Source organism: Mucilaginibacter sp. P1_A3, assembly GCF_056406855.1.
The window spans coordinates 460,705-518,375 of record NZ_JBFTZJ010000003.1 but is presented as its reverse complement, the minus strand read 5'-3'; the positions used below and the strand labels follow the sequence as shown (position 1 = coordinate 518,375).

Sequence of the window (57,671 nt, the reverse complement as noted above, 5' to 3'; positions counted from 1 at the left end):
CCTGATGCCGCCGCTTTACCTTTTATTTCCCATTATAGTGATGGAAAACACCTCATTCAGCTATGCTTTCAATAAAAGTTTCACATTAGTAAAAGATAACTGGTGGACGGTTTTTGGGGTTATCGTCATCATGAGTATCATCGTAAGCGTTTTGGGCGCCTTTATTAATGTACCCATGAGTCTGATACTTACAACCCGGTCATTTGTATCGCTTAAAAGCTTTAACACACCAATTGTGATATTTTTCAGCATTATGCGCAATGTTTTAATGCTTGCTTACACCTTACCGGCAATTGCATTAACGATGTGCTATTTCAGCCTTTCGGAGCAAAAGGATGGCACCGGTATTTTAGGCCGTATTGATACGTTTGGCAAAGGCACCGATAACAGCAATGATTTGCCTGCCGAACAATATTAAGCTTATGCAAAAACTGTTATTTACGTTTTTATTTGTACTGATAGCGGGTTTATTTTCGGGCGGAGCATTTGCTGCATCGGTAAAAAAAACACCTGCAAAATTACAAACAGATAGCTCGGCCATTGTTGTTAAAAGCTTTAGCGCCGACTCCATCAATACATACAAAAAGGCCAAAGAATTTAATTACAACGGTACCGTTATAGAGGCCCCCAGTGCCTGGGATAGATTTTGGGCGTATTTTTGGAACAAGCTTTTTGGCAAATTGAGCAACAGCCCGTTAGCCGGCGCGTTTATTAAATACACCTTGCTGGCGCTTGCGGTTGCCTTACTGGTATACGTAAGCTTTAAGCTTGTAGGAATGGATGCCGTTAAGTTATGGATGGGGCAGGCAAACAAAACCCTGCATTATACCGAGTCGCTTGAAAACATACACGAAATAAACTTTGACGCCGAAATTGAAAAAGCGATAGCCCTGCATAACTACCGGCTGGCCGTACGCCTGCTTTATTTAAAATGCCTCAAGCAATTAAGCGATAATAAGCTTATACGCTGGCAAACTGATAAAACCAATTCGGCTTATATTTATGAATTAAACGATCCTTCATTACGGCAGGCTTTTACCCTGTTAACCCGCCAGTTTGAATATGTTTGGTACGGCGGTTTCTCTATTGATAGCAATGCATTTAAAAACATTAACCAGTTGTTTCAAAACTTTAAAAAACAACTGGCATGAAAGATCTCAAATATTATATCATTGGGGCAACAACATTATTTACCATTTATATAGTTGCAAACTTAAACCGCCCCAAGCCTATAAACTGGGCAGAAACATTTGTTAATAAAGATAAAACGCCCTTTGGCACTTATATAATTTACAAAAGGGTTAAAGATCTTTTTCCGGGCGCCACGATAAATCCGCGCCGCGAACCTGTTTATAATGCCCTCACCAATGATAGCCTGAAGCAAGCTTCATACATCATTATATGCCCCGGAATAGAAGTAACTAAAGTAGAGTACGGACAACTGGTAAAATACATTGCCAAAGGCAATGATGTTTTTATTGCAGCATCTGATTTTGGCAGTTTACTGCAAAAAAAGCTGCATATAGAAACAAGAGCAGATTTTACTTTCCAGCAGGGAAAAACGCCTATAAGATTTTTAAACCCGGCCTTAGATACCGCAAAATTTTACCAGCTTGATAAAGGATGCGGCAGTTTTTATTTCAATAGCATTGATACTGCAAAGGCAACCGTATTAGGCCAGAATGATAGCCGCAAAGCCAATTTTATAAAATACCGCTTTGGCAAAGGCAATTTGTACCTCATGGCTAACCCTAAAATGCTGAGCAATTATAGCCTGCTTACACCCCAGGGCGCTGCTTATGCAGCTACGGCATTATCGTACGTTAGAAACACCAAACAGCTGTTATGGGATGAGTATTATACCCAGGGATCTGGCGATGCAGAATCACCTATGCGCGTATTTTTATCAAATCCGGCTTTAAGCTGGGCTTATTACATATCACTTTTCAGTTTGCTAATTTTTGTATTGTATGAAGTAAAACGCAGGCAACGCATTATACCTGTAATTGCACCGCTGCAAAACTCAACCATTGATTTTGTTACTGTAGTTGGCCAGGTTTATTACGAAAAACGAAACAACGCCAATATCGCGCATAAAAAAACCATATATTTTTTAGAGTACCTGCGCGATCAGTATAAATTAAAAACCGGCAAACTGGATGAGGAATTTACCGAAATGATGACCAGGAAAACCGGCATTGAGCCCCAATTGGCACGTAATATTGTGAATGCTATAAATTTTATAAATACGCATGGGCACATTACCGATCAGGAACTAATTAAACTTAACTATCTTATTGAACAATTTTATACCCAATCCAGGTAATATGGAAAACGAATTTTTTGAACAACGAACCGATTTGAGTAAACTGGGCACAGCGGTTGAACAAATAAAAGCTACACTCGCAAAAATAATTGTTGGCCAGCAGGAATCCATTGATCTGCTGATTGCGGGTATCCTGGCAGATGGGCATATTTTAATAGAGGGCGTACCCGGGGTAGCTAAAACGCTTACTGCAAAACTTATTTCAAAGGCCATAGATGCACGCTACTCACGCATACAGTTTACACCAGACTTAATGCCTTCTGATATCTTGGGCACATCGGTTTTCAATCCCAAATCAACTGAGTTTGAGTTTAAGCGGGGACCTATCTTCGGCAATATCATCCTGATAGATGAAATAAACCGGGCACCTGCCAAAACACAATCTGCATTGTTTGAGGCAATGGAGGAAAAACAGGTAACCGTAGATGGCCACACCTATAAAATGGAGGAGCCTTTTACAGTATTGGCTACCCAAAACCCCGTTGAACAGGAGGGCACCTATCGCCTGCCTGAAGCACAGCTTGATAGGTTCCTTTTTAAAATAGAGATCAAATACCCCACGCTGGCCGACGAAATAGCCATCATTACCCAACAACACCAACAAAAAACAACCGACCAGCTAAACCATATTGAACCGGTGTTATCAGCAGCGGAAATTATCGCGTTAAGGCAACAGGTAAAAGCCCTGCATGTTGAGCATAAATTGCTTGAGTTTACCGCAAAAATTGTTTTTGAAAGCCGCAATCATAAGTCGTTGTACCTGGGTGGTTCGCCACGGGCATCACTGGCCATAATCAATGGGGCTAAAGCATTGGCGGCTATCAGAGGGCGTGATTTTGTAACCCCCGAAGATATTATTTATGTAGCTGCACCTGTTTTAAGGCACCGTATTATGCTTACTCCGGATAAGGAAATGGAAGGTGTAACACCAGATGAGGTTGTAGCCCAGATTATACAAAAAATAGAAATACCACGATAACATACCCGGAGTGAAAAAAATATACGGCCTGTTCTATACGGATCTTTTTTTAACCAACCGCCTGTTTGCGGGTTTGGGGGCCTGCGCGGTGTTGTTCCTGCTTTCCTTCTTTTTCACATGGCTGGGTTCTATTCCCGAGTTGGTGTTTTGGTTACTGTTATCGTTGGTTTTAATTGATATAGTAATGCTTTACAAAACCAGGAATGGTGTATTTGCAAAGCGCCATGCACCCGAAAGGTTAAGCAATAGCGATAACAATGATCTTGGCGTATACATTGAAAACTGGTATTCTTTTAATATAAGCGCCGGCATTATTGATGAGATCCCTTTTCAGTTTCAAAAGCGAGATGTTTGGTTTAAAACAAACTTAAAATCACACGAGCGTAAACTGATCAACTACGTGTTACGGCCCACAAAACGCGGCGAATATGAGTTTGGCGATATTCACGTTTACGCAAAATCGCCTTTAGGCTTTATCAGCCGCCGTTACACATTTGAACAGGCGGAAACATTACCGGTATATCCATCGTTTCTGCAGATGCGTAAATTCGAGCTAATGGCGATATCAAACCGGTTAACAGATATCGGCATAAAAAAAATACGGCGCATTGGCCACAGCCTTGAATTTGAACAGGTGAAAAGCTATGTTGCCGGCGACGATTATCGTACCATAAACTGGAAAGCAACCGCAAGGCAAGGCAACCTTATGGTTAACTCCTATACCGATGAAAAATCACAGCATGTATATTGTGTAATTGATAAATCAAGGGCTATGAAAATGCCTTTTGATGGATTGAGCTTACTCGACTATGCCATAAACGCCAGCTTGGTGTTATCAAGTGTGGCGTTGATAAAAGAAGATAAAGCCGGCTTGATCACCGCATCAGAAAAAATTGGCGCCGTTATCCCCGCCGATAGGAAGCCTGCGCAGCTGAATAAAATACTGGAGGTTTTATACAAGGAACGGACGCGCTACCTGGAAACCAATATGGAGCTGCTTTACAGCACCGTACGTAATGTAATAAAGCAACGCAGCCTGGTAGTGTTTTTCACCAATTATGAAAGCATGAACGCCCTGGAAAGGCAATTGCCTTATTTAAAAAGGATTGCCAAATTCCACCTGCTGCTGGTGGTATTTTTTGAGAACACCGAACTTAAAAGCCTTAGCGAAAAACCGGCGAAGGATGTTGAAGGCATCTACATAAAAACTATCGCCGAAAAATTCGCCTACGATAAAAAACTTATTGTAAAGGAGCTGGCTAAATACGGGATACAATCTATATTAAGTCCGCCGCAAAATTTGACGATTAATACAATTAATAAGTATTTGGAGTTGAAGGCTAAGCAGAAGATTTAAGAAGAAAATACCTTGGACACTGGAGGAGGAGTAACGTTTTAAAAGGTTTGTCATCCTGAACGCAGTGAAGGATCTATTCGCAGATTTACAGGGCGAAGAAGCATGGCGAATAATAGATCCTTCACTGCGTTCAGGATGACAATTTTTTTTTCAAAAAAAGTCAATGTAGAAGACCGACGAAGCAATCGCGAACCATGCAGGATGGACCTGCATAGTTCGCGATTGCCACGCTGCGCTCGCAATAACATGGCGCATATAAAACATTAATTCTTGATTCTTACCTCTTGACTCTCCTTATCATCCTGCCTTAGGAAAAGCAACTCCATTGGCGCTAAATTCTTTAAATATTTTTTCCTGGAGGTCAATTTTGGCGGTTAAGAAATTGGCGGGCACAACCCATACATTTATAGTGATCCTAACGGAATCTATTTCCATCGAGATTATACCTACCCTTGCCGCTGGTTCATCAAGCAAATTTTCCGTGGTATTGATGGCGTTATTAATGATCGCCTTTACCTTATCCAAATCATTGGCATAAGCTATCTTAATTTCGAAATCAAGCCTACGCCTGCCTTCGCGGGTTACGTTCACGATAACCTCGTTAAATAGCTTACCATTGGGAATAATAACCTGTTTATTATCCGCAGTAATTAAAACGGTATAAAACATCTGGATAGATGTTACCTTGCCATCCTGCCCCTGGGCCACTATGCTATCATCAAGCTCAAATGGTTTTAATAAAAGTATAAGTACCCCACCCGCAAAATTTTGAAAAGTCCCAGATAGCGCTAAACCCGCTGCAACGCTAAAGGCACCTATTATGGTTGTGAAAATGGTCATTTCCCAAGTCATAATATTCATTACCCATATCACCAGCAGTACGTAAAGCGAGGTAATTGTTAAACTTAAAAAGAAGGGTTGTAATGAAGAATGAATGCCTCTTTTGAGCATTCTATCGCGGAGCCGCGTGCGTAAGAACCTAATTAACCAAAGACCTATAAAAAAAATAATTATTCCAGCTACGTATTTGGGGCCTTTGGTAATCAGCCAAACGTGGAACATTTGATAAAACTCTTTTACTTCCATAATTGGAAGCAAAAGTAAAAATTAATTACTTACCGTAAATAGTAATGAATAGTTCCGGACCTTTAAACAGCAGCCAATCTACGATGGCACTATGCAGTTGTTTTGATTTTTGTGTAATATTTTTCATGACGATATCCTTTATTCAAATCCTGTGCCTAAGGTTGAACCTTTTAGGATTGTTACACAAAATTACGTATTAACGCCACAGATAGTTTTCAAAATTAATCAAATGATTAATTAATGACTATCCGTTTACGTTTGAATGACTATACAGAGACCACAAAAGCAAAATCCCTGTATGGAAAACCATACAGGGATTTGCAATATATTACAACTGACTATTTTATTAGCCAGGGGAGATATTACATCATACCACCCATGCCACCGCCACCCATTGGTGGACCAGCTGGAGCATCTTCAGGATCATCAGCCAATACAACTTCTGTTGTTAACAACATAGCTGCAATTGAAGCTGCGTTTTCTAAAGCTACACGACCTACTTTAGTAGGATCGATAACGCCTGCACCAATCAGGTTTTCGTATTTATCGGTACGGGCATTGTAACCGAAGTCACCAGTGCCTTCTTTAACTTTTTGTACAACGATAGATCCTTCAATACCTGCATTTTCGCAGATCTGACGTAGAGGCTCTTCAATAGCACGACGGATGATCTGGATACCAGTGTTCTCATCTTCGTTTTCACCTTTAAGGTCAGCTAAAGCAGCAACCGCGCGGATGAAGGCTACACCACCACCAGCAACAATACCTTCTTCAACAGCCGCACGGGTTGCATGTAAAGCATCGTCAACACGGTCTTTTTTCTCTTTCATTTCAACTTCTGTAGCAGCACCTACGTAAAGTACAGCAACACCACCAGATAATTTGGCTAAACGTTCCTGTAATTTTTCGCGGTCGTAATCAGATGTAGTTGATTCGATCTGAGATTTGATCTGGCCAACACGACCTTTGATCTCATCGGCAGAACCAGCACCATTAATAATGGTTGTGTTATCTTTGTCAATGATGATTTTCTCAGCAGTACCTAAGTAAGTAAGATCAGCATTTTCTAATTTGTAACCTCTTTCTTCAGATATTAAAGTACCACCAGTTAAGATAGCGATATCCTCTAACATAGCTTTACGACGATCGCCAAAACCTGGAGCTTTAACAGCAGCAACTTTCAGTGAACCGCGAATTTTGTTAACTACCAAAGTAGCTAATGCTTCGCCATCAAGATCTTCGGCAATGATTAATAATGGTTTGCCTGTTTGTACTTGTTTTTCAAGTATTGGAAGCAATTCTTTCATCGAAGAGATCTTTTTATCATAGATCAGGATGTAAGGATTTTCCAATTCAACTTCCATTTTATCTGCATTGGTAACAAAGTAAGGAGAAAGGTAACCACGGTCAAACTGCATACCTTCAACAGTTTTAACTTCAGTTTCAGTTCCTTTAGCTTCTTCAACAGTGATAACACCGTCTTTACCAACTTTAGCCATAGCTTCAGCAATTAATGAACCGATAACCTCGTCATTATTTGCAGAGATAGATGCTACTTGTTTTATTTTGTTATTGTCTTCACCAACAGTTTGTGATTGAGCTTTTAAATTCTCAACAACAGCTGCAACAGCTTTATCAATACCACGTTTTAAATCCATTGGATTTGCACCAGCAGCTACGTTTTTAATACCTGCAGTTACAATAGCCTGTGCTAAAACAGTTGCAGTAGTAGTACCATCACCTGCAATATCAGCAGTTTTTGATGCAACTTCTTTAACCATCTGGGCACCCATATTTTCTAAAGCATCTTTCAGTTCGATTTCTTTAGCTACAGTTACACCATCTTTAGTGATGATAGGTGAACCGAATTTTTTATCAATAATTACGTTTCTGCCTTTAGGACCTAATGTTACTTTAACTGCATTAGCTAAAATATCAACACCGCGTTTTAAGGCGTCGCGTGCTTCAACATTGTATTTAACTTGTTTTGCCATGTTTTTAATTTTTTTGTTGGAATGTTTTAAAGTTGGAATGTTAGAATGTTATCATTGCAAGTTCAAGGCAACTTTAAAACCTTTAAACTTTACAACCTTTCAACAATTTTATAATACCGCGTAAATATCAGATTCGCGCATAATTAAATACTCTTTACCTTCATAAGTAATTTCGGTACCGGCATACTTACCATATAAAACCTGGTCGCCCACTTTTACTGTTAAAGGCTCATCTACTTTACCGTCGCCTACTGCAACGATTGTTCCACGCTGAGGTTTTTCTTTAGCGGTATCCGGGATGATAATTCCCGAAGCGGTTTTCTCTTCGGCAGCTGCGGCTTCTACAACCACTCTGTCGCCGATTGGTTTAATGTTTAATGACATAGTTATATTAGTTTTTAATTTAATTTAAGTTGTGACTGCAAATGCTCATCAATTATGCCAAGCAAATATAATGGCAAATATTGGCATATTTAACTGTTGTAATGGCAGCAAATACACGTGTTTAATTTCTATCGTTAACGCTATTTTAACCTACCCGTGTCATGATGTCAGTACGATTATATCAAACAAAAAAGGCTTTGGTGTTATCCAAAGCCTTTTTTGTTTGATATAGAACCTATAACTTAATTACGGTTTTTTAACTGGAGCCGGAGCCGGTAATGACTGAGCAGGACCAGGAGCCGTAGTAGTAGGTTTGGATGCTTTTTCAATTTGGTTTTGTAAAGCAGGGTTTTCGCTGCTTGTTGAACCGCCTTTTGCAACAACGTTAATAGCTAATGCTAAAACCATGATGCCAATGGCCAGGATCCAGGTACCTTTTTCTAAAAAGTCGCCGGTTTTTTGAACACCCATTAATTGTGATGAGCTTGAAAAATTAGATGATAAGCCACCACCTTTAGGGTTTTGGATCAATACGATAAGCCCTAAAAGAGCACATACAATAATGGCAAGGATAATTAAAATGTACATTTCTTTATTTTATATTAATTCGTTTTCTTTTCTAACTGTTCAATTTGGTGGGCAAAGTAACGGCTTTTTTCCGGAAATTTCAACATCAATTTTTTATATGTCGTAATTGCTTTGTGATATAGCATCTGATCCGAATAAATCTGGGCCAGTGTTTCGCTCACCAGTTCGTTTTTATCTTCCGAACTCTTTTTAGCTTTATTTTCGTTATCCAGCTTATTTATAGATGGCGGCCTTATCTGCGGCTCTTCCTTTATAAATTTCTCGATGATGATATCTTCCTTACGTTTAATCTCCGGAGCATCAGGCACTGGCGCATTTTCAAGATCAAGCAGCGATTTATCGTGAAAAATATTTTCAAAATATTGCTGTTGCAACTCGTCGGCGGCTTGCTCTTGCCGCTCTTCAACCGTTATTGCCGGCTGCGGGACGGTTGGTGCTGGTGTTATATAAGGTTGATATGTTGATGCATACTCTTTACGTGTTTTATCAAGCCACCACATAAAGGTGTAAGGCATTTTTTCGTCATGATACTTTGATACAGCTTCAGCATCTGGAGCAACGTCTTCGGTTTCAAGAGAAATCGGCACAGGCATATCAATAACAGCCGGAGCTGCGTCATTAGCACTACCTTTTTGATCGGCTACCGAATTATCAAACATAAAATAATCAGTAGCGGCAATGCTGCCTATGATCCATTTTTCCGTTTCGAAATTGATCTCCGAATTATTCTTTTTCACTTCGCCACCGGGAGCTTTATTCTCAACCGGCTCTTCAGTCTTGGTTTCTGCCGGGTGACCGACGAAAGTTATATTTTCAATCCCAACAATTTCATCGAATACTTCGTCCTCAATATCCTCATTACGCTCTGTTGCACCGGTCTCAGGCTCTGCAACGGGAGCTTCTTCTATTGCTATTACCGATGGAGATATTTCATCTTCAACAGTTATATCGCTGATAGGTATTTCTGGCTCTTCTGTAATGGGATAGGTTAACTCTGTCTCAATATAATCGTGGTAGCGTGCTTCAGGTTCTTCTTTGAAATCTTCGGCAGGCGCCTCAAACCCGCTTACCTCTTCATTTTTATTTTCTGCAGCCTCGGCGTCCGCAGCGTTTCCTATATTAAAATAATTTTCACTTTCCTGGGTAGCAGCACCTTGCAGATAATCGGGCCGGGCGTTGTTTTTTTGAGTTACTACCTGCTCGGCCGAAACTAAAGCTAAGCTTTCGGGGCTATTAATTATCTTATGTAATAAACGGGGATTAAAATAAGTGGCTGCATGTTTTAAATCGCTGCCATTACCCGAGTGGGCAAGCATAGCCCTAAGTATGCCGCTTTGTGGATATTCATCAACCAATTGTTGCAAATCATAGTTATGCAACCGGCCACTATCGGCTGGATTAGCCAATAATTCCCATAATACTTCGTTTTGCCTGTTATTTAAATATTGATCCACGTGGTTGAAATTACAAAAAGCCTACCAATTAGAAAAGGCCTTGTTATAAATATCTTCGGTTAACTGCTTGGTAATTTCTTGTATCAGCTTTTGTTCCTGCGAATTAATATCTCCTCTATAATTGGCAAATCTTGTCATGCTTTCCTCAAAGTTAATCTTTTTGTCCTTATCGTAAACAAATTTCACTTTTACCGTTATACTTAGCCTGTTGGCATCAGCTATTGGTGCGGTATTGTTTGAGGTAGCTTCAATAGATACAGGAGCAATGGTATACCCTATAATACTGCCCGATAAAGTGGCATCGGCCTCACCGCGTACCAAACTTAAACGGCTTTGCGTACGCACTCTTTCTTTTAAAGCTTCGGTAAATATTTGGCTTAAGTTATTTACTACCAGTGGAGCGTTATTTTCAAAAAACTGAATATTCAACGTTTTCAGGTCTGTCGGGATGGCCTCATTTCTAAGCGTATAGCATGATGATAGTAAACCAAAACTTAAAACTATAATTACAGAACTGATTATTTTTTTCATTAACCTATAAATTTAATTCTTTTATTTTCCTGTACAATGTCCGCTCGGATATACCCAGTTCATTGGCAGCCAGCTTGCGTTTACCCTTATGCTTTTTTAACGCCTTACGGATCAGGTCTGATTCCTTCTCAATCAGTGATAATGATTCTTCTACCTCCTCGGCTTCGTGGGTTATATTATAGGCATCATTACCGCCACTGTTACTGTTGTTTCCACTATTATTTGTATTAACGGGTTGCTGTAAAGTAAATTGCGTTTCGGCATTACCAGGCAGTTCAATATCGCGGTACAACTGGTTAATGGTTTGTGAATGATTGGCATAATTAGTTGCCACACCTCCATGTTCAATGATATCGGCCACCAGCTTTTTCAATTCAACCATATCGCGCTTCATATCAAAAAGCACTTTATACAAAATATCGCGTTCAGAAAAATCTTCTTTGGCCTGGTTGCCTAAACGCATGGGTAAATTGCGGTTCCCTGTTTCATGGGGGATATAAGTCAGCAAGGTTGGGGCGGTAATGATCCGGTCGCGCTCCAGTACGGCCAATTGCTCGGCCATATTTTTAAGCTGCCTTACGTTACCCGGCCAGGTGTAATTAATTAACACCTGTTGTGCCTCTTCATCAAGCTGAATAGGAGGCGTACGGTATTTATCAGTAAAATCTGATGTGAATTTCCTAAACAGCAAATAAACATCTTCTTTCCTTTCTCTTAACGGTGGTATTTTTAAGGGTACAGTATTTAAACGATAATAAAGATCTTCCCTGAATTTGCCGCTCTTCACAGCGTCATAAACATCAACATTGGTAGCGGCAATAACCCGCACGTTTGTTTTTTCAACCTTTGATGAACCTACCTTAATGTATTGGCCAGACTCCAGTACCCTAAGTAAGCGTGCCTGGGTACCCAACGGCATCTCGGCAATTTCATCTAAAAATATGGTACCGCCGTTTACCGTTTCAAAGTACCCCTTACGTTCGCCCACTGCGCCGGTGTAGGCTCCTTTTTCGTGCCCAAACAATTCCGAATCAATGGTACCCTCTGGTATAGCACCGCAGTTCACCGCAATGAAGGGCCCATGCTTGCGCGGGCTCATCTGGTGAATAATGTGCGAAAACACCTCCTTACCACTTCCGCTTTCGCCGGTAATAAGTACAGAAATATCTGTTGGTGCCACCTGGTTGGCAATATTTATAGCCCGGTTAAGCAATGGCGAATTACCAATGATCCCGAAGCGTTGTTTGATTTCTTGTATTTCCATGATTAAAAAAAGAGTCAAGAATTAAGAGTCAAGAATTAAGACTCTGTACTTCCGTTTTTAAAATGTATTCCCTAAAAGAGAATAACATTCTTTGAACTTCAGAAACTAAGTCTATACAACCTTTTAATTTGCTTATTGACCCATACATTCTACGCTCACATATTAATAATTGTGTTTCCAATTCAAATGACGATGAAATTGCTATCGATAAAAACTCAGCAAAATGTTTATCGGTATTCTTTCCAGATCCTTCAGCAATATTTGAAGGAATTGAACAGCAACTCCTGTTTATTTGGTCAATTAAATTATATCGTTCATTGGCAGGCAACTCCTTGCTAAAATCAAAAACCATGTCTGTCAAATCCATTGCCTTCTGCCATATCTTTAGATTCTTAAAATTATGCCGCATACAAGGCTCCTGTCTTAACTCTTGATTCCTGACTCTTGACTCTAAACCACCTTCCCTATCAACGTAGCCGTAGTAGTTCTTTCTATCAGTACGTTCACATATTCGCCTGGTTTGTAATTTTCGCCTACGGGGAAAATCACCATAGCATTTTGATCGCTGCGACCGCAATAGTCGTTTTTTGATTTTTTGGAGAAGCCTTCTATCAGTACTTTTTCTACTTTACCAATACGAGCCTGCGCGCGGTAAAAAGAGTATTCCTGCTGTTTGGCTACAATTTCGGTTAAGCGTTTTTGTTTTACTTCTTCAGGGATGTCATCAGCATAGCGTTTTGCCGCTAAAGTACCCGGCCTTTCACTGTATTTGAACATGTAGGCAAAATCGTATTTCACGTAGTCCATCATGCTAACGGTGTCGGCATGCTCCTCGTCAGTCTCGGTACAAAAACCAGTGATCACATCTGTAGATATAGCACAATCCCCAATAATCCTGCGGATAGCATCGATCCTGTTCATATACCAGGCCCTATCATAAGTACGGTTCATCATATCCAGTATCCGGCTGTTTCCAGATTGTACCGGCAGGTGAATGTAATTACAAATATTTTCGTGTTTATTAATGGTATGCAATACTTCGTCGGTAATATCCTTAGGGTGCGATGTTGAAAAACGAACGCGCAAATCTGGGTTAATGTGCGCTACCATTTCCAAAAGGTTTGCAAAGTTGGTAACAGCCCCTTCCAAATTCTCTCCAGTCGGGGAGACTTGATCTGCTTGATGCTCCAAAGCTCCCTCTTCCGTGGAAGGTTCGGTTGCTGTATTGTTCCATTTATATGAATCCACATTCTGACCAAGCAAGGTAACCTCGCGGTAGCCTTTATCAAACAAGTCAATACACTCTGCAACTATTGATTGCGGATCGCGGCTGCGTTCGCGGCCACGGGTAAACGGTACAACACAAAACGAGCACATGTTATCGCATCCGCGCATGATTGATACAAACGCGTTAATGCCATTGCTGTTTAAACGTACCGGGCTTATATCCGCATAAGTTTCCTCACGGGATAATAGTACATTCACCGCTTTTTGGCCGCTATCAACCTGCTCTATCAAATTAGGTAAGTCGCGGTATGCATCCGGCCCAACTACTACGTCAACCAGTTTTTCTTCTTCTAAAAATTTCGCTTTAAGACGCTCGGCCATACAACCAAGCACTCCCACCACCAATCCCGGATTTTTCACCTTGGTAATGGTAAACTCCTTAAGACGGTTACGCACACGCTGTTCGGCATTTTCACGAATAGAACAAGTATTTATAAAAATAACATCAGCTAAAGTATGGTCGGCAGTTGTTTCAAATCCCTGGTCAGCTAATATTGATGCAACTATCTCACTGTCGCTAAAATTCATGGCGCAGCCATAACTTTCAATATAAAGTTTACGGCCATTGTTTTTACCTGTCACCGGCTGCTCTAAAACTAAAGCTTCGCCTTGCCTGCTCTCATCATGTACCTTATCCGGAATAACCAAATCCATCATTTAATTAAAAATTAGTTTGCAAAAATACATAAAATTTAAATACATGAATGACATATTGTCAGTATTTAACAAAATCAAAAATTTATTGTTATATTTCTGATTCAATACGTATAAAGCCGCAGGTCATACGTCAAAACAAAGGAACATCGATAAATGAAGCTTAGATTTTTAAAGCATAAGTGGCAAAAAATAGTATTTAATTTTGTGTTGATACCGGTTGCGATCATCTTTCTTATCGCTATAATTCTTAACCATTATTTATCGCCCATTTTAGCCAATAAAGTGCGTGAGGCGGTTTTAACCGGCAGCGATAGTTTATACCGGGCCGATTTTTCTGATGCGGAACTGCATCTACTTGAAGGGAAAGTCACCATTTACAATATCAGCCTGATACCCGATACCGCCGTTTTTAACCGTAAAAAAAGGCAGCACCTGGCACCTAACAACCTGATAACATTACATGTTAAACGACTTATCTTATTGCATGTGCACCCCATTAGCTATTACCTGGGGCATAAGTTAAAAATCAATAAAATTATATTAAACCAGCCCGAACTTAATATCAGCTATCAGCTTAACCATACAAAGGATACTATTGAAAAGGACCATCGAACAGCATGGCAAAAGATCTCCAAAAGCCTTCACTCCATCCAGGTTGGGCACATCTACTTTAATGATGTAAAATTTAAATATGAAGATTACTCGGGCCATAAACTGGTTATATCCGAACTTAAGGAAATGAACCTGAGCGCAACCGACCTGCTTATTGATTCGGCTACACAAAATGACAAAAGCCGCCTGTTGAATTGTAAAGATATAGTTACCGAACTTAATAATTATACCGGTAAAACAACCAATGGGCTCTATGATTATAAAATAAAGTACCTCAAGCTATCTACCCAAACATCCAAATTAACAATTCAGGGCTTGCAGCTTGAGCCTGCAAAAACAAACATTTTCTTTAACAAAAGCCAAAGCGACCGCTTTACCCTGAACCTGGATTCGTTAAAGCTTAACAACTTTGATTTTTTAAGATACCACAAATACCGCGTATTTAGAGCAACAAGCATGGAACTTAATGGCGGTATGCTGAGAGTATTTGGCAATCCAAACAAACAAAAAGGACTTGTCACCGATAAAATAAACACCTTCCCTAATGTGATACTCCGCAAGGTAAATGCCGATTTGGGAATTGATACCGTACGTTTAAAACGTGTGAATGTAGAATATTCTGAATTTAATGTTGATTCAAAAAAAACAGGTACAGTTAGCTTTAACAACACCAGTGGCCATTTCTATAACATCACCAGCAATGAAAAGGCTATCGAAAAAAACAATTTAACTACCGCCAAGCTAACCTCCTATTTCATGAACCGTGGCCGGCTTGATGTGCAGTTTATGTTTAACCTAACTGATAAAGATGCCGCATTTAGCTATAAGGGTACCTTAGGCCCAATGAGTGCAAATAAAATTAACCAGGCCTCGGTGCCACTGGCAATGGTTAAGATCACATCGGGCGATATCAAACAATTCAGTTTTGATATCAAGGCCAACAGTAAAGCTTTTAAGGGTAACGTAACATTACTTTATAACGATTTAAAAATATCTCTTTTAAAGGCCGATACCGCAAACAACCAGTTAAAGAAACAGGCGCTGATGTCAATATTTGCCAACTTGTTTGTTATAAAACGCAACAACCCCGATGATATCAGCAGGGCTCCAAGAAGTACCAATGTTAACTATTTGCGACCAAAGGAATCGCCCTTCTTTAAAACTTTATGGAGAACATTACTGGAAGGGATAAAACCTGCCGTGGGTCTCGACAAAAAAAACCAAAAGGCTACCAATGACAGGATAGCCGAACACAATAAAAACAAACAGGAACGGCTCATTAAAAAGGCTGAACGCCAAAAACGTAAAGCCCAGCGCAAGCTTGACAAGGAATTGAAAAAAATTTGAAAATTTGAGGATGAGAAAATTTGAAAATTAGTAGAGGTTGCCTGAATTTGATTTTTTATACTTCTAATGAAGTAGATATCCGCGTGTCATTGCTTCGTGCCTACCTATGACGTGTTCGCAAAAAAACTTTTTGTCATCCTGAGCGTAGTGAAGGATCTGCTATTCGCCATACATATTCGCCCGGTACAGTCTGTAAATAGATTCTTCGCGATGCTCAGAATGACAAACTTTTCAAAGGTAATTTCCCTTTCACTATCCCCTGGATAGTAAAACTCAATGACGATCGGTTCATTTATTTTTAGGCAGCCTCTTAAATGTGGGCCATTTTCAAATTGCCAAATCTCCTAATACTATTGAAGCAACAGTTTTAGGTTTATCCCAAAGTTAGTGAATGCCGTGTTAAAGGTTTGTGATGTATAAGGCCGGGTGATGTTTGAATCATAAAACAGGTTAAGATTAAAACGCTGATTGATCACATAATCAACCGATGGCCTTACGGTAATATTTTGCGCGCCTGATGATATTTCGGCAGCCACAACATCGGCACGATAAATAAGCGTTTTATTATCGCGCAGCGAAAAATCAAGTTTAAAATTAACATCCTTAGGACTGCCACCCGGAAACAAGCCAAATGGAAAGTGGAAGTTTTTTGTATGATAACCAAAGCCAAAAACAATTATGCGTTCGTTTTGCTGGGCCAGCTGGCTATTGAGCAAGCTTAAACTAAGCATTCGGCTTTGGCGATACTCCATATTGGCGGTCATACTGTTTTTGAACCTCACGTTGGCCCCCAATAAAGGCACAAACTGCTCAAATATGGTAACCTGCGAAAACTGGTAAAGCGGCAAAAAATCGTTGTTTAAATCGCGCGCACTGCTGGCACCGGCAGCTTCCTGGTATTGCAGCAGGCTGGTAAAGCCACTTACGTTGTAAGATGACCGGTAACCATGGCTCAGATCAAAGGAATCAAAAAAATCAGCAAAGAATGGAATTTTAGCCAAGCCGCTATACCTGATATCCCAGTTGGGAATAGGTATTTTAGGAAACTGTGAAGTACTGCTCTTGGTTGCTTTTTTACCGGTATAGGCAGCTAAAAAAGCAGGCACCAATACGTTCTGCGAGTTTTGGCCGTACCCATCCACAAACCCGGCAGAATCTATCAGATGCGTTGAATTGGGGTTTTGGGCAGCCAGCCTTCCCGATATAATGGTACGGTTTGCCAGTAATTGCTGAAACAGCGGCGAAGTATTATCAATGCCTGTAGTTTTTTTAAATGCAGTACCGATTGTTAAAAAAGAGATACTGTAATTACCCGTTGTTACCGGGCTTAATGACTGGATACTATTGGTAGCCGCCAGGTATTTAAAGTTTGACTGGTAATTATGGTCCTGCGTTTTAAATGCAATCAATTCAATACGCAGATCCTTAAATGGCTCTATCACTCCCCTAAAATGCATATCCTCATTAAGCGATGTTGTATATAATTGATTTTGCAGGGTATCTGTGGTAATCCAGCCATTGGCTACAGCTTTGGCGCGAATATCAGTCTGACTCCCCAGCAAAAACCCTATACCGGGTGCGTTATAATCGCTATTCTGACCAAAAATACCCGATTGAGGCAAATAACCCGGTATATATGTACCTTGTTTTCGCGAGTAGGTACCGCTAAGGTTTTTAACACTTGTTAACAGCCCGATCAAAACTTTACTTAGTCCGCCCGGGGCATTTGGATTACCGGCCTTGCGGATAAAAGGGAATTTATTGTACAGTGAAACCATGTTAAAAGTAGGGTTCACCTGTATCTCGCGCAAATTACTTATACTATTACCTACATCGTACGATGGATCATTCAAGGCAAACAACGGCTGTGTTTGCCAGTTAAAATGCGCGCTATAACGGGTTACCACCGATGTCCAGTCGAGCCCCGGAATTTTATTGATAGGCAGGGTATAATTCAGGTTAATGGTATGGTTGTAATTGGTGGTACGCCCCAATTTTTTAAGGTTATCCCAAAGCGTATCGCGTTTTAAGCCATTAATGCGCCCCGCAGGCTCATCAACCACCGATAAGTTTGTAGCATCAATATCCAGCTGTAATGATTTTGACAAATTCCAGCCGATGCCGTATACTCTCGTAATATTAAAGTACTTATTAAAGGTTGTGGTTGGTATCGGGATAAAGTTATTGGGGTCATTGTCCCGCAGGGTATTTTCTGAATAAAAGCGATCAAAATTGATACTAAAGTTTAACCTTGTTGGCAGTATGCTAAAGTTGATATCACGTGCCAGCGCCAGTAAATTACTCTTGATAATTTTTGCAAATGGACTATAGTATTTAGGTGAGTTTGTATAATTATAAGCCAATGTAAAACGGTATGATTTTTCCAGATCGGTTTGGGTAGTAAAATCATGGTGCATAAATTGGGTATAGGCATAACTGGCATTCAGGTTCTCCACATCCCAGATACGGCTTGGCGAATTTGGATTGGTTTTGGACTTGTGCACATTGGTAAAGTTGATACTCTTGCGCATGGTATAATCAACGGCCGCGTTCCTGATCGAATCGCGCTCCCGGGCGCTTGTAGCCGCAGCAAGAGTTTGCTTTAACTCTATATCCGGCGAGCCGGGATCATATTGGGGCATACTTTTTTGCGATGATACATTGATATACGCAGGAATATGAATACCGCTTTTATCCGGGAAAAACTTACCCAGTTCGGCAGTGGCCGATATATCATATATCTGGTCATCGCTCTGGCTCCTATCGTTCAGCCTGGAATCCAGCGATCCAAACCCGACTGTAGTTTTACTGCCCGATACCGTAACATCAGCAAAATCGGCAAGTTTGGTATCAAGCCTTGCAGTTGCCGCCCAGCCGCCACGCTGATCAAAATCAGTTAAGCGCAATTCATCAAACCACACGGTACCGGTTTTGTCCAGGCCATCATCTACAGCCGAAGGCTGATCGCCTTTTAAGGGGTTACGCACACCAACCATAATGGTACGCAAGCGGCTCAGATCGGGCTGCCCTTTTATATAAACTACCTGGTTACCTTCGGTATATTTAAAAACCTGGTTAAACGCAACGTTGGAGTGGTTACGTTTAAGTTTTGCCCTGGTAAGCAGGCCCAGTTCCAAATCAATGGCATTTACATCAGGCCATATCGCATCAGGATCATGGGTGCCTGGCTGCGTAATTTTAAGCGGAACCTCGTACTCATAATAGTTATCCTGGTAATCAACCCCAAGGCGTAAAAACGCGTTAAGGTCGTTATCTTTTAACATATCGCCTTCGGCATGCACAAACATCTGTATGCGTTTGTATTTACGCAGATCGTTATAAAAAGTACGAAAAGCGGCTCTTGAATAACCATCGCGCAGGCTTTTTACATTTAATGATAATGATTGCTCGTTAAGCTTGGTATTAGTTTGCAGGTTGTTATAATTACGCTGACGTTGTATGCCCGGTGGCACCACATACGGGATAGGCGTACGGTTACCGTTTTCTTCAATATTTACGGCCTGCACATCCAGGGTTGAATTATCTATCGGCGGGTTGCTTATCGCAGGATCTGCAATTACGTTAAGGGGATTTTTTTCGATATTAAAAGCACGCCATTCGCCGCGTACCAACTGTAAGGTTGCGAAACGCAATATGGCTGTATCGGCAAAATTGGTCATGAACATCCGCATAAAACGGATGGCTTTAAAATCATCAATATTACCCACCTTGCTCTGATAATCAGTTATCGGGATCCTGAACTGGTACCAGTTTACAGATTGTGTAGTACCATTGGGCAGCTTTATGGTGGCAGTAACCTTATCGCTGATATTATTTTGCCCAACTATCATATCCCCCGGGCGGATAGATACTTTGTACTGAAAGTATGAATCCTCCTGGCTCATGTTATTATCCCGGTTAATATCTTCCCCATCCGGCAATGAAGTTGATGCTGAATTTTGGATCCCCAGATCGGCCTGAGATTGCTCAGATGTTTTTGAGTTACCATCTGTACCGTTGTATTTGCTATACCGGTCAAGAATACCCAGCCTTGCCTGGTCAAGCGCGGCACCCTGGTAATACTGATAATCATCCGATGAAGGGTCATTAGCAAAATTGGTAGCAGCCTGCCCGCTCAATTGCCCTTTAATTTGGGTTACTATCGGGGCAAATTTAGTTTGCTCATCAACATCATTCAGTCCATCTAAACCAACATCCTGTAACTTACGGGCGCTGGGATTATTATCAAAAGCGTTAATAACCGGTTGCAGTCTGGATACCCTGCCCCAGTTGGTTTCGTCAACCTGGGTCTGGTCGCCATTTACGGGCAAACTGTTCTCTAAACTTTTACGGCCATCTTTTAATATATCTTCAGATATGCTCCCGAGGTTAAAATACAGATCCCCACCGGCCGAATTTGGTTTATATATAAACGGATCAAGTACCCAAAACTCAATGTATGATACGTTTAATGATTCAAAATCATTAGTCTCCAGTTTCCTGAACATACCCCCCCAACGTGTTTTGGGGTTCTGTAATGTACCATCAGCATTAAAACCACTGGTTGCATAGTTATAAGGCCCGCGTATGTTGGGGTAAAAGGCCATATTTAGCGTAGCCAAAGTTAAAGGCTGCCCTGTGGCTGATTGTTTGTATGGAAACACCTCCTGCTCCAAAACCTGCCTGGCATAATGATTTGACAGTTCTGCACGAGACATGGGAATATTACCCGAATTGGTGTAAAATATAGGGTCGATGTTGTAAAATGCCAGCCGGGCGCGATTGTAGCCATAGCTAAGATCATTAAACATGGATGCTTCTGAAAATAACTGCGGCGTGCCCGATATTTGCCAGGCATTGGCACTCTTTATATCAATAATGGATTGACTGTTTTCAAAATCATCGAGGTATGATGTTCCGTTTTTGGAGCCTGCAAAATTCAATGCACCGGGGCTACCCGGCAATAGTTGGGCAAACTCGCCCGAGAAAGTAACCGATGAAGGTGCTTTGGTATGGATAAATGGAATTTTATCAACCAAACGGGTTAACATCCTCGAATCTGAACTGTAGTTGGCATCAAAACCCCATATCGTATTTGAAATAGATTCTTCGCCGGCAATTTCATTTTGGGTGATGGGTTGCTCGGTAAGGTGCATAATGGTTCCGCCTAATGCCAGCTTATCATTTACATGATAATCCAACCTTGACCCATATAATGACTTTTGCTGAACGCCAAACAGTTCATTATTTTCCAGCTTTACGCTAATAGGTTGCCCCGACGATAACAAAGCCTGGTTAAGGATCCTTATCCGCCCGGCATTATAATCAATGGTATAATCGGTAGCTTCGGTTAATTTAAGCTGACCGGCCGTTACTGTTACTGATCCCTGGGGAATATTCACCGCATTTAACTGGTATTCCGATCCGCCGGTTGAGGTATAAGTCCCCTTTATTACATACCTGTTAAGGGCGGGAAAATACTGTTGCGCTATGGTTTTGGTTGAATCATATAAAGGCTGGTAAACATATCGCTTCGCCAGGTCGGTTTCTCCGGCTGTGAACTTGGAGGCCAGGTCAGACCCAAAAGGTTCAATTGTTGGGAAAACTATCCGCCCGTTTTGCGAATCGATAGTTACGCCTTCTAAAAAATCGAAATAACCATCGGGCTGTTTATCGCTTTGTTGATTAAGGTTATCAAGCCCGGTAACCTGCAGCCATAGTTTACCCTTGGTATTTACCCCTTCCTCCATCACCGTTTTTTCGATACCGGATTTATCATCAAGCCGGGTAACAGTAAGTTTAAAATTGGTTGGCGCTATCTGGTAAGCACCCAGCGAATAGATGTTTTTCATCATCAGATCCCAGGATGGCAAATTGGTTTTCAGCAACTCATTCTTCAGCAACTTTACAAATAGCACTTTGGGTGTACTGGGGTTAACCGCCACATCGCTGCTGAACTCACCCACCTGGTATTGTACACCGTTAATGGTATATTGGTAGGCAACGGCCAGCACCTCATCATTATTTAAAGGATAATTAAGAGAGATGTAGCCCAACTGCGGATGCAGTGTATATTCTTTATCGGTAAGTTTACGCGCATAGGTAAGCTTGGCGTAATTATCTGTACTCCCTGTTGATTGAAAGTAGCTGGCAACAGCGTTTGAGTTTGTTTGCCGCGCATCAGCAGGTAAATTGGTTAGCAATGAGTTTGATTGCTGCGCAAAACCAGGCCCTTTAAAACCGGCTGGCAAGCCGCTGAAACCAGCGCCTCCCTGTATCCGGGATGTGTTATAAGGTTTATTTTCGCCCAGGTCAAGAAAAGCTAATATATCTCTTGAATCTGTAGTTACATTGGTGCGGTTAGTTGTCCATACCTCAATTTTGGTAATATTGATATTGGAACTGATGATGGGAATATTGGCCAGCGCCTTATTATAATTATTACGAAAGTATTGCGATAAAAAGAAGTGCTTATTAGCCTCGTAATCAGCCGGGGTAAGTTTAAATTCTCCCTGCTGCGACCCATTGGTGATGGTAATGGTTTTTGATTGCGACCGCTGTTGCGACAAAATACTGGTAACATCCAGCCGACCAAATTTAAGTTTTGTTTTAATACCAAAAAGTGCCTGGCTGCCGGTAATAAGTGTGGTGTTTAAAGGCATACTCACTGTTCCAGCCTCTACCTTCTGAATGATCTCATCCGGCGATCCGGTGTAATCCAGCTTTACCTGGTTTTCAAACTGGAACTGGGCATCGGTATTATAATTGGTAGTAATCTTTAACTTATCGCCAATATTACCGGTTACGTTTAGCTGGATCTTTTGATCGAAATTAAAATTGAACTGGCTACGCTGCCGGGTATTAAATAAAGGATTTTGATTTTTGTTAACCTGCCCCGCCATTATCATCTCCGCAGAACCCTGCGGGCGGATGTCAATATTCTGGCTTCCAAAAATCTGCTCAAAAGTTCGGCTCCGCACTTTTATAACCGGAATAAAGCCCGGTTGCTGTGAGTCGTAAGCATAATTATCTGCCAGCTGCCGGTAATAGCTGCGCTGGTTTGATTTTTCTTTTAGCTTTAAGTACTGGGCAAAAGTGAGGTATTGCGGCGGTCGATATAGTAAATTACCTACCCGTTCATACAAAATATACCGGTTTGATGTGGCATCATATTCAATGGTACGCACCAGGCCCGGAGGGTCAGAACTGAAAATACCTTCCCTGAGCCTAACATTTTTGGGTTGAGCTAAGTTGAGGGGCGCATTTTTTTGTGTTGTATCGGGCTTAGCATTCGGAACCGGCTGCTGAGCAAAAGCACTCCCCAGCCCGCCGAAGGCGAAAATTAACAACACACTTATAATAATATTATAAGTAAATATTCTAATCAAATGTCAAGTCGAAATTATACGTAATTATAGGGTTTTTAATGCAAACTTAATCAGCTGTTCAACGGTTAAATCTCCACTATTATTATTCAACTGTTGCTCTAATACCTTTTCGGCAGCATTTTTTGCAAAGCCTAACATTACCAGGGCGGTAAGTGCCTCATCTTTAGCTGTTTTATTTATTGGCACAACGGTTAGGGTATCAGGGCCCTCCTTGCGTAACTTATCCTGCAGCTCCAGAATTATTCTTTGTGCCGATTTTGGGCCAATACCCTTGATGCGTTGTATAAGCGAAACATTGCCACTTACTATTGCTGCCTGTATTTCGGCAGGCGTAATTGACGATAACATCATTCGGCCGGTATTGGGCCCTATGCCCGATATAGATATCAGGTGCATAAATAAGCGGCGCTCACCATCATCGGCAAAGCCGTATAGGGTGAGCGCATCTTCTTTTACATGCTGCCATATGTAAAGCCGGCAGTTTTCATCGGCCCCAAGGCGCGAATATGTATTTAACGAAATATTAATATGATAACCTATGCCTCCGGCATCAATAACAACATGCGACGGACTTTTAAAAACAAGTTTACCACCAATATAATCGTACATAATATTATTATTATTTCCCTTTAAGTTTCTCAAAAATACTTGTTGGCTTTTCCCGGCCGGCTTTAGCCTGGGCGTCAACTACGGCAATGGTAACCATGTTCACAATCTCGCGAACCGAACTACCCAATTGTAATACATGCACCGGTTTTTTAAGGCCCAATAGTATAGGACCAACTGCCTCGGCCCCGCCTATTTCCTGTAACAATTTATAGGCAATATTACCTGATTCCAAGTTAGGGAAGATCAATGTATTGGCAGGTGTTCCGTTCAGGGTAGAAAAAGGGAAATTATCAGCCAGCAGATCTGAGTTGAGGGCAAAGTTAGCCTGCATATCTCCGTCTACCACCATATCGGGGTATTTTTCATGCAGCACTCTTGCAGTTTCCCTTGTTTTTTCAGGTATCTCCCCTTCGTTTGAGCCAAAGTTGGAGTACGATAGTAAAGCAACCCTTGGCTTGATGTTAAATTGCTTAACAGAGCGATCTATCAACACCGTTATATCCACCAATTCCTGAACAGTTGGGTTTACATTTACCGTGGTATCGCCAAAAAACACAGGCCCTTTTGGTGTTATCATCATATACATACCGGCAACCCGGTTTACACCCTGTTCGGTACCAATGATCTGTAACGCCGGTTTAATGGTGGTAACATAATCTTTAGTTAAACCAGAAATCAATGCATCTGCCCTGCCAAACTGAACCATACAAGCGCCGTAATAGTTACGATCACTCATCAATTTCCGGGCTTCATACAAGGTGATACCTCTTCGCTGGCGTTTCTTGTACAAATACGCCGCGTAGTCTTCCATATTTTCGCAGCCTTCGCGCGGGTCAATTATCTGCACATCACCCAGATCCAGGTCATTATCCCGCATGATCTGTTTTATCTTATCTATATTACCCAGTAGTATCGGGGTAGCAATACCCTCATCCTTCACTATCTGGGCCGATCTTAAGATCTTATAATTATCTGCTTCGGCAAAAACAACGCGTTTAGGGCTCTGCTTGGCCTTAGCGGTAAGGTTACGCAGCAGTTTATCATTTGTACCCAGGCGTGTTCTAAGCTCCTCTGCATAGGCATCCCAATCGGTAATTATCTTACGCGCCACTCCAGAATCAATAGCGGCTTTGGCAACTGCCATTGATACTTCGGTGATCAATCGCTGATCCATTGGTTTGGGGATAATATAATCCTTGCCAAATTTTAAGTTGGTAATATTATAAGCAAGGTTAACCGCTTCAGGAACCGGCTTTTTAGCCATCTCGGCAATAGCATGCGTGGCAGCTATCTTCATTTCCTCGTTAATGGCGGTAGCCCTTACATCAAGCGCCCCCCTAAAAATATAAGGGAAACCCAATACATTGTTTACCTGGTTAGGATAATCAGACCGGCCTGTTGCCATAATTATATCTTCGCGGGCTTTAATGGCCAGGTCATAATCAATTTCGGGTACCGGGTTGGCCATTGCAAAAACAACCGGCTTTTTGGCCATCTGCTTCAGCATATCAGGCGTAACCACGTTACCGGCAGAAAGACCAACAAACACATCGGCATTTTTCATGGCATCAAAAAGGTTTTTGATGTCGGTACGGTCGGTTGCAAACTGCATACGGGTATCATCCAGGTCGGTACGATCCAGGGATAACAGGCCGTTGATATCAAACATCACGAGGTTCTCTTTTTTAACCCCTAATGACAGGTACATTTTTGAGCATGACACCGCGGCGGCGCCTGCACCATTAACTACCATTTTTATTTTATCAAGCTTTTTACCCTGAATTTCGCAGGCATTCATTAAAGCCGCTCCCGATATAATGGCCGTACCATGCTGGTCGTCATGCATTACGGGTATTTTCATTTCGGCCTTTAGCCTGCGTTCTATTTCAAAACAGGTTGGGGCAGATATATCTTCGAGATTGATACCACCGAAGGTTGGCTCTAATGCCTTTACTATCGTTACAAATTCATCAACCGTTTTGGCGTTAACCTCCAGGTCGAAAACATCAATATCCGCATAAATTTTAAACAACAAGCCTTTACCTTCCATTACAGGCTTACTGGCCTCAGGACCGATATTTCCTAAACCCAATACAGCTGTTCCGTTACTGATAACGGCAACCAGGTTACCCTTGGCTGTGTATTTATATACATCGTCCACGTTTTCGGCAATGCGCAGACAAGGCTCTGCAACACCGGGCGAATAGGCCATGGTTAAATCTCGTTGCGAATTGGTAGGCTTTGTGGGCACTACTTCTATCTTTCCGGGGCGCCCCATGGAGTGGTAGTTCAGTGCGTCCTGTTTACGGTTGTTCTTGTTCATCTTTATCAAAATTCAAGCGCCCAAAATTACAATTCTTTTTATGGTAACCTGAAATAAAATAGCCCGACTTTGAATGATGTCAAAATCGGGCTATTCCTTTACCGGATATTATCTTTCGCTTACAAACCTGTGTTTGAATGAGCAGAAACACTTGCCGAAATATCACCGCCGGCAGCAACTTTAATAGTTTGGCCTATCGGGGCACGGTTGCTCTCCAGGTTATTCCAAAGTTTAAGATCATGGATTTCAACTCCATATTTATCGGCAATACTTGCTAAGGTTTCCCCTCTTTTAACCTTGTGGTGTGTTGGCATCCGGCGTTCGGGTTTGCTGTCGGTGCTTGTATTTGTTGTTGCGGCATAAACAGGCCTTGTAATAGCCATAGGTGCAACAGCATCAGTTGTACCGTTTAATACGTTATATAAAGCTGCAAAATTTTCTTTGGATGTTTGTGGCAAAATAAGTCTGCGGGGCGCTGCCGGCGTGCCATTGATTATTAACCTCTTATAAGCCGGGTTGAGTATGGCCAATTCGTTTATGCCTACATTTAAGGCCAAGGCGACATTGCTAAGCGATACAAACTTTTTCACCATTACGGTGTCCGTTTTTAATGAAAAATTACAGGCCTGCGCTACTATATTGTGTCTCTTATAGTAGTTCATTACATAATTCATGGCTATAAAAGCTGGTACGTAGCCACGGGTTTCTGCAGGCAAATACTGGCGGATAGCCCAAAAATCGCTGCCGGGCCCTGCTTTTTCAACGGCATGTTCCACATTGCTTTTGCCGCAGTTGTATGATGCAATAGCAAGCAGCCAGTCGCCAAACTCCTGGTAGGCATCTTTTAAATATGCAGCGGCAGCGTAACTTGCCTGTATGGGGTCGCGGCGTTCATCAACGTAGCTATCCATATTTAAGCCGTAGGTTTTCCCGGTGGTTGACATGAACTGCCATGGTCCGGTAGCCCCCACTCTTGATACCGCGTTAGGATCAAGTTTTGACTCCACTATGGATAGGAATTTTATTTCTTCGGGAATACCGGCATCGCGAAAAGCTTTTTCATAAATAGGGAAGTAATATTTGGCTAAGCCCGCTACCTGCCCCATTTCATCGCGGTTATGCATGTACAGGTCTATATAACTCTGTACATATTCATTGTAATCAAGCTGAATATCCTTGCGGACAGAATCTAACCGACGCTTATAAATGCCACCCTGCGCACCAATAGGTAAGGGATGGTTAATAACCGGCACTATAGTAGTATCAACATTAATTTCACTGTGCAATACATTGAAACGACTTGTTTGACGTACAGACGGGAGCGCGTTACTATGGATAATATGAATTAGTGAAAAACAGATGGTAAGCGTAAATAATCTCTTCATTCGTTGGATTTGATTAAGTGATGATGCTTCCCGCACCAGATAATTCTCCTAAAATATTAAATTTTTATAGTTTTAGGAAATATTCAGAAAAATCTAACAGTTCTTGTTCGTTAAAATTTTTAGCCAGCAATTGTAATCCTAACGGCAAACCCTGGCTATTATTGCCGGCCGGTAAGGATATAGCGGGTACTCCGCTTAATGATGCTTGTACGGTAAAAATATCAGAAAGATACGTTACAACCGGATCTTTTTCTTCTTTACCTATTAGATAAGCAGGTTCTGGAGCGGTTGGTATCAGTATAAAATCATATTCATCCAAAATCTGGTTTGTTTTTTCCCTTATCAGGCGGCGTACTTTTTGAGCTTTGGCATAGTACGCGTCATAATAGCCGGCGCTTAAAACAAATGTACCCAGCATAATGCGGCGCTTTACCTCTTTACCAAACCCTTCAGATCGTGACCTTTTATAGGTTGATTGCAAGTCATCAGCCGCCGGGCTGCGGTAACCATAGTGCACACCATCATACCGGGCAAGGTTTGATGAAGCTTCGGCTGTTGCCAGTATATAATAGGTTGGTACCAGGTAATCCAATTGTTCAAACGCAATAGGCTTTACGGTATGCCCCTCTGCACGTAACTTATCAATATAGTTTACCAGCACATCCTTTACTTCGCCATCAACGCCGGGGCTTGATAAAGCTTCCTGCAAATAGGCTATCTTTTTCTTTGTTGGTTCTTGCGTGCTAATGGCGAAGGACGATACAGGTTGCTGTATTAAAGTATTGTCATACGCATCCGGACCAGCCATAACCTCATACAACAAAGCAGCATCCTCAACAGAGCGGGTAAAAGGACCAACCTGATCAAATGATGAAGCATAGGCAATAATGCCATGCCTGGAAATACGACCATAAGTAGGCTTAAACCCAATTACACCACAAAATGATGCTGGTTGCCTTACGGAGCCCCCCGTATCGGTACCAATTGCCGCATGGCACATATTGGCCTGCACTGCAACTGCCGAACCACCGGAAGAACCGCCCGACACCCTTTTTTGATCGGCATAATTTTTTACCGGCCCGTAGTGGGAATTTTCGTTGGAGCCGCCCATGGCAAACTCATCGCAATTACAGCGGCCTATTATTATGGCATCCTGCGCAAGCAGGCGCTCAACTATGGTTGATGAATATATGGAAGTAAACCCTTTAAGAATTTTAGATGACGCAGTTACCTGGTGCCCTTTATAGCAAATATTATCTTTAATAGCGATAACCATACCGGCGAGCTTACCGGCAGTACCATTTTTTAAGCGTTCGTCAACATTTTTAGCATTGCTTAATGCTTCATTTTCAAACACTTCATTAAAAGCATTTAAATGGGCGTTCTTTTTGATCTCATTCAAATAGTTTTTAACAAGATCAAGAACCGTAATTTCCCCAGATTGCAACCCGCTCTTTATTTCGGTTAAAGAGGAATAAAATTTAGCCATGGGGCTAAAATAAAAAAACTTATCCGTTGAAATAAGAAATTATTTCAACGGATAAGTTTATATTGTAAATAAAGCGGTAAACAGCTAAACCTTAAAGTATTAAACTTTAGGTTTTTCTTCTGTGCTGCCGTCTTGGTTTTGAGCGTCTTTAAATTCTTTAACGCCTTTTCCTAAACCTCTCATTAGTTCGGGTATTTTTTTACCTCCAAACAGTAAGAGTATTGCCATGATGATCAGAATAATTTCTGGTGCCCCTAAACCCATAATTTTTAAGTTTTATATAAATTAATATTATTGTTATGATAGAATTCCTTTTGTGCTGTAGCAGCTTTATTATTAATGTTTGTTAAGGTCGATCCTTGATTCAACAACCGGTTCTTCCTCCGTACTTACGTGAATATCCGAAACGGGGATTGCATGTGGTACTTTATTTTCGGCAATAACCGGGTTGGGATGATGATCTATACTTTCGGCAACCGGCGTTTCATCAGTTGAATATTCTTCAATAAGCGGTTTTGGATGCTCTTCAACTACAGGTGTTGTAGTGGTTGTTTCGCTTTTTTCGCTAAAACTATTTATCTGGTTGTTAATTTCTCTTTTAACATCCTCTGAAGCGTCTTTAAAATCACGGATCCCTTTACCAAGTGTACGCGCCATACCAGGAAGTTTTTCGCCTCCAAAAAGCATTAATGCTGCAAAAAGTATCAGTACCATTTCGCCAGTACCAATATTTAAAAATAAAAAAATTGTACTTAACATAGCATTTTTTTTAGGTTACAAATATAAACAATTTAAATTTCTTATATATCACAACTAATTAGGCGCCAGCCATAATTTAGGATTCATCGGTTCCTTCACCTTATAAACATCAAAGTTAACCTCTGTTTCGCCGGTTGAAGGATCGGTAGCAACAACGCCTATAGCTTGTTTGGTATTCACCTTTTGCCCCCGTGCCACACTTACCGACCGAAGGTTACCGTACACCGTAAAGTACTCCCCATGTTTTATCATCACCAAATAGGTACCACTCACGTCAACTACCCTAATCACCTCGCCATCAAAAACGGCCCTCACTGTGCCTCCTGCATTGGTACGGATATCAACGCCCGTATTTTCACTCCTGATACCTTCAGAGGTATACACCCCAAATCCCTGGGTTATAATTCCATTAGCAACCGGCCATGGCAACCTGCCTTTGTTACCCAAAAAGTCATTTGAAAGCTTAGCCGCCTCTGGCGTTGCATTCAAATAGCTTGAACTGGTGCGCACTACTGGTTTAGCAACTACCGGCGCGGGTCTGTTCTCGGCTTTTGCCTTGGCTGCGGCTATCCTTGCCGCTTCTTTAGCCTCTGCTTCGGCCTTACGCTGGGCTTCTTCAATTTCCCTGCGTATAGCTGCCCCAATTTCTCTGTTGGTTTTAGCAATTTTATTCTGCACATCGCGCTGCTGTTGTTTTAGCTGCCCTTCGTGCTGCGAAAGATCTTTTACCACTTTTACCTGGCTATTCTTTTCTTTACCCAGGGTTTCTTTTTCTTTTTGCTGATCTACCAGCAAAGTGCTTTTCTCTTGCTTGGTTCTATCAAGCTCATTTATTTTTACATGCAGCTCTTTTTGCGTACCCTGTATGTAACCGGCCTGCCGCTCGCGGTAAGTACCAAACTGTTGTAAATACTTTAAACGTTTATAGGCCTGGTTAAAATCTTTAGAAGCAAAAATAAACATCAGCTTATTATAGGCGCTTTGATTGCGATAAGCAAAGAGCACCATCGCCGCATACTCCTTTTTTAACTGATCGAGCTGGCTTTGTAAGCTATGTACGGTATTATTACTCTCAGAGATTTGATTATCTAAATTTCTTACTTCGGAATTAATGATATTGATCTTTTCTTCGCGAAGATTGATCTGCGCTTTTAAAAGACTTAATTGTTTTAAAGTAGCCCTTTTATTGCTTGAAGTTTCCTGGTAATCCTTATTTAGCTGCTCAAGCTCTTCAGATAATTTATCACGCCTGCGCTTTAATTCCTGACTGCTTTGAGCATGGGCGTTAACCGCTATAAATACTGCTACAATAAAGAGAACTGCTTTTAAAAATTTCATCAAACAAAAATAGGAATTATTTGGCCGGCTCATACCTGTCTGGAATACTAAATGGATATTCCAGTTGCTGATCAAAATCAACCTTTGTATAATGCAGGTTTACGTGTATTTTTTTATCTTTTACTACTGATGCAATATTTATTTGCGATGGCAGGATACGGTTATTGGCTTGTATAAAGGTATTGTTGGCCACTTGTAATGATTGCCCCTGGCTTTGGTTATCAAGGTTTGTTTGTGTAACCTTATTATCGGCGCCAATGATCAATTTATAAACCAGGTCCTCCAGATCGCCGCTCAATGTGGTACTTCCTATAATGGATGTAATATCTGTTTTCTCGTTAAGCAATTCAGGAATGGCATTCCCTACCAATAATGATTCAAGCGTTTTGTAGTTAACCTGCTTACTTGCGTAGGCGTATACATAGCTAAAAGGCTTTTTAAGGTATACACCTTCTAAGCGGTTAATGAGCAATATACTATCCGGGGTAATAATTACGCGGGCAACTTCCACACCCAATATAGCTGTAATAGATACCCATATTTTTTTATCCTTACTGATGCGGATGTTCAGTGTTACATCATTGCTGTTGCCATTAATATCAAGATTGGTTTTGGCTTTTGCTGCAAAAGTGTTAAAATTTAACTGCTGAGCCCTTATGGCTGCAAGTTTGGTAGCCTTATCATCTACCGGTTTCACAACCGAATCGACTTTACGGGCAACTAAAACCTGTTTACGGGCTTTACAACTTACCATTGCAAGTAAGCAGCAAACAACCAGTAATTTATTCAATATATTTCTTTTCATTTATTTTACGCTCTAAAACCGGGGATTGCTCTCCATAGCCCCTGGCTTTTTTCCAGTTTTGTACGGCCCCATCCGTGTTACCAATGTAAAACAAAATATCGCCGTAATGTTCATATTTAACTGCACTATTATCTTTATCGTGTGCTAATGCCTTCTCCATCCACAATTTAGCGTCAGAATATTTCTTTTGCATAAACAGTATCCATGCATAGGTATCTTCAAACGATGCTGTATTAGGCTGCAACTGATTTGATCGTGCCGACATCTGCGCCGCTTTATCTAAGCCCTCATTTCTTAACGATAAATAATAGGCATAATTGTTTAAGGTATACGCATTATCGGGATTAACAGCCAAAGCTTTATCATAAGCATCATCAGAACTTTTATTGTTTTTCAAGTCGTGATAACAGTCTCCTAATAAAGAAAAACTAAGCGAAAGTAATTCCTTATCCTGAATTTCTAATGAAGTTGCATTTTTAACGTAACCCAGCGCCTTGTTAAAATTTTTCTTTTGCGCCCAGGCCACTCCCACCAGGTAGTTCATCCATGCCTGATTCGGGAACAACGACAAAGCATTTTCGCCGTCCTTAATGGCGCCGTCCAAATCGTTTTGACTTAATTCAATGCGCACCAACTGCTCATGTACAGCATATGCCTGCCCATCAAGTTCAATTGATTTTTTGTAAGCCGCTTTTCCATCCTTCAACTTTTCGTTTTGCAGCAGCATATCGCCGTACATGGCAAAAGCCTTACTATCATTTTTGTGGGCAACTGTTAATATCCTGCTTAATTCAAGTGCGCTGGCTTTGGCATTGGGCTCCGGAAATTTGGGGTAATAACCGGCAATGATCCTTATTTTTTGATCGATGTTAATATCAGGTATTGCAAAGGCCAACGTAAGCTCATTAAAACTTGCATCGTTATTTTTTTTGTCCCGATAGATATCGGCAAGAGCAAGGTGAACCATGCCATTACTGGCATCCAGCTTTTCGGCCTTCAGCAAAACGGCTAACGCTTTATCACTTAAGCCGTTTGAATTATATATTTCTGATAGCAGCAGGTAATAACGTATCTGACCCGGATTTGCAGCTATGGCCTTTTCAATATCGGCGGCAGCCCTATCAACTTTACCTTGTTTAAGATAAATTTTTTGACGGTTGGTCAACAGATCATCAGTAGGGCCGGAAATTTGCTCCACCTCATCATAAACCTTCAGTGCGTCATCGTATCTTTTTAGTATTAGATAGGCATTTGCCTTATCATAATAATACTCTGTTTTGTTGGGGTTAATACGGATAAGCTGGTTAAATACATTTTCCAGCTTGTTAATATTGTTACTCTTTTCGTAACTATCCGCAAGTGCTGCCCAGTACCACTCATTATTGGGTTTAACTGCAACGGCCCGCTCAAGCAGTGGCTGCGCGCCGGCATAATCATTTTGTATTTTTTTAAGATTTGCCAATTCATAAAGCGACGCGTCATTTAAAGGATCGGCTTGAATTACCCGCTCAAACAATTCTGACGCATGTTTCAGATTTTCAACCGTTTTTTCGCGCAGGGCCGAGAAGAACAACTGTTTAACATCCATACTATCAAGCGAGCTCATAGTTTTGGAAACAGTTTGCTTTTGAGCATTTGTTTTAAGCGACAAAAGGCAGGAAACAAGACACAAGAAAACCGCAATTTGCCGGCTAAGCTTCCTGTTCCTTGTATTGCTATATCTTAATCCCTGATCCTTCATACTTAAATTTACCTAAATCTTTTGATTTAAAGGCTGTAATCTATCTATTCTATTTTACTGCAGTGTGTCCAAATCCGCCTTCGCCGCGAGAGGTATCGTTTAGTACCTCTACCTCGTTCCAGTTTACAGTTTCGTGTTTAGCTACCACCATCTGGGCTATCCTATCGCCGTTGTTAATCTCAAACACATCGGCACCGAGGTTAATCAGCAGCACCTTTATCTCGCCCCTGTAATCGGCATCAATAGTTCCAGGCGAATTTACTATACCAATACCATGCTTAAAAGCCAGGCCGCTTCTTGGTCGTATCTGCGCTTCAAAACCAACAGGAAGTTCAATATGCAAACCGGTTGGCACCAGTTTACGCTCCATTGGTTTAAGCTGAATAGTTTCCTCAACACTGGCCCGCAGATCCATACCTGCTGCATGAGCAGTTTCATAAGCAGGTAAACTATTTTTTGATCTGTTAATTATACGTATGGTCATTATTTTTTAAAAATTGCTAAAAGTGATTTGCGCTCTAAGTAAAATGCTGTGCCTGCAAATAATATCAGTAAAGCGTTACCCACAAATATATTGCGTTTAAATATAGTGAACGATATATAAACGAGTATAACTGATGCGACAATATAAGCCATGTTCTTTTTAATATTGTATGGAATAGGGTAATTTTTTTGCCCCCATATATAGGAGAGAATCATCATGCTTGTATAGGCTGCAAAAGAGATCCATGCGGATGCTACATAACTGTATTTAGGTATAAACACCACGTTCAAAACAATGGTAAGTATAGCTCCGACACCGGATATGTATAAACCATACTTAGTTTGATCAGATAGCTTATACCATACCGAAAGGTTCATATAGATGCCTAAACTCACGTAGCCAAAAACCAGCGGTGGTACAACCTTAAGCCCCGTCCAGTATAATGCTGTTTGCGCATGGTCTTTGCCTCTAACAAAATACTTTAATATTTCAATATTGGCTATAAGTGCTACAAATATTACGCACACGGCTATCACAAAATAATCCATAATGCGGGCATAGGTTTGCCCTGCATTTTTGCTTTTGGCGTGACTAAAAAAGAATGGCTCGGCACCCAGCCGGAATGCCTGCACAAAAATGCTTAGGAACAATGATATTTTAGCACATGCCGCATAAATACCTACTTCACTCACACTTATATTTTGTGGAAGCAATTTACCTAAGAGTATTTTATCAAGATTTTCATTAACCAGGAACGACAAGTTTGCAATAAGAATGGGCCAACTGTATTTAAACATTTCGCCGAACATCTTTTTATCAAAGTCGAGTCCGAGTTTTAAAAACTCGGGCAGCAACATAAAAAGCGTGGCAATACTTGATACCAGGTTTGATACAAAAACATAGCCTACCCATCCTTTTATATACCAATGGCTTATCCAATCGGCACCAATAAAATGATGATTTAGCCAATAAGGAATAACCCAAATAAAAGTTAAGTTAAGCGTAATGAAAATTATAACATTAAGAAATTTGATAGTACCGTATTTCCCCGGCCGCCCGTCTGCACGGATCTTGGCAAAGGGTACCACACACCAGGCATCTATCACCAGTATAGCTATAAACGTTTTAATGAACAGCAGGAAATCGTTATGGCTTGTTGAATTACCTACTTGTATAAAGCCTGTAATAAAATTAAGGAAAGGGAGGGTAACCAATAAAAAGAATAGCGTTATTACAAAAACAGCTATAAATGAATTGTTATAAACCCGCTTTTTATTGTCGGGATATTTATTCAAATACCTGAAATAGGTTGTCTCCATACCGAAAGACATCACGGCATTCAGGATAGAAACCCAGCCAAACATGGTGGTTAATATTCCATAAACTCCGGTTGAATAAGCCCGGGTATAAATAGGGGTAAGAAAAAAGCCAAGCACACGGCCGGCAATAGTACTTAATCCGTATACGGCTGTTTGCCCGGCAAATTTTTTAGCTGTTGACAATGGTGATGTTAGTTGTAATTAATTCGGGACCTTATCCTATTTATAAGCGCTTTTTTACAACCTCAAAATTACGATAGTTTTTTAATTCGCCCTCATGGGTTTCAATTGATGTGACCTCGGCATCTTCGGGGCCTTCGTTACACCAATCTATAAACATTTCCATAATGGTATTATCCGCTTCAGCTTCAATGTAAACATCTCCGTTGGGTTCATTTTTCACAAAGCCCCTCACCCCCAGCTGATCGGCCACCGCCTTGGTTGCTTTGCGGTACATAACGCCTTGAACTGTGCCTTTAACTGTGATATTAAGATGTTTCATATTTAGTGAGTGGTGAGTAGTTGATTGGGGGAGTAGTTTTTTTTAAATCACCCAATCAACTATCTAATGTTTCTATCAAACGCAAATTAACTTAATCTAAATTAATCTACATAATTTAACTCCATCAACCATTCATCACTAATCTAAATTAATTTTTTAACTTTTGATTCCGGCGTTAATTTCAACCCATCTAAACCTGTTATTAAATTAAGGCCTGGTGTTTTACCAGGTTGTAATGAGCCTTTGTCCTCATCAATACCCAAAAACTCCGCGCCGTTAAGTGTGCCCCATTCAATTAACCGCTGGGTACTTATTGCCGGAAATTTCTTTTGAATAGTACGCATTTCGCTAAGGATACAAAGGCTCTTGTTTGATGCCAGGCTATCGGTACCTAATGTAATGTTAAAGCCCTGGTCAACAAAAAGTTCAATTTTGGGCAATTTTCCCTCTATATATAAATTGGCATTGGGGCAAAAGCACCAGTTTATTTTACGATCGAAACGTTTAATGAAGTAAATATCCTTTAAATTGGTACAAGTATTATGAACCAGCAATATATTTTGCTTATTGGTTAACAGCGGAATGATGGATTGCATAGAGTTACGTGCCTGGGGCTTAAAGTAACTGATATCAATACCAAAATGCTCATAAAGATCAAGGAAGCCCCCAAGTTTATAGCGGTAAAACTTGTTTTCGTCCTCTGTTTCCTGGTTATGGATGCTAATGAGGTTCTGGCCGTCTTCGCAATATTTCTTAATTAGCTTAAACAGATCTTTTGATACCGAATAAGGCGCATGCGGCGTGATTGAACTCGGCATTGGCTTAAACTCATTAAGCAAAGCCAGCGCCTTATTAAACACATCCTCGGCATTTTGAGGTAAAAAGCCAAAGGCTTCTACAAAAGTATGATAGTACAACTTACTTTTAGCCTTCATTGGAATGCTGAAGTTGGCATTGGATATATCACCAACGGCAACAATACCATTATCATACATCTCCTTATCAGCCAATTCGATGGCATCCTCAACCAATTTTGGGTCAGAGTTTCTAAAGGACTGAATATCTTTAATAAAAGAAACCAATCCGTTGCCGGGTTTTATTTTCTCTTTTAAATGCGATAATTCTGTATGACAGTGGGTGTTAACAAATCCGGGGCAAATAATACCACTCAGTTGTTCAATGGGGCCATCTGGAGGGTTGTGGTAATCTGTAACTGAAATGATCTTACCCAGATCATCAACAGTGACAATTCCATTCTTAACAGGATCGGCATAAACGGGAAAAACGTAATCGGCTCTAAAACTTTTCATTCAAATTTAAACTTGGTAACTCACTCATACCGTTTCATTAAACCAATCCCTGTATAGAATATCTACAATTAACTTTTAATTATTGTTTTTTATTCTACAAAAAAGAATGACTTTAAAAAAAGACAGATTTTTTTAAATTTAAGTACTTTTGCAATGTGAACAATACAAAAGGTAAAATTGATATCCGAAGCCTGAGTTTGAAAGCCTTACAGGAGCATTTTATCCGTATGGAGGAAAAAAGCTTCAGGGCTAAGCAAGTATATGAATGGCTTTGGAAAAAATCGTGCTTTTCTTTTAACGAGATGAGCAATATTTCAAAAGAACTGCGCACTAAGCTGGATGATAACTTTGTTATCAACAATGTTAAAATTAATACATCACAGATTAGTGCTGATAAAACTATAAAAAATTCTTTTATTTTACATGATACTCATCTAATTGAGGGCGTTTTAATTCCAACTCCGGGCAGAATGACGGCTTGCGTGTCGTCTCAGGTGGGCTGTAGCCTCACTTGCAAGTTTTGTGCAACAGGATATATGGAACGTAAAAGAAATCTGAATCCCGATGAAATTTACGATCAGGTAGTACTTATAGACCGGCAGGCCCGCGAAAACTATGGCATCCCATTATCAAACATTGTATACATGGGCATGGGCGAACCCCTGCTTAATTACAAAAATGTAATGGACTCTATAGAGCGCATTACGGCCGAGGATGGCCTTAATATGTCGCCAAAGAGGATAACGGTATCAACTGCAGGTATTGCCAAAATGATTAAAAAGCTGGGTGATGATGAAGTAAAATTCAACCTGGCCCTGTCCTTACATGCCGCTAACGACGAAAAGCGTAATACCATAATGCCTATAAACGAGCAAAACTCACTAAAGGCACTGGCCGAAGCGCTGAAATATTATTACGCCAAAACCAAAAACCCGGTAACTTACGAGTACATCATTTTTGATGGGGTTAATGATAATATACAGGATGCCATGGAGCTTGCTAAATTTTGCAAACACCTGCCTTGTAAGGTGAATATTATTGAATACAACCCAATTTCATTTGCCAGTTTTATTAATGCCGACGAAGATAAAGTAGAAGCTTTTGCCAATTATCTCATAAAACAGGGTATCAATACGCACTTACGCCGCAGCCGGGGTAAGGATATTGATGCGGCATGCGGTCAGCTGGCTATCAAAGAAAAAGCAAAAGTTGCCGAAGTTTAAAAAATCTGCCTTAAATTAATGGCATGAAATTACCGGGCGGTTACCTTGCCGATTTTGTTGCCTTGCTTTTTCCTGAGCTTTGCGCTGCCTGTAATGCCAGCCTGGTGTCCAACGAGCATGTCATATGCTCCGATTGCCGGTACAATTTACCCTATACCAATTTTCATACCCAGCCGGATAATATTGTTGCACAGCAGTTTTATGGTAAAATAAACATCGGGGCCGCTTATGCCCTTTACTTTTTTAATAAAGGCGGCAACGTACAAAACCTGATGCATCATTTTAAATACAGCGGGATGAAGCAAATAGGTAATATTTTAGGAAATATAGCGGGTAACCAGTTAGCAGAAAATCCTGTATTTAATACGGCAGACTATATTATCCCGGTACCCCTACATAAAAAACGGCTCAAAATGCGCGGCTACAATCAAAGTGCCTGCTTTGCTGATGGACTGGCTCAAAAATTAAATGCCACCGTTGAGATTGATAACCTGGTACGTGTAGTTGCAACAGACACGCAAACCCATAAATCGCGCTTTGCAAGGTTTGAAAACATGCAGGAGGTTTTTACCGTTAGCAAACCACAAAAACTGGAAGGCAAACATATTTTACTGGTTGATGATATTGTAACTACCGGATCAACGCTCGAAGCTTGCGGAATTGAATTACTAAAAGTACCGGGTTTGAAATTGAGCATCGCTACAATTGCGTATGCGGTGTAGCTTTTTTTTAAATTGTCATCCTGAACGCAGTGAAGGATCTGCTATTCGCCATGCCTCTTCGCCCTGTAAGTCTGTGATTAGATCCTTCACTGCGTTCAGGACGACAAACTTTTCAAAACGTCATTCCCCTTTCAGTGTTCTCAGGATTTTACCACTCAAAAACATGGTTTCAGCAACTCCCCGTTATGCAACTTAATCTGCACATCTGAAATTTGCACATCCGCATATCTGCTCATCAAATTACTGATGCTGATATCGGCTTAATTTTTCGTAAAGTACTTTTGGGTCAAATGGTTTCAGGATATAATCGTTCATACCGGCATTGTCTATTTCGCCCATTTGGTTGCTAAGCATTGATGCTGTTAGGGCTATTATAGGCAATTGCTGAAAATACGATCCGGGATTTGAGCGAATCACCTGGGTAGCTTCCAATCCGCCCATTTCGGGCATGTGAATATCCATCAGCACCACATTGTAGTTTTGATTAGCTTCTATTTTATTTATCGCTTCTACGCCATTCTCGGCAAAATCTGCGTCTGCGCCCCACTTTTTCAGTATCTTATTGATCAACAAACGATTTATCTGATTATCATCAACCACCAGTATGTTAATTTTCAGTCCTTCTTCCACGTTATTATAATTGCTTTTCAATTGATTATCTGCTCTATTAAAGGTTATCGTAAACCAAAAAACTGAACCTTGCCCGGGTACACTATCCACATTTATCCGTGAATCGTGCAGCTCGATAAGGCGTTTGCTTATGGCCAATCCTAAACCTGTTCCCCCATATTTACGCGTGGTGTCAATATCTGCCTGCTTAAACTGTTCAAATATTAAATTTATTTTGTCAGCCGCAATACCAATCCCGGTATCTGTTATCGAAAACCGGATCCTTACATCTTTATCGCTTTCCTGGATAATCTTCAGATCTATATTTACCCCACCTTCATCTGTAAACTTAACAGCATTACTTACAAGGTTTAGTAATATCTGACTTAAACGGGTACGATCACCTATTATAAATTGCGGTATAGCATCCTCTACAGTTTTGCTAAGGTATATATTTTTTTCGGCAGCTTTATATTGCAGGCTGCTGCTAACGCTTTGTATCAGCTCGCGGATGTCAACCCTAACTTTTTCAAGCTCCACATTACCCGTCTCCATTTTTGCAAAGTCCAGCACGTCATTTATGAGTGTCAATAAATTTTCTGCAGAGAACCTCAATATTTCCAGGTTTTCCTTTTGCGACTCCCGCGGATCATCGTCCCTTAACAGGTGCGACATTCCAATTACGGCGTTTAACGGTGTACGGATTTCGTGGCTCATTACCGATATGAACATATCTTTAGCCCTGCTCAGCTGCAATGCCTCCTCTTTGGCGGCAATGAGTTCTATTTCGGCTTTCTTTTTGGCGGTAATATCAATAATTACCTCAACATATTTATCAACCTTACCATGCCTGTCCAATATCACCGAATTGATAACCGAAACCCATAAGGGCTGTCCGTCTTTTCGATAGATAAGTAGATCAATCTCAAACGATTGCTTATTTTTTGAAAGCTCGCGTGCACGTTGAATGATGGCCACATCGGTAAGTGCCCCTTTTAGCACATCGCCCAGGTGGTTACCATTTACGTCATTGATAGTGTAGCCGGTAATTCCCTCAAAGGCTTTATTTACCCATTCAACCTTACCGTCGCTATTATTTATTACAATGCCGCTTGTGGCCTTGCTTGCTACTAAAGATAGCAGGGTGACTTCTGCTTCATTTTTTTTCCGTTCGGTTATATCAACCATTACCCCTATTTGCCTGTCAACCTTGCCGGCTTCATTAAATATCGGGCTATTGGATAAGAAGATCCATATTGGGGTGCCGTCTTTTTTATAAACTTTAATTTCAACCTCGTAGGGCTTATTCTCCTTTACGGCTTGTACCGCACTTTCAAATACGGTAAGGTCAGAGTCTTCGCCTAACAGTGAAGTGCCTAATGCTTTTCCCTCCAGTTCGGCAAAGGAGTAGCCAATAACATCTTCCAGCGCTTCATTGGCCCATAAAAAACGGCCCTCAATATCACGGATAAAGATCCCGCTTGGCGATTTCCTGGCCGCGAAAGATAAGATTTCAAGATCCTGTTCAATTTTTTTCCGGGCCGATATATCAATGATAACCCTTATAAATTTATCAACCTCATCTTCACTGTTGCGTATAACCGAATTTACCACGGTTATCCATAAAAGTTCACCATTTTTGGTAGTTATTAGAAGCTCTGCCTCGTATGATTGTTTATTATTTATTGAAGCCTGTAATTTTGCTTCGGCAGCAGGATCAACCAACTTCCCCTTAAGTGAAGTACCAAGGTATTTATTTTCAACATCGGCAAAGTTAAAACCTGTAATATGCTCAAAGGCATTATTCACCCAAACAACCTCATCGGCAGCATTACTTATTACTACACCATTGCTTACTTTGCTGGCAACCAATGCCAGTTGCTCCACTTCCTGCGATATGCGTTTCTGGTAACTTATATCACGGCCGCTTGCAAACCATTTATTCCCACTAAAAGTAACCGACCAGCTTATCCATTTTATATCTTCAGCAGGGGTCAATAAAACAGCTTCAATATCAAATTTACGTTGCTGCTTGTTTAAACCCTCTTTAAGTATTTTTAATGATCTGACCTTCTCTTCTTCCGGGAAATAGTTCCAGATGGGCTGCCCTATTATTTCCTCCGGACTAAAACCTAAAATTGATTTTGCAGAGCGGTTTACCTGTTCAATATTAAAATGCCTGTCCATAATACAATGAATATCAGGCGAGCTGTCAAACAAATCGTAAAACTCCTTATAACGTACCAGGCTTTGCTCCAACTCAAACTTTTGCCTACGCTGCGTAAGGTGCGACATTACCTCATCGGTCAGTGTACGCAGCGCATCCAGCTGCTCATCGCTGAGCTTACGTGGCACCATATCAATAACACAAAGGGTACCCAAATGGTAACCATCGGGGTCAATTAGGGGAGCGCCGGCATAGAACCGAACATTTTGACTGGTTACAAATATATTATCCCTAAAATCATCATCCGCCAGTGCATCATTTACTTCAAGGATACCATCATCTAAAATGGCTTTATTGCAAAAAGCACCGGCGCGGGGTGTTTCTCCCTCGCCGGTGCCAAATTTTGATTTGAACCATTGCCTGTCAGCATCAATTAAGGTGATCAGGGCAATGGGTACATTACATATATATGATGCCAAACGGGTTATGGCATCATACTCCCTCTCGGGCAACGTATCAAGCACATGGTATGATTTCAGCGCCGCTAAGCGCCTTTCTTCATCGTTTAAAAGTCCATGTTGCTTGTTTATCATTCTTTATTCTGAGCCATTCTCGCGGTACAACGGATAGTCGTACATTAGCTTATGCACCTTTTTACGAATTTTCTTGATAGAATGTTCATTTTCAGGGTCTGAAATTACTGCATCTATCAGTTCCACAATTACTTCCATTTGTTTTTCTTTCATGCCCCGGGTAGTGATGGCGGCAGTACCCACACGAATACCTGAAGTTACAAACGGCGATTTATCATCATAAGGAACCATGTTTTTATTAACCGTAATATCGGCAGTAACCAATGCGTTTTCGGCAGCTTTACCCGTAATATTTTTATTACGAAGATCAATCAACATCAGGTGATTATCTGTACCGCCCGATATGATCTGGTATCCACGCGCAACAAAGGCTTCGGCCATAGCTTCGGCATTCTTTTTAACCTGCACAATGTATTTCATGTAGCTATCGCTCAAAGCTTCGCCAAAAGCAATTGCTTTAGCAGCAATGATATGCTCAAGCGGGCCTCCCTGTGTACCAGGGAATACAGCCATATCTAACAATGATGACATCATTCTGATTTCGCCTTTTGGTGTTTTTACACCGAAAGGATTTTCAAAATCTTTTCCTAACAATATTAAACCACCACGTGGGCCACGCAATGTTTTATGGGTAGTTGTAGTAACAATGTGGCAATGCGGCAGTGGATCTTTCAACAAACCACGGGCAATAAGGCCAGATGGATGCGAGATATCAGCCAATACCAAAGCACCAACTTCATCGGCCACTTTACGTATAAACTCATAATCCCAATCGCGCGAATAAGCAGAAGCACCACAAATGATCAATTTTGGTTTTTGCTCTAATGCTACTCTCTTAAGTTGCTCATAGTCAATTAAACCAGTCTCTTTTACTACACCGTAAAAATGCGGCTCATATAATTTACCAGAAAAATTCACCGGCGAACCATGTGTTAAGTGACCACCATGTGAAAGATCAAATCCTAATATTTTATCGCCTGGTTGCAAACAAGCCAGCATTACTGCCGCATTGGCTTGTGCGCCAGAGTGCGGCTGCACGTTTGCCCACTCGGCATTAAACAACTGTTTAGCACGCTCAATAGCAATGGTTTCAATTTCATCTACTACCTCGCAACCGCCATAGTAACGTTTGCCCGGTAAACCTTCAGCGTATTTATTGGTAGCAACAGAGCCCGCTGCTTCCATTACCTGCCTGCTTACAAAATTTTCAGATGCTATAAGTTCAATGCCCTCTTCCTGGCGTTGCTGCTCTTCATCCAAAAGCTTAAATATTATTTTGTCTCTTTTCATTGTGTTTAATTAAACGGCGCTAAGTTAATAAAAAGCCAAAAGCTAAAGGCCAAAAGCATAAAGCTTTTTAAATAAACTCTTTAATTTCCATCTGCCAAATAGGCTTTTTTAATCTAAAAGCTTTTTGGCTTCTGCTTTTGGCCTTTAGCTTTCCTTACTTGATATCCAGAAATTATTATATCCTAATCCTATTTGTATATCAATAAGTTCCTGTTGCAGCATTTCTAACACTGCTAAAAAATTGTATACAAAGTGCACCTTGTTGTCTGATTCTTTTGCCAGGGCTTTAAAATCGAGCATTTTATTGATCTTAAGCAAATCGGCAACCGCTTTCTTTTGCTTTTCAATAGTGTAGGGATATTGTTCTACCGTGTGCTTTACTTCTTCGCTGCGGTTAAGATAATTGCGCATCAGCCGATCATGCACCAGCATCAACTTATACAAAGTTATTTCTGATAGTTCCTCGCCCGGTAAAACTACTTTTTCAACCTGTTCCAGGTCGTGCTTAATATTGCCGCGTTTTTCCTGTTTAAAGCGCTCGTCTTCATAGGGGCGCAGCTCGTCGCACAGCTCCTTAAACTTTTTATATTCTATCAGCTTCCTGATCAGGTTCTCCTTGGTATCCGTGTCGTCGCCGGCTGCTTCGGCTTCATACCGGGGCAATAGCATTTTAGCCTTAATGCGCATCAGTGTTGCCGCAACAAATATAAATTCACTGGCCAGTTCCATATTAAGGCTGGTCATCTGGTGAATGTAGTTCAGAAAATCGTCGGCTATTTTGGCGATAGGAATATCGTGAATATCAAGCTCATCACGCTCGATAAAAAACAGCAGCAGATCAAACGGACCTTCAAACTGGGGTAATCGTATGGCAAAGCTGTCGTCGGTCATATCTGTGCTGTAAAAATAGGGATGAGAGTCAAGAATCAAGAATTAAGAGTCAAGATTTTTGAATAATTTGTTAGCCAGTACCCGTTAAACTTCCGGCTCGATTCCAGAGTATTGCCCCTCGTTTCCGTTATTTTTACTATCTTCAAAAACAATTAATACATTTTGATGTCCTTTGTTTATAAATAATTAACTTACTTTGTAGGTTAAAATACCTTTACAAATGTCAATGCAGGTACCGGCCGGAGATTTATTATCGAATATAAATTACCCATCTGATTTAAAGCAACTTAACGAAGACCAACTTGAAAAAGTTTGCCAGGAGCTGCGCCAATATATTATTGACGTCGTGTCTGTAAACGGTGGTCACTTTGCTGCCAGCCTGGGTGTTGTTGAGCTTACAGTGGCTCTGCAATATGTTTTAAACACCCCGTATGATCAGTTAGTTTGGGATGTAGGCCACCAGGCCTACGGCCACAAAATATTAACCGGCCGGCGCGAAGCGTTCCATACCAACAGAATTTATAAAGGCATCAGCGGTTTCCCCAAACGATCTGAAAGTGAATATGATACTTTTGGCGTTGGGCACTCTTCTACTTCTATATCTGTTGCTTTGGGGATGGCCGTTGCATCGCACTACAAAGGAGAAACCGACAGGCAGCACGTTGCCGTAATTGGCGATGGCGCCATGACCGCCGGAATGGCCTTTGAAGCACTTAACCATGCAGGTATCGAAAACTCAAACCTGCTGGTGATATTGAATGACAATAACATGTCTATTGATCCTAATGTGGGTGCTTTGAAAGAATATCTTACCGATATTGCTACTTCAAAACCGTACAATCGTTTCAGGGATGATATTGCTCATGTGCTGGCTAAACTATCAGCCATAGGCCCGGATGCTTTCAAAATAGCCCAAAAATTAGAAAAAAGCATTAAAGGTACGCTGCTTAAACGTAGTAACTTTTTTGAAGCTTTAAAATTCAGATATTTTGGCCCGATAGATGGGCATGATGTAAACCACCTGGTAAAAGTTTTAAAGGATCTGCGCGATATTCCCGGTCCTAAAATACTGCATTGTGTTACTACCAAAGGTAAAGGCTATGCCCTTGCCGAAAAGGATCAGACCAAATGGCATGCGCCAGGCTTGTTTGATAAGATAACCGGCGAAATCAAAAAAACAAAATCCGAAAAACCGCAGCCTCCTAAATACCAGGATGTATTTGGCATTTCTATCATTGAACTGGCAGAGCAAAACCCTAAAATTATGGGTATCACTCCTGCAATGCCATCGGGATGTTCCTTAAACCTGATGATGAAGGCCATGCCTAACCGCGCGTTTGACGTAGGTATTGCCGAGCAGCATGCCGTAACGTTTTCTGCAGGATTAGCTACCCAGGGTTTAATACCATTTTGCAACATATACTCCAGCTTTATGCAAAGAGCGTATGACCAGGTGATTCATGACGTGGCCATACAAAAGCTTAATGTAATATTTTGTTTGGACCGTGCAGGTTTAGTAGGCGCCGACGGACCAACCCATCATGGGGCTTATGACATCGCTTTTATGCGCTGCATACCTAACATGACGGTATCCTCACCTATGAACGAAGAAGAACTGCGCAACCTGATGTTTACTGCCCAGCAGGATAACATGGGCCCATTTGTAATCAGGTACCCGCGTGGTAATGGTGTGATGGTTGATTGGCAACGTCCTTTTAAAACCATACCCATTGGTAAGGGTCGTAAGATATGTGATGGGGAAGACCTCGCTATACTATCAATAGGAGCCATAGGTAACGAAGTAGTAAAAGCAACTGCCGCACTTAACGCTGAAGGATATTTCCCTGCTCATTATGACCTCCGTTTTGTAAAACCACTTGATGAGGCATTACTGCACGAAGTATTCAAGAAGTTTGATAAAGTGATCACCGTTGAAGATGGCTGCCTTGAAGGTGGAATGGGAACTGCCGTATTAGAATTTATGGCTGATAATGGCTACCAGCAAACCCAGGTAAAACGCTTAGGCATACCAGACAGGATTGTGGAACACGGTGAACAACCCGAGCTTTGGGCCGAATGTGGTTTTGATGCTGCCAGCATAGTTCAACAGGTAAAAAACTTAGGTATTCAAAGGAGCGAGCATACGATAGCGTCATAAAAATCTGAGGGGTTATAAACTTTAAGTAGCGACATAAAGCTCGTGGGGCGCTGAATGGTAAATGATGTTTTAAAATGTTTGCCATCCCCGGATTTTGCCTGTCCCCCTTTATTTCCACAGTTTACATTTGGGCAAGCTCTCACTACTGCATTACCTGAGGATATAAACAGTTTTTCGGAAAATTTGTTGCCTTTTTTTTATTCCCTCCCCAACGGGAGGGGTGCGGCTGGAATGTGCGCAGAGGCAGGGAGGGGTTTCGCCAACATGCCGTCCGCAGCAGTACTTGAACACCTGATTTAACCCCTACCTCGCCTCCCCCCGAGGAAGGAATTGCACATTGCCCCCGCCTTTTATTATCTTCCAAATACCTATGCCCCCACACAAACTTCTAATAGCTTGATTAAATTTGCCGCTTTACCTGTAACTTAAATCTTTAATAAGCATCTTACAGGGTATAAAAACACCCCATGTCCTTAGTCATAAAGAATCTCACCAAACAGTATAATAAACATAAAACCGGGCTTAGCGATTATTCCATTACCATTGAAAAAGGGGTATTGGGCTTACTTGGCCCAAACGGAGCAGGAAAATCAACCCTGATGAAAATTATTGCAACCATTAGTAAGCCCACCACCGGTACCCTATTTTTAAATGGTGAAGATATTGTTGCCCATCCGGATAGTATCCGCAAGATATTAGGCTATTTGCCACAGGATTTTGGTGTTTACCCAAACCTTAACGCCCACGAGTTTTTAGCATACATAGCCGCCATGAAAGGTGTGGGAGGCAAAGATTTGCGCAAGCGGATAGATATGCTACTGGAGGGCGTTAATTTAACGGCAGATGCCAAACGACCGATAGGCACTTACTCGGGCGGGATGAAACAACGCATAGGCATTGCCCAGGCCCTGCTGAATGATCCAAAAGTTTTAATTTTTGATGAGCCTACTGTTGGCCTTGATCCCGAGGAACGGGTAAGGTTTCGCCAGTTGATATCTGATCTGGCTGATGATTGCATCATTATCCTTTCTTCCCACATCGTATCAGACATTGAAACCATCGCCGATGAAGTTGCTATTATGAAAAACGGCACATTACTTAATAAAGCCGCCCAGCCAGATATCATTAAACTGGTTGAAGGAAAGGTTTTTGAAGTAGTGGTGGATAATAATGCCCTGGCAGCTATAAAAAGCAAGCACCAGGTTATCGATACCAGCAGGCAAAAAGAGCAAACAAAAGTTCGTTTTATTTCTAAAACAAATGAACCGGAACCTGCCGCCACTTTAGCAAACGCCACTTTAGAGGATGCTTATTTATTTTTAACACAAAATAACATCTAAAAAAGTGAGATACATATATAGCATTATAAAGGCCGATTACCTGCAGCGCACACGCAGCTATGCTTTTTTAATCACCCTGGCTATTACTTTTTACGCGGCCTATTCTTTTGTACCTCCTCCTACAGCATCTTACACCACACTAAACATAGTAGGCTATAAGGGAGTTTACAACTCAGCCTGGGTGGGTTATGTTTCCGGAATGATGACTGCCATTATGCTTTCCCTATATGGCTTTTTTTTGGTGAATGGTGGCATAAAAAAAGATATTGAAACCGAAGTAGGACTAATAATAGCTACCACGCCTATAACCAATTTTGGATATTTAATCAGCAAGATGTTCAGCAATTTACTGGTATTACTAACCATTGCGGGTTGCACTTTTGTGGTAAGTATCATCATGTTTTTTGTACGCACCAGTGGCTCGCCATTTATCATCGGCAACTTTTTAATCCCGTACCTGCTATTTGTGGTGCCCGCTATGTTTGCAATATCGGCCCTTGCTGTTATTGCCGAAGTATTTTTGGGCAAACGGAGTATATTACAATACATTGTGTTCTTTTTCTTTTTCGGGATATTGATGGCTAATGTTAACGGACAGAAAAACGAAACGCTGGCTGTTTTAATAGATCCTTTTGGGGTACGTACCATGACAAACAGTATCAAAAACCAGGTTAACACCCAGTTTCATGAACATATCACTGCGGTTAACCTGGGCTTTACCTTTGCCCGAAAACGAGCATTTCAAATTTTTGAATGGAATGGGATAACCATAACCAGCTTGTTCTTGTTTAGCCGTTTGCTATGGATATTTTTTGCATTCGGCGTGGTTTACCTGTCGTCGCCTTTCTTCCATCGCTTTGATTTTAACCAATCGGCTGGTAAAAAGAAAAAGGCTTCAACTGGTGAGCATCAAAACATTACTCCGGCATTTGCGTCAACAGGTATTAGCCGCGCACTTATGCCGCCTTTAGTTACCGATTATGGCATACTTCCGTTTATAAAAACAGAATTGCTGTTACTGGTACGAAAAGGCTCCAAATGGTTTTGGCTTGTAATTGGCGGCGTATCACTAAGCATGCTTTTTGCACCAATAGGTGTAGCCCACTCCTATTTACTGCCCGTTTTGTGGTTTTTGCAAGTAACCCGCTGGTCGGAGTTGGCCACTAAAGAAGAAACCAACAGGCTGCATTATTTTACTTATGCATCCTACAAGCCCTTGCAGCGTATGCTGCCCGCCCAAATACTGGTGGGTGTAATATTGGCCATAGTACTGGCATTGCCTTTAATACTGCGTTACGCCCTGGCCCTTGATGGTTATTCCATCATCAACATTATCAACGGAGCTATATTTATTGTTCTGTTAGCCGTTTGCCTTGGGATAGTAAGCCGCGGAAAAAAGCTGTTCGAGATATTGTTCTTTTTGATTACTTATACGCTTACACAAAAGATTCCCTTTGCAGATTACCTGGGCGCGGTAACTCACGATAGCCAGGTTGTTTATATGGCTGTTGTATTAGGCTCGAATGCCGTTTTGGGATTGATCAGCTTTGTGGTAAGGAATTATCAGTCCAGGCATTTGTAGATATTTGTATTCCAACAAGGTTTTTTATACATATTGAAAAACTGATAGGGAACCCTACAAAACTTTTGCACCCTTATGAAGTATTAAATACTACATAAGGGTGCCGGGCTAAATTCTATATCTCATTGCAAACACATCAATGAGTTTTATAACTTGCCAAATCATTATATATGCTCCGGAATGAGCTGCGGATACCTAAAGTCACCATACCGGTTTTATCATCGAACTGGCTGTTTTTTTCGGAACGATAAAGACCTCCAAGTTCAATACGCAGGTTATATTTAGGATTGAGGAGATAGGCTATTTTACCTTCCAGGAAAACCATATTGGTGGTTAAACCCTGGCCGGTGTAATTACCTGTTTGCCTGGAAGGATCAATATAAAGCTGAAAAAGGTCTTTTCCATAGTTCTGCCCGTTAATATCTAAACCATAGTGGCCGTAGTCGGCTTCGCCAGAAAAGTCAAACCTTTTGTAGGAGTAATTTAACAAGCCCACCACCTCACGAAAGTTGGCACCCCACGGGTGAGCAAGTGGTTCACCATTGTCTGTATAGTTTTGTACCGAACTACGTTCAGAATAGGTATATGGTTTAACATTGTTGGTTTCTAACAGGTAGTTAAGTCCCTTCACAGCAAACAGGTTTGCTCCTCTTAAACCAACTTGCCATCCATATTTGTTCCTGGAGCTGCCGTTACTTGAAAAGAAGCTTGAACTTTCAAATTCATCCAATGCAAATTGAGCATATGCTGTAACACCATTGCTTATTTTGTATTTACCGGTAAAACCTAATAAAGCATTATCGGGCGAACCATTTGATGCTTCAACCGGTCTTAAAAATATAAGGGGATTAACATAGGTAAAATCAAATCCACGCTGATGCCCCGCATCATCCTTGGCGCCCCATATAACAGAGTCAAAAAAGCCGAACGATAAACGGTTGCTTACATTCCAGTCTAAATAATGAAACACGGCAAATTTCTTTCTGTCGTTGTTATCAACACGGGCCGACAACGGATCATCCATATATGCCCACATAGCCATGTATTTAACGTTCCCAAGCGTAGCAGTTACTTTAAAAAACGGATATGGAGAGGCATAATCAGACAAAAGTTCAGACCGGTAGCCATCGCCGATAAATGTTTTATCACGGCCCGCAGTTATATTAAAATATTTGCTTGGTGTGTAGGATACCAATGCCGTAATGTACGACCAACGGTACTCGCTGCCATAAAGACTGCCATAAGCCTGCCCGCGCGCTATACCCACCTGGTTGGTATACGTTGCCAGGTATTCTGGTAATTGAGCCCTGTTTTCATAAGCACTCACGTTATAAGAAAACTGGTTGCCAAAGGTACCGCCTACCTGCAAGCCTAATGAGCCGAAACTGGTATTCTTTTTGCCTGAAAAATCTCTGCTTAAATTAAAGTCCGGTAACAAATCAGCGTAAAAAGTAGAGTTACTTCCCTTTACATCAACCTGGTGTTCACTAAAAAATCTGCCTTTAAAATCTCCAATGCTGTTCATTAGTGAATCGTAATGATGTTTCAATAATGAATCATCACCAAAAAAAGGCTTTAAAGAACTATGGAAACGGGTTTTAGTGGAGTAAACATCTTCGTTTAGCTTTTGATAAAACTGGTATGAATAAGGTTGATAAACAGATTGAGCTTTCACAATTCCACCTGTTAAAACCAATAGTAAAATGCTGGTAAAAATTTTCTTCATATATGTAGAATTGCTATAAATCMTTTTATTGCTTATTCAAAATAATTAAGTGTTGTAAACCCACCTTTTTTTAAGTATTCGTCTTTTTTAATTAAATGCAGGTCTGATTTCATCATATCAGTAACCAATGCCTGCAAGTTATATTTAGGTTTCCACCCTAATTTTTCAAATGCTTTTGAAGCATCACCAATTAACAGATCGACCTCTGTAGGCCTAAAGTATTTAGCATCTACCTTTACAACCGTTTGTCCAAATTTTAAGGCTTCCAGGTTAAGTCCAAGCTCCGAAGCTTTTTCCTGGTCAATATCAATGATCACACCGCGTTCATAGGCATCTTTTCCGCTAAACTCCACTTCGATACCAAGCTCATTAAAAGCCATTTTTATAAAATCGCGAACAGTAGTGGTAACCCCGGTAGCAATAACAAAATCCTCGGCTTTATCTTGCTGCAGCATCAGCCACATCGCTTCAATATAGTCTTTTGCATGCCCCCAATCTCGTTGGGCCGATAGATTACCTACATAAAGGCAATCCTGCAAGCCTAAAGCTATTTTTGAGGTGGCACGTGTAATTTTACGGGTAACAAACGTTTCGCCGCGTATAGGGCTTTCGTGATTAAATAAAATGCCGTTACAGGCATACATGCCATAAGCTTCCCTGTAGTTTACAATAATCCAATATCCATACATTTTAGCCACCGCATACGGCGACCGTGGATAAAATGGCGTAGTTTCACTTTGTGGTACCGCCTGCACCAAGCCATATAGCTCAGATGTTGAAGCCTGGTATATACGTGTTTTTTGTACAAGGCCCAATAACCTTACCGCTTCTAAAATACGCAGGGTACCAATACCATCAGCATTAGCGGTATACTCTGGTGTATCAAAACTTACCTTAACGTGGCTTTGTGCTGCCAGGTTATAAATCTCATCGGGCTGTACTTCCTGTATTATCCTGATTAAATTGGTTGAATCCGTAAGATCGCCGTAATGAAGTTTAAACTTTACATTAGGTTCATGCGGATCATGATACAAATGGTCAATCCTATCGGTATTAAATAAGGAAGAGCGCCTTTTAACACCATGAACTTCATAGCCTTTTTTTAGCAGAAACTCGGCTAAATAAGCGCCATCCTGTCCTGTAATACCTGTTATTAAAGCTATTCTCATTAATATTAATTAACAAATACTTATAAATTACAATATTATCCAAATTAATTGTAAAATCGGACAAAGCGAAACACTTATGCAGGCTAATAATTTATTCAGACAAGATTCTCCTCAACATAAGGAACAGAAATGAACTTTGTTTTGAAATAATAAAACGATGTTATTAAGCACGACCTCAGCTTCCAGCCACCTCGTCCTCAAGTTCCTGGTACCATTCAGCTCCATACTTACGAATCAGCGGGCCTTTCAAAAACTCGTGGACACGCACTTTCAATTCGTCGCCAAAAGAACATGCAGGGCTGCAAATGCTCCATCGATCATAATTTAACACATCAAATTCGGGGTATGCAGTGATGCGGATAGGGTATAAATGGCAGGAAATTGGCTTTTGCCAGGTAATAGCACCTTGCTCATAAGCTTTTTCTATACCACATTTAGTAACTCCATTTTCCCAGATAACATAAGCACACTCTTTGTTAACATCCACACATGGAGTAGTATAATCGCCTTCAAAATCCGTTACATAGGTTCCAACAGCTTCGATAGTTTTGATACCCTTGGCGGTAAGATAAGGTTTTACTTTAGGGTAGATCTCTTTTAAAATATCAAGTTCATCTGCATTTAATGGCGCACCCGAATCGCCCTCCAGACAACAGGCACCTTTGCATTTATTTAAATTGCAAACAAAATTTTCCTTTACAACATCTTCGTGTACTAAAACACTACCTACCTCAATCATATTTAATTTTACTTCTTTATTGGATTTAACGGATACTTCAATCCGCTTGCCGACTGCAGATCCATTGTGATACTACCTAAAATGACTTCAACATGCGCCTTTACAGGGATCCTGTTGCCATCATTGGTGATCCAAAGGTACAACTTACTATCTTTCCTGAAAATACGGCCAGGAATAATTGTTGGATTAAATTTCAGGCAGTTAAATGTACCCATACTGCACTTCACGGTTTCGGTACCCACATAGGTAACGCTTAGCGTATAGAAACCATCTTCCAAAAAGTATTGCATTTCAAATGTCTCGCCTATTTTTACTTTTGAAACATCAATAGTACGGGCAAAATAATAGGCCGATACAAAATCAAAAGTTTTTCCTATGAACGGAAATACACCTTTATTGGCAGTTACTTTACTATCCTTTTGATCAAAGCTTACGTTATCACTATGTTTCCATTTCCCTTCGTGCCTGTTCTCGGTGTAAAAATATGGCTGCAGGGTAGTTTGATCTACATATGATTCATATTTATTGCGCACTTTATAGAAGATATCAAAAGTACCTGCCGTTTTACCTTCGGCTATAAGGTGAAAAGCCGGGCCGGGAAGTTTTTTATCACTTGCTTCCACGCGGATATCGGCGGCAGCGGCGGTAAAAAAGCCATATTGCATTTTATAACTCAGCTTTTCGCCAATTTTAAACACGGGCTCGCTAATTTTGCTAAGCTCCTGAGAAAACACAACAGTGTGGCATAATATCAATAACAGCGAGCAGGAGAAGTATTTTTTCATTAATAGAGTTTGCTTTTTAATAAAGCTGTTTTGTAAAACAGATTTAGTCGGCATGCTGATATGACACCTACTTATATAAATGGTTTAAATCCATTTTTGTTATGCACGCATGCAAATACTAAACTATAGCTCACCTTATTAATCAAAAATAACTTCATTAATCCTTGCGCTTATAGATAGGCACGGTTGAACAGGGCTCCCCAAACATAATACTTTTAACTATTGGGGTTAACCTTTTTGTTAATTCAACATAGGCCGAAACCGGCACAGCGGTATCGCCGCAACCTTTTAACACAACACGCTGACCACTGTACTGCTCCAGGTCGGCTTTGGCAATTTCCTTTTCAAACAGCACGGTTTCCAACACAGCCATGTCGCCAAAAACTATCTCGCGGGCGTAGGGGGCCATCCGGTTTGCCAGCAGCATATAAGCCCACGTTGGCACTATGGCATCAGCAGAGCAGGTAATGCCTACGTTTTTGCCTTCGTATTGTGTAAAGTCATGCTCCTTTATAAAATCTCTCAGATCTTTTTCCCGCAGCATTAACCCGTGAAACAGGTTATCTTTAATATCATAAATAACACGTTCGCCGGCCGGATAAAAAGCAGCAGGATCTAAAGTAACCAAACCACTTTGTGCAACCTTATTTACTATATTTTCCTGTATATCCATAATATTAAAAATTCAAAGCTTAAACACTAAATTCAAAAAGCTGTCTAAATCATTCCCCGTGATTACGAGGCCCGAAGCAATAACGAATTTACAATAATACACTTTTGTCATCCTGAACGCAGTGAAGGATCTGTTATTCGCCATGCACCTTCGCCCTGCAAAGTCTGCTAATAGATCCTTCGTTCCTCAGGATGACAAACCTTTAACTTTTCGCCCTTTATCGTACACCGGATTTATACCTCCAATGACGGTTTCTTTTACTTCTCAGACAGCTGTAAACAAAAAAAATCCGGGAACAGTTATAAAACGCTGTTCCCGGATACAAAATTACGCTTATTTATATTATAACAGTTTAGCCCTGTTATCTTTTACAATAGCATTATCTTTCAAGGCATCCAATACCTGGCCTTGTGCACGTTGTACCAACGCCTGGCCAATTTGTTGTTTCTGCCTTACATTATTGGTAAGCGGCGCAGGATTGGTAAATCCATCAACAAAATATACAAATACACCTTGCTGACCGTTAACCGGTTTTGAAAGCTTATTTGGCTGTGATCCAAAAATTGAACCTATTACCTTATACTCTGCAGCTTGACCTGGGATAACCGGGTTAGCAAAAACAATGTTTTGTACAGGAACCGCTTTTGTACCAGCTTTTTGAGCTACCTGATCTATCGAAGATGATCCGCTTAAAGCAGCCTGGAATTTCTCATCCAGTTGTTTAGCTTTTACTTCGTTACGTACAGCTGGTTCAATTTGTTTTTTAACAGCGTCAAGTGTCAGCGTACCTTTTGGTTTGATCTCAGTTAAACGAGAAATGATATATTGATCACCTACAGTAAATACTTTCTCAGTTAAATCGCCTTTATCTGCTTTAAATGCCCATCTAACAACGTCACGTGCATTATCCAAACCTGGCAGGCCAGATGCTGTACCGTTAAGATCTTCGGCATTGTTAATTTTCAAACCTTCCTTTTTAGCTTCTGCCTCAAAGTTGTCTTTTGTTAAAGCTCCTAAAAATCCCTGCGCTTTGCTGTAAGCTACAGTTTGTGTTTTGCTGCTTGCCTGTATCGGTTTATCAACAATAGCAACTTTAACTACTTTAATAGAGCCTTTTTGATCCTCTACCTGGATAAGGTGAACACCAAACTGAGATGTAACTACAATCAGGTCGCCTTTATTAGCTTTAAACGCAGCGTTAGTGTACTCGGGAGTAATTTGTCCCTGGCCAGCCATTGCACCGTTAACGTCAAATGCTGGTATATCGCCACCTTTTACAGCGCTACCTCTGTCTGTTGAAAAAGTAGTTGCCAACTCGGCAAATGATTTACCACCCTGAATCAGTTTTTTAATTGAATCGGCTTTGGCAATTGCTTTTTCAATACCGCCTGTAGTGGCAGGGTTAATTAATATATGTCTTGTTTTAACAGAATCAAAAGTAGTTTTAACCTCACTTAGCTTAGCAATTTTATAGCTGCCATTTGATACATACGGGCCATAAACAAAACCTTTGGCCGCGTTGAACATTAAAGTATCAAGCTTTGGCTCAAGTGTTCCCTTTTTTTGGAAGGCAAGCGGGTTTTTTGTTTCAGAATTGATCTGAACAAAAAGCGAGTCATTGTTGCTTACTTTAATGCTATCAACCAATTTATTAACCTCGGTTTTGATAGCCGCGCTGTCTTCTTTTGAAGGTGCCGCGTTAAAGCTTACATATTCAAATGATCTTACTTCCTGTGGGTTTTTAAATTCAGCTTTGTGAGCATCATAATATGCACTGTAATCAGCATCACTTAAAGTAACCTTTGAATCTGCAATAGATGCATAATCAAGGGTTGCGTATTTAAAGCTAACCAGTTTGTTTTTTGCCAGGTAATCATCATTAGCCTCCAATGAGTTTACATATAAACCATTGGTAACAATGTTTACATATTTCATTTGCTGCTTAGCTACAATTAACTGCTTTAAGAAATCAGCCCAGGCTTGTTTTTGAGCAGGATCTGCTTTTGAGGATGATAAGTAAGCTAAGAACTGGTTCAGCTTATTCCTGTCAAACGCACCGGTTTGCTGATCGGCAAACTGACGGGCAATCTGTGGGTCGGGAGTATTACCGCTAACCATGTTAGTGCTTTCGTCATCGCCAACAGTTAAACCTAATTTTTCAACTTCTTTTTTAAAGAGCAGGTCACTCAATACTTGATTCCAGGTTGTTTCCTGAATGTAGCTGGTGATCTGGGAAGAAATATTTTGCCCTGACTGTTGTTTAAACTGGTTTGTGTTTTGCTCCAGTTTTTTATTAAACTCATCATACGGAACTTTTTCGCCGTTTACTACGGCAAGTTCATTATTATCGTCCTTAAAAAAGGAACCGCCTGATCTTACAACCTCGCTTACAATAAAAGCAAGAAGCGCAAACCCTATAAAGAATGCGAGAATTGTCCCCATTCGTTCGCGCAAGAAACCCATTATACCCATTTCTGTAATTAATTATATTCTTTTTAAAGAGGGCGCAAGATACAATTTTTAGTAAAATTCTATAACACAAAATTTTCCTGAAAAAAAACAACATCATTGTGTCACTTTTTCATCTACGTGAAAGATGCCCGTACTACTTTTAAGTGTGGGATGTAAAAATTTATCGTCGCTCTCAAAACTATCTCCGTTCATTACATTACCGCCAGCCATAGTT

General features: G+C 40.9%; 44 protein-coding genes (2 of these 44 only partly in view). 11 read left to right on the top strand and 33 right to left on the bottom strand.

The window, feature by feature from the left end; translation table 11 throughout:
- The 5 genes in view from AC1D0K_RS08815 to AC1D0K_RS08795 are tightly spaced (at most 10 nt apart) and all read left to right on the top strand, a layout consistent with a single transcriptional unit that may run on beyond the window.
- Positions 1–418 carry the 3' portion of a hypothetical protein gene (locus AC1D0K_RS08815; RefSeq protein WP_477391948.1) on the top strand. It extends 467 nt beyond the left edge of the window, so only the last 418 of its 885 coding nucleotides appear in the window; the start codon falls outside the window, past its left edge; it ends in the stop codon at positions 416–418.
- Positions 419–422: 4 nt separating this feature from the next.
- Positions 423–1,151, top strand: coding sequence for a DUF4129 domain-containing protein (locus AC1D0K_RS08810; protein WP_477391947.1), 729 nt, complete (start codon positions 423–425; stop codon positions 1,149–1,151).
- Positions 1,148–2,326, top strand: coding sequence for a DUF4350 domain-containing protein (locus AC1D0K_RS08805; RefSeq protein ID WP_477391946.1), 1,179 nt, complete (start codon positions 1,148–1,150; stop codon positions 2,324–2,326). Before AC1D0K_RS08810 ends, AC1D0K_RS08805 begins: the two co-directional genes overlap by 4 nt.
- 1 nt (position 2,327) lies before the next feature.
- A complete protein-coding gene (locus AC1D0K_RS08800; protein WP_477391945.1) occupies positions 2,328–3,305 on the top strand; it encodes an AAA family ATPase in 978 nt (325 codons plus the stop codon).
- Between the two features lie 10 nt (positions 3,306–3,315).
- The gene (locus AC1D0K_RS08795; RefSeq protein ID WP_477391944.1) at positions 3,316–4,662 is read left to right on the top strand and encodes a DUF58 domain-containing protein; all 1,347 of its coding nucleotides are present in this window, start codon (positions 3,316–3,318) and stop codon (positions 4,660–4,662) included.
- Between the two features lie 297 nt (positions 4,663–4,959).
- Here AC1D0K_RS08795 and AC1D0K_RS08790 read toward each other — a convergent pair whose 3' ends face one another.
- The 9 genes from AC1D0K_RS08790 to AC1D0K_RS08750 form a co-directional block, all read right to left on the bottom strand.
- Positions 4,960–5,748 carry a mechanosensitive ion channel family protein gene (locus tag AC1D0K_RS08790; RefSeq protein WP_477391943.1) on the bottom strand — a complete coding sequence of 263 codons (789 nt, stop codon included), beginning with the start codon at positions 5,746–5,748 and terminating at the stop codon, positions 4,960–4,962.
- 362 nt (positions 5,749–6,110) lie between these two features.
- Positions 6,111–7,742, bottom strand: coding sequence for a chaperonin GroEL (groL, locus tag AC1D0K_RS08785; protein ID WP_477441604.1), 1,632 nt, complete (start codon positions 7,740–7,742; stop codon positions 6,111–6,113).
- A gap of 108 nt (positions 7,743–7,850) precedes the next feature.
- The gene (gene groES, locus AC1D0K_RS08780; RefSeq protein WP_076375713.1) at positions 7,851–8,126 is read right to left on the bottom strand and encodes a co-chaperone GroES; all 276 of its coding nucleotides are present in this window, start codon (positions 8,124–8,126) and stop codon (positions 7,851–7,853) included.
- Positions 8,127–8,372: 246 nt separating this feature from the next.
- The gene (secG, locus tag AC1D0K_RS08775) at positions 8,373–8,714 is read right to left on the bottom strand and encodes a preprotein translocase subunit SecG (RefSeq protein WP_295721366.1); all 342 of its coding nucleotides are present in this window, start codon (positions 8,712–8,714) and stop codon (positions 8,373–8,375) included.
- A gap of 14 nt (positions 8,715–8,728) precedes the next feature.
- Entirely contained in the window at positions 8,729–10,168 is a 1,440-nt protein-coding gene (locus tag AC1D0K_RS08770; protein WP_477391941.1) for a hypothetical protein, read from the bottom strand.
- Between the two features lie 21 nt (positions 10,169–10,189).
- The gene (lptE, locus tag AC1D0K_RS08765; protein ID WP_295721361.1) at positions 10,190–10,699 is read right to left on the bottom strand and encodes an LPS assembly lipoprotein LptE; all 510 of its coding nucleotides are present in this window, start codon (positions 10,697–10,699) and stop codon (positions 10,190–10,192) included.
- Between the two features lie 4 nt (positions 10,700–10,703).
- On the bottom strand, positions 10,704–11,963 hold the full coding sequence (locus AC1D0K_RS08760; protein WP_477463038.1) for a sigma-54 interaction domain-containing protein: 1,260 nt from the start codon (positions 11,961–11,963) through the stop codon (positions 10,704–10,706).
- 28 nt (positions 11,964–11,991) lie between these two features.
- Positions 11,992–12,372: a four helix bundle protein gene (locus AC1D0K_RS08755; RefSeq protein ID WP_477391939.1), complete on the bottom strand. Its 381-nt coding sequence runs from the start codon at positions 12,370–12,372 to the stop codon at positions 11,992–11,994.
- 41 nt (positions 12,373–12,413) lie between these two features.
- On the bottom strand, positions 12,414–13,907 hold the full coding sequence (locus tag AC1D0K_RS08750; protein ID WP_477391938.1) for a MiaB/RimO family radical SAM methylthiotransferase: 1,494 nt from the start codon (positions 13,905–13,907) through the stop codon (positions 12,414–12,416).
- A gap of 153 nt (positions 13,908–14,060) precedes the next feature.
- On the opposite strand from AC1D0K_RS08750, the gene AC1D0K_RS08745 reads away from it, so the two are divergent.
- Entirely contained in the window at positions 14,061–15,866 is a 1,806-nt protein-coding gene (locus AC1D0K_RS08745) for a hypothetical protein (protein WP_477391937.1), read from the top strand.
- A gap of 350 nt (positions 15,867–16,216) precedes the next feature.
- Here AC1D0K_RS08745 and sov read toward each other — a convergent pair whose 3' ends face one another.
- The 14 genes from sov to AC1D0K_RS08675 all read right to left on the bottom strand — a co-directional run bounded on the left by sov (position 16,217) and on the right by AC1D0K_RS08675 (position 37,318).
- Positions 16,217–23,218 (bottom strand): T9SS outer membrane translocon Sov/SprA, encoded by a 7,002-nt coding sequence (gene sov, locus AC1D0K_RS08740; RefSeq protein WP_477441610.1) that lies wholly within the window; start codon positions 23,216–23,218, stop codon positions 16,217–16,219.
- 60 nt (positions 23,219–23,278) lie between these two features.
- A complete protein-coding gene (ruvA, locus tag AC1D0K_RS08735; protein WP_477391935.1) occupies positions 23,279–23,863 on the bottom strand; it encodes a Holliday junction branch migration protein RuvA in 585 nt (194 codons plus the stop codon).
- A 10-nt stretch (positions 23,864–23,873) separates the two neighbouring features.
- Positions 23,874–26,186 carry an NADP-dependent malic enzyme gene (locus AC1D0K_RS08730; RefSeq protein WP_477391934.1) on the bottom strand — a complete coding sequence of 771 codons (2,313 nt, stop codon included), beginning with the start codon at positions 26,184–26,186 and terminating at the stop codon, positions 23,874–23,876.
- 119 nt (positions 26,187–26,305) lie between these two features.
- The gene (locus AC1D0K_RS08725) at positions 26,306–27,571 is read right to left on the bottom strand and encodes a lytic transglycosylase domain-containing protein (protein ID WP_477441614.1); all 1,266 of its coding nucleotides are present in this window, start codon (positions 27,569–27,571) and stop codon (positions 26,306–26,308) included.
- 64 nt (positions 27,572–27,635) lie between these two features.
- Positions 27,636–29,060, bottom strand: a complete 1,425-nt coding sequence (gatA, locus tag AC1D0K_RS08720) for an Asp-tRNA(Asn)/Glu-tRNA(Gln) amidotransferase subunit GatA (protein ID WP_477391932.1) — start codon at positions 29,058–29,060, stop codon at positions 27,636–27,638.
- A 99-nt stretch (positions 29,061–29,159) separates the two neighbouring features.
- On the bottom strand, positions 29,160–29,324 hold the full coding sequence (gene tatA, locus AC1D0K_RS08715) for a twin-arginine translocase TatA/TatE family subunit (protein ID WP_295721341.1): 165 nt from the start codon (positions 29,322–29,324) through the stop codon (positions 29,160–29,162).
- A 72-nt stretch (positions 29,325–29,396) separates the two neighbouring features.
- Entirely contained in the window at positions 29,397–29,819 is a 423-nt protein-coding gene (locus tag AC1D0K_RS08710) for a Sec-independent protein translocase subunit TatA/TatB (RefSeq protein WP_295721339.1), read from the bottom strand.
- Between the two features lie 54 nt (positions 29,820–29,873).
- A complete protein-coding gene (locus AC1D0K_RS08705; protein WP_295721337.1) occupies positions 29,874–31,157 on the bottom strand; it encodes a murein hydrolase activator EnvC family protein in 1,284 nt (427 codons plus the stop codon).
- 16 nt (positions 31,158–31,173) lie between these two features.
- Positions 31,174–31,962 carry a lipoprotein insertase outer membrane protein LolB1 gene (gene lolB1, locus AC1D0K_RS08700; protein WP_295721335.1) on the bottom strand — a complete coding sequence of 263 codons (789 nt, stop codon included), beginning with the start codon at positions 31,960–31,962 and terminating at the stop codon, positions 31,174–31,176.
- Positions 31,940–33,568, bottom strand: a complete 1,629-nt coding sequence (locus tag AC1D0K_RS08695; protein ID WP_477391694.1) for a tetratricopeptide repeat protein — start codon at positions 33,566–33,568, stop codon at positions 31,940–31,942. The genes lolB1 and AC1D0K_RS08695 overlap by 23 nt, the downstream gene beginning before the upstream one ends.
- A 184-nt stretch (positions 33,569–33,752) precedes the next feature.
- Positions 33,753–34,187: a dUTP diphosphatase gene (gene dut / locus AC1D0K_RS08690; protein WP_477391695.1), complete on the bottom strand. Its 435-nt coding sequence runs from the start codon at positions 34,185–34,187 to the stop codon at positions 33,753–33,755.
- The gene (locus tag AC1D0K_RS08685; RefSeq protein ID WP_477391696.1) at positions 34,187–35,689 is read right to left on the bottom strand and encodes an oligosaccharide flippase family protein; all 1,503 of its coding nucleotides are present in this window, start codon (positions 35,687–35,689) and stop codon (positions 34,187–34,189) included. The genes dut and AC1D0K_RS08685 overlap by 1 nt, the downstream gene beginning before the upstream one ends.
- A gap of 40 nt (positions 35,690–35,729) precedes the next feature.
- Positions 35,730–36,008: an acylphosphatase gene (locus AC1D0K_RS08680; protein ID WP_295721326.1), complete on the bottom strand. Its 279-nt coding sequence runs from the start codon at positions 36,006–36,008 to the stop codon at positions 35,730–35,732.
- Positions 36,009–36,151: 143 nt separating this feature from the next.
- Positions 36,152–37,318: an amidohydrolase family protein gene (locus tag AC1D0K_RS08675; protein ID WP_477391697.1), complete on the bottom strand. Its 1,167-nt coding sequence runs from the start codon at positions 37,316–37,318 to the stop codon at positions 36,152–36,154.
- Between the two features lie 155 nt (positions 37,319–37,473).
- Between AC1D0K_RS08675 and rlmN the strand changes: the two genes are divergently transcribed.
- Together rlmN and AC1D0K_RS08665 are read left to right on the top strand one after the other, a co-directional pair.
- Entirely contained in the window at positions 37,474–38,541 is a 1,068-nt protein-coding gene (gene rlmN, locus AC1D0K_RS08670) for a dual-specificity RNA methyltransferase RlmN (RefSeq protein ID WP_295721321.1), read from the top strand.
- A 23-nt stretch (positions 38,542–38,564) separates the two neighbouring features.
- Positions 38,565–39,263, top strand: a complete 699-nt coding sequence (locus AC1D0K_RS08665; RefSeq protein WP_477391698.1) for a ComF family protein — start codon at positions 38,565–38,567, stop codon at positions 39,261–39,263.
- A 240-nt stretch (positions 39,264–39,503) separates the two neighbouring features.
- Here AC1D0K_RS08665 and AC1D0K_RS08660 read toward each other — a convergent pair whose 3' ends face one another.
- The 3 genes from AC1D0K_RS08660 to AC1D0K_RS08650 form a co-directional block, all read right to left on the bottom strand.
- Positions 39,504–42,632 carry a PAS domain S-box protein gene (locus AC1D0K_RS08660; RefSeq protein WP_477391699.1) on the bottom strand — a complete coding sequence of 1,043 codons (3,129 nt, stop codon included), beginning with the start codon at positions 42,630–42,632 and terminating at the stop codon, positions 39,504–39,506.
- Between the two features lie 3 nt (positions 42,633–42,635).
- A complete protein-coding gene (gene glyA, locus AC1D0K_RS08655) occupies positions 42,636–43,922 on the bottom strand; it encodes a serine hydroxymethyltransferase (RefSeq protein WP_477391700.1) in 1,287 nt (428 codons plus the stop codon).
- Positions 43,923–44,066: 144 nt separating this feature from the next.
- Positions 44,067–44,813, bottom strand: a complete 747-nt coding sequence (locus tag AC1D0K_RS08650) for a segregation and condensation protein A (protein ID WP_477391701.1) — start codon at positions 44,811–44,813, stop codon at positions 44,067–44,069.
- Positions 44,814–45,039: 226 nt separating this feature from the next.
- Between AC1D0K_RS08650 and dxs the strand changes: the two genes are divergently transcribed.
- From dxs to AC1D0K_RS08635, 3 genes are all read left to right on the top strand, one after another.
- The gene (gene dxs / locus AC1D0K_RS08645; protein ID WP_295721399.1) at positions 45,040–46,971 is read left to right on the top strand and encodes a 1-deoxy-D-xylulose-5-phosphate synthase; all 1,932 of its coding nucleotides are present in this window, start codon (positions 45,040–45,042) and stop codon (positions 46,969–46,971) included.
- A gap of 467 nt (positions 46,972–47,438) precedes the next feature.
- Positions 47,439–48,311 (top strand): ABC transporter ATP-binding protein, encoded by an 873-nt coding sequence (locus AC1D0K_RS08640; protein WP_477391702.1) that lies wholly within the window; start codon positions 47,439–47,441, stop codon positions 48,309–48,311.
- Between the two features lie 4 nt (positions 48,312–48,315).
- Positions 48,316–49,893 carry a hypothetical protein gene (locus AC1D0K_RS08635; protein WP_477391703.1) on the top strand — a complete coding sequence of 526 codons (1,578 nt, stop codon included), beginning with the start codon at positions 48,316–48,318 and terminating at the stop codon, positions 49,891–49,893.
- A gap of 136 nt (positions 49,894–50,029) precedes the next feature.
- Here AC1D0K_RS08635 and AC1D0K_RS08630 read toward each other — a convergent pair whose 3' ends face one another.
- From AC1D0K_RS08630 to lptC, 7 genes are all read right to left on the bottom strand, one after another.
- Positions 50,030–51,619, bottom strand: coding sequence for a gliding motility protein RemB (locus AC1D0K_RS08630; protein ID WP_477391704.1), 1,590 nt, complete (start codon positions 51,617–51,619; stop codon positions 50,030–50,032).
- A gap of 32 nt (positions 51,620–51,651) precedes the next feature.
- A complete protein-coding gene (gene gmd, locus AC1D0K_RS08625) occupies positions 51,652–52,788 on the bottom strand; it encodes a GDP-mannose 4,6-dehydratase (RefSeq protein ID WP_477391705.1) in 1,137 nt (378 codons plus the stop codon).
- 175 nt (positions 52,789–52,963) lie between these two features.
- A complete protein-coding gene (locus tag AC1D0K_RS08620) occupies positions 52,964–53,527 on the bottom strand; it encodes a DUF3109 family protein (protein ID WP_295721300.1) in 564 nt (187 codons plus the stop codon).
- 8 nt (positions 53,528–53,535) lie between these two features.
- Entirely contained in the window at positions 53,536–54,312 is a 777-nt protein-coding gene (locus AC1D0K_RS08615; RefSeq protein ID WP_477391706.1) for a DUF3108 domain-containing protein, read from the bottom strand.
- A gap of 157 nt (positions 54,313–54,469) precedes the next feature.
- Positions 54,470–54,985 (bottom strand): DUF2480 family protein, encoded by a 516-nt coding sequence (locus AC1D0K_RS08610; RefSeq protein ID WP_295721296.1) that lies wholly within the window; start codon positions 54,983–54,985, stop codon positions 54,470–54,472.
- A 342-nt stretch (positions 54,986–55,327) separates the two neighbouring features.
- Complete coding sequence (locus tag AC1D0K_RS08605; RefSeq protein ID WP_477463037.1) at positions 55,328–57,448, bottom strand: SurA N-terminal domain-containing protein; 2,121 nt, start codon at positions 57,446–57,448, stop codon at positions 55,328–55,330.
- A 102-nt stretch (positions 57,449–57,550) separates the two neighbouring features.
- Positions 57,551–57,671 carry the 3' portion of an LPS export ABC transporter periplasmic protein LptC gene (lptC, locus tag AC1D0K_RS08600; protein WP_477441619.1) on the bottom strand. It continues 461 nt past the right edge of the window, so the window shows 121 of its 582 coding nt (coding positions 462–582); its start codon lies off the right edge, out of view — the gene reads right to left on this strand; the stop codon is at positions 57,551–57,553.

Coding starts and splice junctions, on each gene's coding strand:
- AC1D0K_RS08680 (WP_295721326.1), bottom strand. CDS start 36,008: ATGAAACATCTTAATATCACAGTTAAAGGCACAGTTCAAGGCGTTATG.
- AC1D0K_RS08675 (WP_477391697.1), bottom strand. CDS start 37,318: ATGAAAAGTTTTAGAGCCGATTACGTTTTTCCCGTTTATGCCGATCCT.
- ruvA (WP_477391935.1), bottom strand. CDS start 23,863: ATGTACGATTATATTGGTGGTAAACTTGTTTTTAAAAGTCCGTCGCAT.
- gatA (WP_477391932.1), bottom strand. CDS start 29,060: ATGGCTAAATTTTATTCCTCTTTAACCGAAATAAAGAGCGGGTTGCAA.
- lolB1 (WP_295721335.1), bottom strand. CDS start 31,962: ATGAAAAGAAATATATTGAATAAATTACTGGTTGTTTGCTGCTTACTT.
- gmd (WP_477391705.1), bottom strand. CDS start 52,788: ATGAGAATAGCTTTAATAACAGGTATTACAGGACAGGATGGCGCTTAT.
- secG (WP_295721366.1), bottom strand. CDS start 8,714: ATGTACATTTTAATTATCCTTGCCATTATTGTATGTGCTCTTTTAGGG.
- tatA (WP_295721341.1), bottom strand. CDS start 29,324: ATGGGTTTAGGGGCACCAGAAATTATTCTGATCATCATGGCAATACTC.
- AC1D0K_RS08620 (WP_295721300.1), bottom strand. CDS start 53,527: ATGATTGAGGTAGGTAGTGTTTTAGTACACGAAGATGTTGTAAAGGAA.
- AC1D0K_RS08755 (WP_477391939.1), bottom strand. CDS start 12,372: ATGCGGCATAATTTTAAGAATCTAAAGATATGGCAGAAGGCAATGGAT.
- AC1D0K_RS08800 (WP_477391945.1), top strand. CDS start 2,328: ATGGAAAACGAATTTTTTGAACAACGAACCGATTTGAGTAAACTGGGC.
- AC1D0K_RS08705 (WP_295721337.1), bottom strand. CDS start 31,157: ATGAAATTTTTAAAAGCAGTTCTCTTTATTGTAGCAGTATTTATAGCG.
- AC1D0K_RS08605 (WP_477463037.1), bottom strand. CDS start 57,448: ATGGGTTTCTTGCGCGAACGAATGGGGACAATTCTCGCATTCTTTATA.
- AC1D0K_RS08750 (WP_477391938.1), bottom strand. CDS start 13,907: ATGATGGATTTGGTTATTCCGGATAAGGTACATGATGAGAGCAGGCAA.
- AC1D0K_RS08790 (WP_477391943.1), bottom strand. CDS start 5,748: ATGGAAGTAAAAGAGTTTTATCAAATGTTCCACGTTTGGCTGATTACC.
- AC1D0K_RS08615 (WP_477391706.1), bottom strand. CDS start 54,312: ATGAAAAAATACTTCTCCTGCTCGCTGTTATTGATATTATGCCACACT.
- dxs (WP_295721399.1), top strand. CDS start 45,040: ATGCAGGTACCGGCCGGAGATTTATTATCGAATATAAATTACCCATCT.
- AC1D0K_RS08610 (WP_295721296.1), bottom strand. CDS start 54,985: ATGGATATACAGGAAAATATAGTAAATAAGGTTGCACAAAGTGGTTTG.
- AC1D0K_RS08725 (WP_477441614.1), bottom strand. CDS start 27,571: ATGAAGAGATTATTTACGCTTACCATCTGTTTTTCACTAATTCATATT.
- AC1D0K_RS08665 (WP_477391698.1), top strand. CDS start 38,565: ATGAAATTACCGGGCGGTTACCTTGCCGATTTTGTTGCCTTGCTTTTT.
- AC1D0K_RS08695 (WP_477391694.1), bottom strand. CDS start 33,568: ATGAGCTCGCTTGATAGTATGGATGTTAAACAGTTGTTCTTCTCGGCC.
- AC1D0K_RS08760 (WP_477463038.1), bottom strand. CDS start 11,963: ATGGAAATACAAGAAATCAAACAACGCTTCGGGATCATTGGTAATTCG.
- AC1D0K_RS08660 (WP_477391699.1), bottom strand. CDS start 42,632: ATGATAAACAAGCAACATGGACTTTTAAACGATGAAGAAAGGCGCTTA.
- lptE (WP_295721361.1), bottom strand. CDS start 10,699: ATGAAAAAAATAATCAGTTCTGTAATTATAGTTTTAAGTTTTGGTTTA.
- AC1D0K_RS08745 (WP_477391937.1), top strand. CDS start 14,061: ATGAAGCTTAGATTTTTAAAGCATAAGTGGCAAAAAATAGTATTTAAT.
- glyA (WP_477391700.1), bottom strand. CDS start 43,922: ATGAAAAGAGACAAAATAATATTTAAGCTTTTGGATGAAGAGCAGCAA.
- groL (WP_477441604.1), bottom strand. CDS start 7,742: ATGGCAAAACAAGTTAAATACAATGTTGAAGCACGCGACGCCTTAAAA.
- AC1D0K_RS08810 (WP_477391947.1), top strand. CDS start 423: ATGCAAAAACTGTTATTTACGTTTTTATTTGTACTGATAGCGGGTTTA.
- AC1D0K_RS08650 (WP_477391701.1), bottom strand. CDS start 44,813: ATGACCGACGACAGCTTTGCCATACGATTACCCCAGTTTGAAGGTCCG.
- dut (WP_477391695.1), bottom strand. CDS start 34,187: ATGACCATACGTATAATTAACAGATCAAAAAATAGTTTACCTGCTTAT.
- AC1D0K_RS08730 (WP_477391934.1), bottom strand. CDS start 26,186: ATGAACAAGAACAACCGTAAACAGGACGCACTGAACTACCACTCCATG.
- AC1D0K_RS08805 (WP_477391946.1), top strand. CDS start 1,148: ATGAAAGATCTCAAATATTATATCATTGGGGCAACAACATTATTTACC.
- AC1D0K_RS08630 (WP_477391704.1), bottom strand. CDS start 51,619: ATGAAGAAAATTTTTACCAGCATTTTACTATTGGTTTTAACAGGTGGA.
- groES (WP_076375713.1), bottom strand. CDS start 8,126: ATGTCATTAAACATTAAACCAATCGGCGACAGAGTGGTTGTAGAAGCC.
- AC1D0K_RS08640 (WP_477391702.1), top strand. CDS start 47,439: ATGTCCTTAGTCATAAAGAATCTCACCAAACAGTATAATAAACATAAA.
- AC1D0K_RS08710 (WP_295721339.1), bottom strand. CDS start 29,819: ATGTTAAGTACAATTTTTTTATTTTTAAATATTGGTACTGGCGAAATG.